The organism is Pseudomonas sp. XP2, from assembly GCF_053557975.1.
Genome location: NZ_JBNRIK010000009.1, coordinates 93692 through 150283, shown reverse-complemented (window position 1 = coordinate 150283; position 56592 = coordinate 93692). Strand labels below are relative to the sequence as shown.

The 56592-nt window shown below is 58.6% G+C and carries 52 protein-coding genes, 1 tRNA gene and 3 pseudogenes (1 of these 56 running past the window's edge); 28 read left to right on the top strand and 28 right to left on the bottom strand.

The features are described from left to right. From ACK1VC_RS12675 to ACK1VC_RS12650, 6 genes are all read right to left on the bottom strand, one after another. Window positions 1-1963, bottom strand: the 5' portion of a protein-coding gene (locus ACK1VC_RS12675; RefSeq protein ID WP_191087857.1) for a fimbria/pilus outer membrane usher protein. The gene continues 335 nt to the left of window position 1, outside the view; only the first 1963 of its 2298 coding nucleotides appear in the window; its start codon is at window positions 1961-1963; the stop codon falls past the left edge of the window. Between the two features lie 108 nt (window positions 1964-2071). After that, on the bottom strand, window positions 2072-2848 hold the full coding sequence (locus ACK1VC_RS12670; protein WP_016485935.1) for a fimbrial biogenesis chaperone: 777 nt from the start codon (window positions 2846-2848) through the stop codon (window positions 2072-2074). Between the two features lie 40 nt (window positions 2849-2888). Continuing rightward, window positions 2889-3392 (bottom strand): Csu type fimbrial protein, encoded by a 504-nt coding sequence (locus ACK1VC_RS12665; protein WP_016485934.1) that lies wholly within the window; start codon window positions 3390-3392, stop codon window positions 2889-2891. A gap of 3 nt (window positions 3393-3395) precedes the next feature. Then, window positions 3396-3929: a Csu type fimbrial protein gene (locus tag ACK1VC_RS12660; RefSeq protein WP_191087473.1), complete on the bottom strand. Its 534-nt coding sequence runs from the start codon at window positions 3927-3929 to the stop codon at window positions 3396-3398. A gap of 18 nt (window positions 3930-3947) precedes the next feature. After that, window positions 3948-4484 (bottom strand): Csu type fimbrial protein, encoded by a 537-nt coding sequence (locus tag ACK1VC_RS12655; protein WP_095114812.1) that lies wholly within the window; start codon window positions 4482-4484, stop codon window positions 3948-3950. Between the two features lie 30 nt (window positions 4485-4514). Continuing rightward, window positions 4515-5042 (bottom strand): Csu type fimbrial protein, encoded by a 528-nt coding sequence (locus tag ACK1VC_RS12650; RefSeq protein WP_191087472.1) that lies wholly within the window; start codon window positions 5040-5042, stop codon window positions 4515-4517. 269 nt (window positions 5043-5311) lie between these two features. Between ACK1VC_RS12650 and ACK1VC_RS12645 the strand changes: the two genes are divergently transcribed. The 3 genes from ACK1VC_RS12645 to ACK1VC_RS12635 are packed head-to-tail and all read left to right on the top strand — an operon-like array spanning window position 5312 to window position 10436. Further along, window positions 5312-7558: an ATP-binding protein gene (locus ACK1VC_RS12645; protein ID WP_197884456.1), complete on the top strand. Its 2247-nt coding sequence runs from the start codon at window positions 5312-5314 to the stop codon at window positions 7556-7558. Window positions 7559-7573: 15 nt separating this feature from the next. Further along, window positions 7574-8035: a response regulator gene (locus ACK1VC_RS12640; RefSeq protein ID WP_016485929.1), complete on the top strand. Its 462-nt coding sequence runs from the start codon at window positions 7574-7576 to the stop codon at window positions 8033-8035. A 13-nt stretch (window positions 8036-8048) separates the two neighbouring features. After that, window positions 8049-10436 (top strand): response regulator, encoded by a 2388-nt coding sequence (locus tag ACK1VC_RS12635; protein WP_449117966.1) that lies wholly within the window; start codon window positions 8049-8051, stop codon window positions 10434-10436. A gap of 217 nt (window positions 10437-10653) precedes the next feature. Here the strand turns inward: ACK1VC_RS12635 and ACK1VC_RS12630 are convergent. Beyond that, window positions 10654-10728: transfer RNA gene (locus ACK1VC_RS12630), tRNA-Gln, on the bottom strand. Window positions 10729-10987: 259 nt separating this feature from the next. Between ACK1VC_RS12630 and ACK1VC_RS12625 the strand changes: the two genes are divergently transcribed. Beyond that, a complete protein-coding gene (locus ACK1VC_RS12625) occupies window positions 10988-11230 on the top strand; it encodes a hypothetical protein (protein ID WP_016485928.1) in 243 nt (80 codons plus the stop codon). A 127-nt stretch (window positions 11231-11357) separates the two neighbouring features. Next, on the top strand, window positions 11358-12428 hold the full coding sequence (zapE, locus tag ACK1VC_RS12620; protein ID WP_095114808.1) for a cell division protein ZapE: 1071 nt from the start codon (window positions 11358-11360) through the stop codon (window positions 12426-12428). A gap of 125 nt (window positions 12429-12553) precedes the next feature. Here zapE and ACK1VC_RS12615 read toward each other — a convergent pair. Further along, window positions 12554-13747, bottom strand: a pseudogene (locus tag ACK1VC_RS12615) (AMP-binding protein); the annotation flags it as partial. Between the two features lie 104 nt (window positions 13748-13851). Here ACK1VC_RS12615 and ACK1VC_RS12610 point away from each other — a divergent pair. The 7 genes from ACK1VC_RS12610 to ACK1VC_RS12580 all read left to right on the top strand — a co-directional run bounded on the left by ACK1VC_RS12610 (window position 13852) and on the right by ACK1VC_RS12580 (window position 22283). Beyond that, complete coding sequence (locus ACK1VC_RS12610; protein ID WP_028700088.1) at window positions 13852-15000, top strand: tyrosine-type recombinase/integrase; 1149 nt, start codon at window positions 13852-13854, stop codon at window positions 14998-15000. Next, window positions 14993-16651: a hypothetical protein gene (locus ACK1VC_RS12605; RefSeq protein WP_049275255.1), complete on the top strand. Its 1659-nt coding sequence runs from the start codon at window positions 14993-14995 to the stop codon at window positions 16649-16651. Before ACK1VC_RS12610 ends, ACK1VC_RS12605 begins: the two co-directional genes overlap by 8 nt. Next, a complete protein-coding gene (locus ACK1VC_RS12600) occupies window positions 16651-18540 on the top strand; it encodes an integrase (protein WP_232878286.1) in 1890 nt (629 codons plus the stop codon). Before ACK1VC_RS12605 ends, ACK1VC_RS12600 begins: the two co-directional genes overlap by 1 nt. Next, window positions 18524-18925 carry a TetR family transcriptional regulator gene (locus ACK1VC_RS12595; RefSeq protein WP_226342988.1) on the top strand — a complete coding sequence of 134 codons (402 nt, stop codon included), beginning with the start codon at window positions 18524-18526 and terminating at the stop codon, window positions 18923-18925. The genes ACK1VC_RS12600 and ACK1VC_RS12595 overlap by 17 nt, the downstream gene beginning before the upstream one ends. 475 nt (window positions 18926-19400) lie before the next feature. After that, window positions 19401-19655, top strand: a complete 255-nt coding sequence (locus tag ACK1VC_RS12590; RefSeq protein ID WP_197884454.1) for an AAA family ATPase — start codon at window positions 19401-19403, stop codon at window positions 19653-19655. After that, window positions 19630-20805 carry an AAA family ATPase gene (locus ACK1VC_RS12585; protein WP_197884453.1) on the top strand — a complete coding sequence of 392 codons (1176 nt, stop codon included), beginning with the start codon at window positions 19630-19632 and terminating at the stop codon, window positions 20803-20805. Before ACK1VC_RS12590 ends, ACK1VC_RS12585 begins: the two co-directional genes overlap by 26 nt. Before the next feature lie 455 nt (window positions 20806-21260). Further along, a complete protein-coding gene (locus ACK1VC_RS12580; protein WP_449117965.1) occupies window positions 21261-22283 on the top strand; it encodes a hypothetical protein in 1023 nt (340 codons plus the stop codon). On the opposite strand, the gene ACK1VC_RS12575 is transcribed toward ACK1VC_RS12580, so the two are convergent. Further along, window positions 22255-23235: an IS5-like element ISPa41 family transposase gene (locus ACK1VC_RS12575; RefSeq protein ID WP_014003920.1), complete on the bottom strand. Its 981-nt coding sequence runs from the start codon at window positions 23233-23235 to the stop codon at window positions 22255-22257. The two genes, ACK1VC_RS12580 and ACK1VC_RS12575, sit on opposite strands and share 29 nt — an antisense overlap. Window positions 23236-23379: 144 nt before the next feature. Here ACK1VC_RS12575 and ACK1VC_RS12570 point away from each other — a divergent pair, with 144 nt between their 5' ends. The 3 genes from ACK1VC_RS12570 (at window position 23380) to ACK1VC_RS12560 (ending at window position 24840) form a co-directional block, all read left to right on the top strand. After that, complete coding sequence (locus ACK1VC_RS12570; protein ID WP_327192117.1) at window positions 23380-24351, top strand: sensor histidine kinase; 972 nt, start codon at window positions 23380-23382, stop codon at window positions 24349-24351. After that, window positions 24309-24527 carry an ATP-binding protein gene (locus ACK1VC_RS12565; protein ID WP_306372119.1) on the top strand — a complete coding sequence of 73 codons (219 nt, stop codon included), beginning with the start codon at window positions 24309-24311 and terminating at the stop codon, window positions 24525-24527. Before ACK1VC_RS12570 ends, ACK1VC_RS12565 begins: the two co-directional genes overlap by 43 nt. Before the next feature lie 181 nt (window positions 24528-24708). Continuing rightward, complete coding sequence (locus ACK1VC_RS12560; protein WP_197884570.1) at window positions 24709-24840, top strand: YHYH domain-containing protein; 132 nt, start codon at window positions 24709-24711, stop codon at window positions 24838-24840. 72 nt (window positions 24841-24912) lie between these two features. On the opposite strand, the gene ACK1VC_RS12555 is transcribed toward ACK1VC_RS12560, so the two are convergent. The 3 genes and pseudogenes from ACK1VC_RS12555 to ACK1VC_RS12545 form a co-directional block, all read right to left on the bottom strand. Beyond that, window positions 24913-25647, bottom strand: coding sequence for a TraX family protein (locus ACK1VC_RS12555; RefSeq protein WP_028700066.1), 735 nt, complete (start codon window positions 25645-25647; stop codon window positions 24913-24915). Continuing rightward, window positions 25644-26083, bottom strand: a pseudogene (locus ACK1VC_RS12550) (YqaA family protein). Before ACK1VC_RS12550 ends, ACK1VC_RS12555 begins: the two are co-directional and overlap by 4 nt. A 4-nt stretch (window positions 26084-26087) precedes the next feature. Continuing rightward, entirely contained in the window at window positions 26088-26405 is a 318-nt protein-coding gene (locus ACK1VC_RS12545; protein ID WP_028700065.1) for a metal-sensing transcriptional repressor, read from the bottom strand. Between the two features lie 513 nt (window positions 26406-26918). On the opposite strand from ACK1VC_RS12545, the gene ACK1VC_RS12540 reads away from it, so the two are divergent. The 5 genes from ACK1VC_RS12540 (at window position 26919) to ACK1VC_RS12520 (ending at window position 30188) form a co-directional block, all read left to right on the top strand. Further along, window positions 26919-27656 (top strand): HupE/UreJ family protein, encoded by a 738-nt coding sequence (locus ACK1VC_RS12540; RefSeq protein ID WP_049277357.1) that lies wholly within the window; start codon window positions 26919-26921, stop codon window positions 27654-27656. A gap of 12 nt (window positions 27657-27668) precedes the next feature. After that, window positions 27669-28337: a hypothetical protein gene (locus ACK1VC_RS12535; RefSeq protein ID WP_049277358.1), complete on the top strand. Its 669-nt coding sequence runs from the start codon at window positions 27669-27671 to the stop codon at window positions 28335-28337. A 368-nt stretch (window positions 28338-28705) separates the two neighbouring features. After that, window positions 28706-28981: a metal/formaldehyde-sensitive transcriptional repressor gene (locus ACK1VC_RS12530; protein WP_028700062.1), complete on the top strand. Its 276-nt coding sequence runs from the start codon at window positions 28706-28708 to the stop codon at window positions 28979-28981. Next, entirely contained in the window at window positions 28978-29946 is a 969-nt protein-coding gene (gene dmeF, locus ACK1VC_RS12525) for a CDF family Co(II)/Ni(II) efflux transporter DmeF (RefSeq protein WP_197884571.1), read from the top strand. Before ACK1VC_RS12530 ends, dmeF begins: the two co-directional genes overlap by 4 nt. A gap of 68 nt (window positions 29947-30014) precedes the next feature. Next, window positions 30015-30188 (top strand): DUF1289 domain-containing protein, encoded by a 174-nt coding sequence (locus ACK1VC_RS12520; RefSeq protein ID WP_028700060.1) that lies wholly within the window; start codon window positions 30015-30017, stop codon window positions 30186-30188. 40 nt (window positions 30189-30228) lie between these two features. Here the strand turns inward: ACK1VC_RS12520 and ACK1VC_RS12515 are convergent, their stop codons facing one another. Further along, complete coding sequence (locus tag ACK1VC_RS12515; protein WP_049277359.1) at window positions 30229-31533, bottom strand: MFS transporter; 1305 nt, start codon at window positions 31531-31533, stop codon at window positions 30229-30231. Window positions 31534-31723: 190 nt separating this feature from the next. Between ACK1VC_RS12515 and ACK1VC_RS12510 the strand changes: the two genes are divergently transcribed. Both ACK1VC_RS12510 and chrA read left to right on the top strand, forming a co-directional pair. Next, entirely contained in the window at window positions 31724-32665 is a 942-nt protein-coding gene (locus tag ACK1VC_RS12510; protein ID WP_139813918.1) for a chromate resistance protein ChrB domain-containing protein, read from the top strand. Then, the gene (gene chrA, locus ACK1VC_RS12505) at window positions 32658-34028 is read left to right on the top strand and encodes a chromate efflux transporter (protein WP_028700057.1); all 1371 of its coding nucleotides are present in this window, start codon (window positions 32658-32660) and stop codon (window positions 34026-34028) included. The genes ACK1VC_RS12510 and chrA overlap by 8 nt, the downstream gene beginning before the upstream one ends. 594 nt (window positions 34029-34622) lie before the next feature. Here chrA and ACK1VC_RS12500 read toward each other — a convergent pair. Beyond that, entirely contained in the window at window positions 34623-35021 is a 399-nt protein-coding gene (locus ACK1VC_RS12500; protein ID WP_028699630.1) for a hypothetical protein, read from the bottom strand. A 297-nt stretch (window positions 35022-35318) separates the two neighbouring features. Between ACK1VC_RS12500 and ACK1VC_RS12495 the strand changes: the two genes are divergently transcribed. Further along, on the top strand, window positions 35319-36110 hold the full coding sequence (locus tag ACK1VC_RS12495; RefSeq protein WP_028699631.1) for a DUF5677 domain-containing protein: 792 nt from the start codon (window positions 35319-35321) through the stop codon (window positions 36108-36110). Between the two features lie 404 nt (window positions 36111-36514). On the opposite strand, the gene ACK1VC_RS12490 is transcribed toward ACK1VC_RS12495, so the two are convergent. From ACK1VC_RS12490 to ACK1VC_RS12475, 4 genes are all read right to left on the bottom strand, one after another. Then, on the bottom strand, window positions 36515-36841 hold the full coding sequence (locus tag ACK1VC_RS12490; protein WP_028699632.1) for a hypothetical protein: 327 nt from the start codon (window positions 36839-36841) through the stop codon (window positions 36515-36517). Window positions 36842-37152: 311 nt separating this feature from the next. Beyond that, window positions 37153-37671 (bottom strand): hypothetical protein, encoded by a 519-nt coding sequence (locus ACK1VC_RS12485; protein WP_053092298.1) that lies wholly within the window; start codon window positions 37669-37671, stop codon window positions 37153-37155. Next, on the bottom strand, window positions 37665-38129 hold the full coding sequence (locus ACK1VC_RS12480; protein ID WP_028699633.1) for a hypothetical protein: 465 nt from the start codon (window positions 38127-38129) through the stop codon (window positions 37665-37667). The genes ACK1VC_RS12485 and ACK1VC_RS12480 overlap by 7 nt, the downstream gene beginning before the upstream one ends. A gap of 19 nt (window positions 38130-38148) precedes the next feature. Next, a complete protein-coding gene (locus ACK1VC_RS12475; RefSeq protein WP_125855459.1) occupies window positions 38149-38544 on the bottom strand; it encodes a hypothetical protein in 396 nt (131 codons plus the stop codon). Window positions 38545-38707: 163 nt separating this feature from the next. On the opposite strand from ACK1VC_RS12475, the gene ACK1VC_RS12470 reads away from it, so the two are divergent. Next, window positions 38708-39016: a helix-turn-helix domain-containing protein gene (locus ACK1VC_RS12470; protein WP_033740654.1), complete on the top strand. Its 309-nt coding sequence runs from the start codon at window positions 38708-38710 to the stop codon at window positions 39014-39016. A gap of 1031 nt (window positions 39017-40047) precedes the next feature. On the opposite strand, the pseudogene ACK1VC_RS12465 reads toward ACK1VC_RS12470, so the two are convergent. Beyond that, window positions 40048-40761: pseudogene (locus tag ACK1VC_RS12465) on the bottom strand (AMP-binding protein); the annotation flags it as partial. Window positions 40762-40939: 178 nt separating this feature from the next. Here ACK1VC_RS12465 and ACK1VC_RS12460 point away from each other — a divergent pair. Then, entirely contained in the window at window positions 40940-41806 is an 867-nt protein-coding gene (locus ACK1VC_RS12460) for a LysR family transcriptional regulator (RefSeq protein WP_191087471.1), read from the top strand. Here ACK1VC_RS12460 and ACK1VC_RS12455 read toward each other — a convergent pair. From ACK1VC_RS12455 to ACK1VC_RS12435, 5 genes are all read right to left on the bottom strand, one after another. Continuing rightward, entirely contained in the window at window positions 41780-42934 is a 1155-nt protein-coding gene (locus ACK1VC_RS12455) for an HPP family protein (protein ID WP_023049246.1), read from the bottom strand. The genes ACK1VC_RS12460 and ACK1VC_RS12455 overlap by 27 nt on opposite strands. A 270-nt stretch (window positions 42935-43204) precedes the next feature. After that, window positions 43205-44524, bottom strand: coding sequence for an ATP-binding protein (locus ACK1VC_RS12450; protein ID WP_016485923.1), 1320 nt, complete (start codon window positions 44522-44524; stop codon window positions 43205-43207). Beyond that, entirely contained in the window at window positions 44521-45189 is a 669-nt protein-coding gene (locus ACK1VC_RS12445; protein WP_016485922.1) for a response regulator transcription factor, read from the bottom strand. The genes ACK1VC_RS12450 and ACK1VC_RS12445 overlap by 4 nt, the downstream gene beginning before the upstream one ends. Next, a complete protein-coding gene (locus ACK1VC_RS12440; RefSeq protein WP_016485921.1) occupies window positions 45190-45504 on the bottom strand; it encodes a PepSY domain-containing protein in 315 nt (104 codons plus the stop codon). Then, complete coding sequence (locus ACK1VC_RS12435; protein ID WP_016485920.1) at window positions 45504-45812, bottom strand: PepSY domain-containing protein; 309 nt, start codon at window positions 45810-45812, stop codon at window positions 45504-45506. Before ACK1VC_RS12435 ends, ACK1VC_RS12440 begins: the two co-directional genes overlap by 1 nt. 193 nt (window positions 45813-46005) lie before the next feature. On the opposite strand from ACK1VC_RS12435, the gene ACK1VC_RS12430 reads away from it, so the two are divergent. Together ACK1VC_RS12430 and queD are read left to right on the top strand one after the other, a co-directional pair. After that, window positions 46006-47085: a patatin-like phospholipase family protein gene (locus ACK1VC_RS12430; protein ID WP_016485919.1), complete on the top strand. Its 1080-nt coding sequence runs from the start codon at window positions 46006-46008 to the stop codon at window positions 47083-47085. A gap of 53 nt (window positions 47086-47138) precedes the next feature. Next, window positions 47139-47495, top strand: a complete 357-nt coding sequence (gene queD / locus ACK1VC_RS12425; protein WP_012271598.1) for a 6-carboxytetrahydropterin synthase QueD — start codon at window positions 47139-47141, stop codon at window positions 47493-47495. Between the two features lie 10 nt (window positions 47496-47505). On the opposite strand, the gene ACK1VC_RS12420 is transcribed toward queD, so the two are convergent. Then, window positions 47506-47988 carry a DUF1289 domain-containing protein gene (locus ACK1VC_RS12420; RefSeq protein WP_161775554.1) on the bottom strand — a complete coding sequence of 161 codons (483 nt, stop codon included), beginning with the start codon at window positions 47986-47988 and terminating at the stop codon, window positions 47506-47508. A 406-nt stretch (window positions 47989-48394) separates the two neighbouring features. Between ACK1VC_RS12420 and acnB the strand changes: the two genes are divergently transcribed. Beyond that, complete coding sequence (acnB, locus tag ACK1VC_RS12415) at window positions 48395-51004, top strand: bifunctional aconitate hydratase 2/2-methylisocitrate dehydratase (protein WP_016485917.1); 2610 nt, start codon at window positions 48395-48397, stop codon at window positions 51002-51004. Between the two features lie 74 nt (window positions 51005-51078). On the opposite strand, the gene prpD is transcribed toward acnB, so the two are convergent. The 3 genes from prpD to acnD all read right to left on the bottom strand — a co-directional run bounded on the left by prpD (window position 51079) and on the right by acnD (window position 56565). After that, window positions 51079-52563 carry a 2-methylcitrate dehydratase gene (gene prpD / locus ACK1VC_RS12410; protein WP_145914457.1) on the bottom strand — a complete coding sequence of 495 codons (1485 nt, stop codon included), beginning with the start codon at window positions 52561-52563 and terminating at the stop codon, window positions 51079-51081. Between the two features lie 72 nt (window positions 52564-52635). After that, entirely contained in the window at window positions 52636-53826 is a 1191-nt protein-coding gene (gene prpF / locus ACK1VC_RS12405; protein WP_070086792.1) for a 2-methylaconitate cis-trans isomerase PrpF, read from the bottom strand. A gap of 150 nt (window positions 53827-53976) precedes the next feature. Beyond that, window positions 53977-56565: a Fe/S-dependent 2-methylisocitrate dehydratase AcnD gene (gene acnD, locus ACK1VC_RS12400; RefSeq protein WP_016485914.1), complete on the bottom strand. Its 2589-nt coding sequence runs from the start codon at window positions 56563-56565 to the stop codon at window positions 53977-53979. Window positions 56566-56592 lie beyond the last annotated feature (27 nt).

Genomic DNA, 56592 nt, shown 5'->3' with positions numbered 1-56592 from the left:
GCAGGTCCATGGGGTCGATTTCATATTTGCCACGGTAGTAACCGCTGCTGTACGGCACCAGCAAGTGCCCATTGCCATCGGTACGGCCGACCTCCTGGTTTTCATAGCGCACCGGCACATCGGCGTAGCCTGCGGTACTGACCACCACGAAGGCATCGTCGATGCGGTTGGCGGCGAACACCCCGGCATCCATCCACACCAGGGAGCCACTGGCATCGGCCCAGCGTGTCATCTCGCCGCTGCTGCCATACACACCGGCTTGCAACTGCACCGACTGCAAGCGCCAGGTGACGTCTGCCTGCCGGTAGGCATCACGGTCGCTGCCTGCCGCATAGCCCAGGTTGTAGCCGACGCCGACACCCGCCGGCACCGCATGGCTGTAGTTCACCCGTTGCAGGGTCTCGCCTTCTTTGCTGCGCTCCATGCCCAGCGCCAGGGTGCCGTGCAGGTCGAACGGGATCACCAGTTGCGCCTGCACGGCCCACTGGCTGTCACCCACTTCACGGTTGGCAGACAGGTACACACTGCTGCTGCCCCATAGCGGCCTGCTGTAGCTCAGATTGATCAGCCGGGTACGCGTGCCATCCCCGGCGCGCACGTCGAAGTAACCGGCGCCAATGCTGCCGTACTCGTTCAGGTTGAGGCTGAGGGTGACCTGTTCGCTGCTTTTGCTCAGTTGCATGTCCTGGGAGTCGACCCGGCTCAGGTCGGCATAGTCGCCGCGGCGTTGCAGGCGCTGGTAGCTGAAGCCGATGCGCTGGCTGTTGTACTGGTAACCGAGGGCAACCTGGTGGCCTGTGTCACCGTCGAAGCGGCTTTGCGCCAAGGCGGCGTTGAGCACGCCGAAGGTGCCCAGGCGCATGTTGCCGCCCAAGCCGCCAAGCATTAGCGACTCGGCTGTTTCGGCGTGGGTTTCCAGGGTGAAGGTGTCGCTGAGCCCGTAGCGCAGGCTGCCCGAGGCAACACCCGGCCCGTAGCTGAAATCGCGCACGGCGTAATCACGCCGCAGGCTACCGGCGGCCACCGAGTAGTCAGAAAGGCCCTTCTGCAGCAAGCTGCTGGTGACATAGAACGGCAAGGTGGTCGACACCTGCCGGCCCAGGGCGTCCGTGGTGACCACCACCGCCTCCCCGGCACCATTGATGAACGGCACGTTGGTCAGGGTGTACGGGCCCGGCTGCAGCTCGGTGGTGCTGGACTTGAACCCGTTTATGAACAGGTCGAGCGATGTCGGCACCGCTGCTTCGCCTGCGAACGCCGGCAACGGGTAAGTGACCAGATCGGGGCGCGCAGCGAAGTCGCGCGACAGCTGCACGCCGCCTACCCGCACAGAACTGCTCCATGGCAAGGCCCCGGTCACGAAATCACCGGCTTCGTAAGTGAGCAGGCGCTGTTCGTCGGTGAAGCGCCAGGTGGTGTCGTAACGCATGAAGCCTTGGCGGGTATCGTCCGCCTGCGCGCCATTGAATGACTGGCGCCATTGCCCGGTACTGGAAAAGGTCCCCCAACTGTCGAACAGGCGCAGCTCGTTCCAGGCTGCCAGGTAGGTGCCGCCTTCATCGGTGTCGTTCAGGTAGAGGTCGTAATTGAACAGGGCGCCGAAACTGCTGCGCGCGTCGCTGGCCGGGTACAGGTTGCGATCACCCACCTGCTGGTCTGGCAACCAGGCCGGCGGTACCTGCAACAGCAAACGCTGGTTCTGGCTGTCATAGTCGGTGTGTAGCCCCGCGATGCTTTCCAGGGCTACCTCGCCTTGGGGGTTGCCCGGCAACGAGATACCGGCTGCCCGCAATACCTCGCTGCCCAGGTACAACTGCCCGGCCCGCTGCTGCACCGGCACCAGTTCAGCCCTTGGCATCTGGTTCACCACCAGGTCGAGGTACAGGGTAGCGTCGGCGATGGCGGACATCTCCGTGGGTGGCGGGGGCAGGTCGTCGGCCAGCGCCAGCACCGGGCTGGCCATGGCCAGCAACAGGCACCTGCGGCGCGTCGTCGCCAAGAGCCATTTCACACACGGTTTCCAACCATTGCCGGGTCCTCCCTGGCCCCTGCACTGCATTCAATCGTTGACTCATTGGCCTTGGCGGATGGCGTCCGCTGCGCTCTGGCCATTGACCCTGCCCTTCAGCACGCTGCCGCTGGAGGCCGCCATGGGAGCAGGCCAGCGCATGCTGGCGCCCGGTAGCACATAGCCCAACAGGCCTTCAGCCAGTGGCTTGCTCTGGCTGCCTTGCTGCACCACTACATCGGTCAGCCGCGCATGCACGGGGCCGGTGTTACGCAGTTCAACGTAAGGTTTGCCCTGCACCGTCACCGGCCGCCAGCTGACCTGCGGCTTGCCCACGCCCTCGGCATTGCGTTTGCCTTCAGGGTCGGCCTTACCCCACAGCCCTTCGCCATAAACGAACAGCGGCACCGAATAACGCATCTGCAAACGAATCGCCGCCGTGGCACCGGGCTCGGCCTTGTCGACCGGGATGGCGGGCGGGATCTCGTCGATGATGATGCGGTAGGCCTGCTCCTGGCCGGCAGGTGAAGGGCCAGTTCGGGTCAGGCGGATCAGCTGCTTTTGCCCGGGGGCAATGTTCGCGACAGGCGGGCTGCCGATGATCTCGCGCTGCGCCTGGAACTGCTCCTGATAATCACCCTGGCGCCAGGCGAATACCCGCACCTGCAGGTTGGCCGGCGCAGTGCCCCGGTTTTCCAGCCACAGTGCACCGGCCTTCTGGTCGGCCTCCAGCACCGGGTCGATCGGCCAGATCAGCACCGAGGTGGCTGCCCCGGCCGGCAGGCTCGCCAGCCAGAACAAGCCTATCAATCCACGCGCCCACTTCGCGCCTGCCCGCATGCAGCTCTCCTTAGACACTTGTCGTTGGTGGCGCTGGCGATTACCAGGTCACCGTCACTTGCACCACATCGGTGTAGGTCCCAGCCGGCAGCACGCCGGTCAGCTGGACCCGCCCGTAGACCGGCAGCTTGATCGCCGTCGGGTCGGAATAGCTCACGGCCACGCTTTGGCCGATGCCCAGGCTCTGGCTGTAGGCCGCGTCCCGGTACAACTGGTAAGCCAGCACTTGCGTGCCGGAGGTGCGCTTCAAATTGCGTGTGCCACTGGCACTGTTCTGCCCACCGTCCAGGCTCATGCTCATGGCCACGCCCGGCGTGCACTGGAAGGTCACTGTAGTGCCACCCAGCGACGTGCTGAGCAACCCCTTGGAAAGCGCCGACTGCGAGCCATAATCGAGCGTGCCGTAACTGGTGACACCGCCCACCACCAGGCACCCGGCAACCACCTGCGCTGTGACTGTGAAGGTACTGGTGGTCACCGCCCCCAACGGGGCGGCCAACAGCATGCCGACTCCGGTCATGCCACCTGCCAGCCAGCCGCGCATGGCTCAGAACGACAGTTCGACCGAGATGGTGTCGCTGTAGACTCCTGCAGGCAGGCCCGCCTTGCCCACGGCCTTGCCGTAGAGGTTGACGGTCTGGGCCACGCCCGTGCTGGTCGGCAGGGTGATGGTGCCGTCAATGGCCAGTAAGGTCGTGCGCCCGGTGTCGGTGTACAGGTCATACGGCACAAAGTTGCCGGCCCCATCGGCGAGCGCACGCGTGCCACCGCTCGACTGGCCGTCATGCAGGCCTGCGCGCACCTTGATCGCAGGCACCGTACCCGCCGAGCACAGGATGCTCATGGCACCGCCGCCGCCGCCGAGCACCTGGGCATTGGCGGTGACGAACAAGGCATCCTGGGTACCGAAGTTCAAGGCACCGAAGTTGAGCCCCGACGTCCCCGAACTACCATTTACCTGGCACGCCGAAATAAGCGTCAGGGTCGAGTTGATGCTGCCGGTCACCGTGGCGGCCTGGGTCTGTGAAGCCAAGGCCAGGCCCAGGCCTGCGAGCATGCAGCATGTAAGGTTCGTTCGCATCGGAGTCTCCTTGCGTGGTTACCAGTCCAGGGTCACTCTGAGGGTGTCGCGGTACAGCCCGGCCGGCAGTGCACGCGCTGGTGCCACTACCACGCCATAAATCGGGATTGGCACCTGCTGGGTGCTGTTGATGGTAAAAGCACGCGCTTGGCCGATGGCGTAGCGGCTATTACCGCCTGGGTCGACCGCCAGTTGATAAGGGATGAGTTCTCGGCCATTACTCAACCGGCGCACCCCGTCGTCGCCATTCAGTCCACCATTGATCCGTACATTAAAGGCCCGCACTTCGGGCGTGCAGCTGATCTGCAGGGTGCCCGCGCCGCCCGCCTCATCAACCCGGCTGCGCAGGGGCTGGTCCCAGTTCGGGCCGCGCTCGCCAAAATCCAGCACCCCTGGGTTGCCCAGCACAGCCGGTTGCGTGTCGTTGCTGCTGATCTGGCAGGCTGCACTGATCACCAACCGCGCCTGGATGAAACCGGTGGTGCTGCCGTGCGCCTCACCGCCGGGAACCAGCAGCGGGCCAAGGGTTAGCAACAAGATCGAGATGCGGTTCATGGCGTGGCGTCCTTGAGCATGGCGGCGTCCCTACCAGGTGACCGTGACTTTAAGCAGGTCGGCGTAAACCCCTGCATTCGGCACCCACGCCAGTTTGTCGATGCGTGCGTACAACGGCAGCTCCACCGAGCCACTGCCCGGCACCCTTGCCGACTGGGCGACCCCTACCGCAAGCGGCTCACGCCAGGCAGCGTCGCGGTACAAGCGATAGGGGATGGGCCGAGCCGTGCGGTCGTCGCTGGCCAGGTAGCGCAGCTCGCCGGCGCCACCATGCTGGCCACCATCGACACGCACCTGATACGGCGTGTCCGGATTGCATTCAAGGCGCGGGGGACGCTGGCTGAGCAAAACACCGCTCATCGGCGCGCCGGGGCCGTCCAGGCGTGCCGACGAGCCCAGGTCAATGCGCCTGAGGGCCTGGGCACCCGCGTCGCGGGGCTGGTTGACCAGCATGCAACCGCGCTGCACCAGCACACGCACTTCCACGAGAAAATCCGCTGCTACGGTACTGCCGCTGAACAACAGGCCCAATACCGCTGCCATTAAGCGCTCCGTCACCTTGTTATCCTTGTCGAAACGTCCTGAACAGAGCGTAGCAGTGAGGCAGGGCAACGACGGTGGCACCCAACCGTTTTTTGGTATTAGCGATAAAGCGATAGCGCCCCGTTAAAAAAAACCCGAAACGGCGCAGAACCACAGGCGAACTCCATGTCTCCAATGGCCGAGGGCCGGTAAATGTGCCTGGTTTCTGGTAGGCTGAAGAGCGTTCATCCAGCGCCAGGCGCCTATGCCATACATGGACGGACATGACAGGAGCGTTTTCATTGATGACTGCAGACACCACGCTGGCAGAAGCCATGGAGCGCTGTGCCCGGGAACCTATCCACGTGCCGAGCAGCGTCCAGCCCCACGGTTTTCTGCTGGTGCTGGACCCCATCGACCTGTGCGTGCTGCAGGCCAGTGAAAACGTCGAGCACTGGCTGGGCTTGCCGGCCCGTGAACTGATCGGTTGCCCTTTCGCCAACCTGGTCAACGATGGCTTTGACCTGCACACGCAACTGGCACGGCTGCCTGAAGATGAAATCTTCCCCTTTCACATCGGGGATGTGCGCTTGTCCCAAGGTGCGCCTTACGGCACCCCGCTGCATTTGCTGGTGCACGGCCACGACGACGTACTGATTGCCGAATTCGAACCTCCGTGTTTATCGCCGGAACTGGCGGGGCAAGGCGACTATTACCCGCTGGTGCGCAACTTTGTCGGCAGCCTGCAATTGGCCAGCAGCCTCGAAGACCTGCTGCAGCAAACGGTGTTGCAGCTCAAGCGCATTACCGGCTTTGGCCGGGTCAAGGCGTACCGTTTCGATGCCGAGGGCAACGGCCAGGTACTGGCCGAGGCGGTTGACCCAGGTTACCCCGCTTACCTGGGGTTGTGCTTCCCGGCTGCAGACATCCCGCGCCAGGCGCGCGAACTGTACCGGGTCAACCGCATCCGCGTGATCGAGGATGCCAACTATCAACCCTCGCCCCTGCTCCCGGCGCTCAACCCACGCACCGGCAAGGCACTGGACATGAGTTTTGCCGCGCTGCGCAGTGTCTCGCCGGTGCACCTGCAATACATGCGCAATATGGGTACGCTGGCTTCGATGTCGCTGTCGATCGTGGTCGACGGCGAGCTGTGGGGGCTGGTGTCCTGCCACCATCAACAGCCGCGCGCGGTGGACCTGCGTACCCGCACAGCCTGCGAGTTGCTGGCCAGTGTGCTGTCGCTGCAGATCGAATCGCGCGAGTCCCATGCCAACACGCGCAAGCTGCTGGCATTGCGCCAACACATCGTGCGCATGATTTCGTCCATGGCCGACCACGACAGCGTCAGTGATGGCCTGCGTGACCTGCCCCAGGTGTTGCTGGCTTTTGCCGATGCCCAGGGCGCCGCCGTCATCTCGGCCGAACGCTGTGACCTGATCGGCCAGACGCCGCCTGAAGCCCAGGTGACCGCGCTGGTGCACTGGCTTGGCCAGCGCGGCGAAGACACTGTATTCCACAGTGACAACGTGCGCCGCGACATCACTGACCTGCCCGAGCTCGCTGCCCATGCCGGCGGCGTACTGGCGGTGGCCATCTCGCAGATCCACTCGCACTACCTGCTGTGGTTCCGGCCAGAGCAAGTGCGCACGGTGAACTGGGCGGGCCAGCCGATCAAGCAGGTCGGGCCGCAGGGCAACCTCGACCCGCGGCACAGTTTCGAACGCTGGCAGGAAGAACTGCGCGGCTACAGCGAGCCTTGGGACCCGCTGGTGATCGAGGGCGTACTGGAACTGCGCACCGCCGTGCTTGGCATCGTCCTGCGTAAAGCAGAAGAACTGGCCCAGCTGGCGGGTGACCTGCGCCGTTCGAACAAGGAACTCGAAGCGTTTTCCTACAGTGTTTCCCACGACCTGCGCGCCCCCCTGCGGCACATCGCGGGCTACACCGAACTGCTGGGCGAACTGGAAGGCCAGGGCCTGAGCGAGCGCGGCAAGCGCTTCCTGAATCATATCGGCGAAGCGGCGAACTTCGCCGGTAGCCTGGTCGACAACTTGCTCAACTTCTCGCAGATGGGCCGCTCGGCCCTGCGCCTGTCCGACGTGGACCTCAATACGCTGGTCGATGCCATTCGCAGCGAGCTGGCCCCCGATTACGAAGGCCGCGCAATCGTTTGGGACATCGCTCCGCTACCCAAGGTAATTGGCGATCCGGCCTTCATCAACCTGGCGCTGCGCAACCTGATCGCCAATGCAATCAAGTACACGCGCGGCCGTTCACCTGCACACATCGCGATCAGCGCGGTGCTGCATCCGGGCGAAACCGAGATCTGCATTCGCGACAATGGCGTGGGCTTCGACATGGCCTATGCAAGCAAGCTGTTCGGTGTATTCCAGCGCCTGCACCGCATGGAAGACTTCGAGGGCACAGGGATTGGCCTTGCCAGTGTGCGCCGCATCATCGAGCGCCATGATGGCCGGGTCTGGGCAGAAGGCCAGACCGACCAGGGCGCAAGCTTCCACTTTACCCTCCCCCGAAACACTGCTACCTGAGGCACCGCTACTATCATGCTCAAACCCATCCTGCTGGTCGAAGACAACCCCCGGGACCTGGAACTGACCCTGCTGGCCCTGGAACGCAGCCAGTTGGCCAACGAGGTCATCGTGCTGCGCGATGGCGCCGACGCACTCGACTACCTGCTGCGCCGCAACAGCTATGCCACACGCGATGACGGCAACCCTGCCGTGCTGTTGCTGGACCTGAAACTGCCCAAGGTCGATGGCCTGGAAGTGCTGAAGGAAGTACGCGCCACTGCCGAACTGCGCAGCATCCCCACGGTAATGCTGACCTCCTCGCGGGAGGAGCCCGACCTGTTGCGTGCCTATGAACTTGGGGTCAACGCCTACGTGGTCAAACCGGTAGATTTCAAGGAATTCGTCGCCGCCATTTCCGACCTCGGGATATTCTGGGCAGTGCTTAACGAACCGCCACCCGGCTCACTGCGGCTGAATCGTCGCGGTAGCAATTGAGGCCGCCGCAACGATGCAGCAAACACCATTGAAACTGCTGATGGTCGAAGACAGCTCGATGGACGCCGAGCTTACCCTGATGCGTCTGGAGCGCAGCGGGCTGCATGTGCAGTCACAGCTTGTGTTCGACCATGTGGGGGTTGAACATGCCCTGCGTGAGGCACGCTACGATCTGATCCTGTGCGACTGCGTCCTGCCGGGGTCGTCTGGCACCGAGGTGCTGGCCATCTCGCAGCGTTTGGCACCGGACACTCCGTTCATCTTCTTGTCTGGCATCTACGGCGAAGAGCACGCGGTGGAAATGATCCGCCTGGGCGCCACTGACTATGTGCTGAAGAAGAACCTGCCACTGCTGCCCAAGGCGGTACGCCGGGCCCTGACCGAAGTGCAGGAACGCCAGCGCCGGCGCCGCGCCGAAGAGGCCCTGGTCGACGTCGAAGCACGTGCGCGGATTGCCATCGATGCCGCCGGCATGGGCACCTGGGACCTGCGCCCACAAGAGCACCTGTTGCTGTGGGACGACCGCTGCAAGATCCTGTTCGGCCTGCCTGTCAGCACCGAAATGAGCCTTGAAGTGTTCTACGACGGCATCTACCCGGACGACCTGCCAATGGTACGTGAGGCCGTGGAACACGCCATGCGCCCGGAGAGCGGCGGCCGCTATCGGGTCGAATTTCGCATCGCGCAACCCAACGGCCTGGAACCACGCTGGTTGCTCAGCAGCGGCCAGAGCCAGTTCGTCGATGGCCAGTGCGTGCGTTTTTCCGGCGTGCTGCAGGACGTCAACACGCAACGCCTGGCCACCCAGGCGCTGCGTCAGCTCAACGAGATGCTGGGAGAAAGGGTCGAGCGCCGCACCCGCGAACGCGACCGTGCCTGGGAGCTGTCGCAGGACCTGCTGGCAGTGTTGAACAAAGACCTGACCCCAGTCGCACTGAACCCTGCATGGGAAGCCAGCCTGGGCTTCTCCCGCGAGCGCCTGAGCCAAACGTCATTGCTGCACCTGCTGCCCGAGCCCGACCAGGAACTGCTGCTGACCGAATTGGCCGCCCTCGCCCATGGCCGTACCAGCGTACGTTTCGTCGGCCGCATCCTGCACGCCGGCGGCCAGCAACGCTGGCTGTCGTGGGTGGTGGTGCCTGAAGACACCCTGCTGTACGTGGTGGCACGCGACATCACCAGCGAGCGCGAAGCCGCCTTGGGCCTTGCAGAGGCCAACGCCCGCCTGCGTGAACAGATCAACGAACGCGAGCGCATCGAGGCGGCGCTGCAGCAGATGCAGCGGCTCGAAGCAGTCGGCCAGCTGACCGCTGGCGTGGCCCACGACTTCAACAACCTGCTGACGGTGATCCTCACCGGCGCCAGCTTCCTTGAGCGCGACCTGGCCAAGGCCGACCTGGACAAGGCCCGCACGCGCCTCACCCACATCCGCGAAGCGGGCGAGCGTGGCGCCAAATTGACGTCGCAGTTGCTGGCTTTCTCGCGCCGCCAGCGCCTGGAGCCGGTAGCACTTAACCTCAACCAGACCCTGACCGGCCTGGAAGAACTGTTGCGCCGCACATTGGGGGGCAACGTCTCAGTGCGCCTGGACCTGGACCAGGCCCTGTGGCAGGCACTGACCGACCCCACCCAGACAGAGATGATCATCCTGAACCTGGCGATCAATGCCCGCGATGCCATGCCTGACGGCGGCCAACTGACCCTGACTACCCGCAACACCCGCATCGACACCCGCCCGCAACGCCCGGAAGATCCGGATCCCGGCGAGTATGTAATGCTGAGCATCCGCGATACCGGCTGCGGCATGAACGAAGAGGTGCTGACCAAGGTATTCGAGCCGTTTTTCACCACCAAGGACATCGGCAAGGGTTCGGGCCTGGGTCTGGCCCAAGTGTTCGGCTTCGCCAAACAGTCCGGGGGAGGCGTGCACATCGACACCGCGCCTGGCCAGGGCACCCAGGTGGCGGTGTACCTGCCAGCAGTAAAGGACCAGGCCGTCAGTGAGCCCGTGGTACCGATGCTCAACCAGCCAGTCAGCGAAAGTGGCCGCAACCGCACGGTGTTGCTGGTGGACGATGACCATCTGGTGCGTGACATGCTTGGCGATGTGCTGCGCCAGTATGGCTACCAGGTGCGTCAGGCGCACAGCGGCGAGCAGGCATTGGCGTTGCTGGACGATGAAATCGATCTGCTGCTTACCGATTTCGCAATGCCCGAATTCAACGGCGCACAATTGGCGTTGGCTGCGCGCGAAGGGTACCCCCAGTTGCCGGTGGTGTTCCTGACTGGCTATGCAGAGCTGCAAGGGCTGGAGCTACCGGGCAGCGTGGTGATCCAGAAGACTGTGCAGAGTGATCAGCTGGCCAGGGTGCTGAACGAGATGCTGGGCATTACCGGGTAACCCGCGGCTGTAAGAGCGGCCTTGCCGGGGCGCCGGACCGGTCGGATGGGCTGCATGGCAGCCCCAAGGATTGCAGATCCCCGGGGCTGCTGCGCAGCCCATCGCAACACAAGGCCGCTTCTGCAGGGACTGCGGATCGATGAGAAAACTGCGGAAACGACAAAACCCAGCGCCTATTTTTCTAAGCACCGGGTGACATACGTTTTAATCTGAAAAATGGCAGGGGCGGCTGGATTCGAACCAACGCATGGCAGGATCAAAACCTGCTGCCTTACCGCTTGGCGACGCCCCTGTATCGGATGCAGCATTCGCTGCTCTGACAATTCCAACTGAGTGACAACTGGGTTGTTGTCTTGGAATGCGCGGCACTTTAACAACAAACTTTCGGTCTGTGAACCCCCTGATGAAAAAAAATTACCAAAAAACAGCGGGTTAGTCATTTCAGTGGTGCGAGAACGACCATCCGTCGCTTTCCTTCCGCTTCGCTTCAACACAATCGCATTCCTCCCTTCCAATCAGATAAGCCCATTGCATTGACCAAGGAGGACCTCATGCCTGTCTCCCACGACCTCTACCAGGACCTGCACTACCCGCGTGAAATCGTCCAGCAACGCCGCCAGCAGGACAAGGCGCTTGACCGGCTGCTGGACGAGTATGTGGACATCGACAACCAGGTACTGGCCGCCGAATCGATCTCGGCGGGCAACTTCGTCGACGAAGACCTGCGCCACCTCAAGGAGCGCCGCCTGGCAGTGAAGTACATGATCGAGCGTCAGCTGGAGCGCAAGGGCTAGGCAAAGCGGGTGTGCGGCCCGACCTATCGCATGAAGTGATCATTGCCGGTCACTTTCTGTATTAGTCAAAACGGCCGCCCTCGGGCAAGCTGCACGCTGCCCCGCCATCGCCCAAGGAGCGTTGCCTGTGTCTGCCTGGATCCCTGCCCCACTGCGCCAGCTTGGCCAGCGCCTGCGCGGCGCCCCCGTCAACCAGAGCGAACTGCTTGACGGGTTCGAGGACAAAGCCCGAAGCCGGGGTTACCAGCTCAGTGACGGCCAGCGACAGGTGATCCACTGCATGGCCGAACAACTGGTACTGCTTGAACACGGCCAGCCGCGCAGCCTGTACCTCTATGGGGCGGTGGGGCGCGGCAAGAGCTGGCTACTGGACGGCTTCTTCCAGGCGGTGCCGGTCGAGGCCAAGCGCCGCCTGCATTTTCATGACTTCTTTGCCCGCCTTCATCAGGGCATGCACCGCCATCGAGCCCTGGACGATGCGTTGGGCGCGACCCTCGACGAACTGGTGGGCGGCTGCCAGGTGTTGTGCTTCGACGAATTTCACGTGCATGACATCGGCGATGCCATGCTGCTTACTCGCTTGTTCAACGCGCTGTTCGCCCGTGGCGTGTTCCTGCTGGTGACCTCCAACTATGCACCCGAAGGGCTATTGCCCAACCCGCTGTACCACGAGCGCTTCCTGCCGGTAATCCGTCTGATCAACGGGCGCATGCAAGTGCTGGAAGTGGGTGGCGACACCGACTTCCGTAGCTTGCCAGCCAATCGCGAGCACCAGCGGTTTACCCAGGGCCACTATGTATGGCCAGGGACGGCAGCACAGCGCCAGGCGCTGAGCGTGCCGCACGAGCAGCCGGTCATGCTTGAAGTGAACAAACGCCCGCTGCGTGCGCTGGCTATCGATGGCCGGCGGGTGGTACTTGGCTTTGACGATTTGTGTGAAAAGGCCACCGCGGTGATCGACTACCTGGCGCTGGCGCAGCAGTACGATGAATGGATCATCGATGGGCTGGATGACCTGGCGCAGTGCTCGCTGGCGGCCCAGCAGCGCTTCGTCAACCTGGTGGATGTGTTGTATGACCAGGACCGACAGGTGACGGTGATTGGCAAACGGCCGCTGGAAGAGAGCCTGGGCGGCCCACTCGCCGACCTGATGCGTACCCGCAGCCGGCTGGGGCAACTGCACCAGGTAGCCCCCTAGACCTGAATTGCCCGCACCGGCCTCATCGCCGGCAAGCCGGCTCCCACAGGTACCGCGCAGGCTTCAGGGTCTGTGACCAACCTGTGGGGGCTGGCTTGCCGGCGATGAGGCCCTGAGGTCAAGCATCAACCCGCCCTGGGCAAATCCGCCAGCACCGCCTCGATCTCCCCAAGCACCGCCGGGTCGTCCAGGGTAGAAGGCGGTACGTAATCCTGCCCATCGGCAATCTTGCGCAGCACCGCGCGCAAGATTTTCCCCGAGCGGGTCTTGGGCAGCCGCTTCACCAGCCGAACCCGGTTGAAACAGGCCAGCGGGCCAATCGACTCGCGCACGCTACCCACCAGGTCCACCAGCAACTGCGCCTCGGCAATGCCCTCGCCGTCCTTGAGGACAACCAGCGCCAACGGCACTTGCCCCTTGATTTCATCATGAACGCCAATCACCGCACACTCGGCCACTGCCGGGTGGCAGGCCACCAGGTCCTCCATTTCGCCGGTAGACAGCCGGTGCCCGGACACGTTGATCACGTCATCCGTGCGCCCCATGATGTAGACAAAACCGTCATCATCCAGAAAGCCGCCGTCGCCCGTGTGGTAATACCCCGGGTAGGTGCGCAGGTAAGCCTGCAAGTAACGCTCGTGGTCGCCCCACAGGGTCTGGCTGCACCCAGGCGGCAGTGGCAAGGCAATAACGATCGAGCCCTGGTGGTTGGGGCCCAGCAAGTGGCCCTCGTCATCCAGCACACGCACGTGATAACCCGGCACCGCCCGGTTGCTTGAGCCCGGCTTCGCCGCACTGCCTTCCAGCCCCACACAGGGCGCGGTGACCGGCCAGCCGGTCTCGGTCTGCCACCAGTGGTCGTGCACCGGTTTGCCAGTGACCCGCTCCAGCCATTCATGGGTGCTGGAATCGAGCTTCTCACCCGCCAGGAACAGCTGACGCAGCGAGCTGAGGTCGTGCCTGCGGATCAACTCGCCCTCCGGATCTTCCTTGCGGATGGCACGCATGGCGGTAGGCGCACAGAACAGCGCGTTGACCTTGTACTGCTCCACCACCCGCCAGTAGGCCGAAGCATCCGGGGTGCGGATCGGCTTGCCTTCGTAAAACACGGTGGTGCAGCCGCTCATCAGCGGCCCATAGACGATCAGCGAATGGCCGACCACCCACCCTACATCGGAAATGCCCCACCACACGTCGCCGGCCTGCATGCCATAGATATGGCGCATGGCATAGCACAGCGCCACGGCATTGCCGCCATTTTCCCGGACGATGCCCTTGGGTTTGCCGGTGGTACCCGAGGTGTACATGATGTTATGGGGCGTACCATCTGTTAGGTGAAGTGCTAGCATCTCCTCATTCCCACCCATTCAGCTGGCTAGCCCCAGCCGCCCCCCGCGAAATCTGCTCTCGAAAGGACCTACTCATGCACCTGATCTGGGCAACCGAGGATTATCAGCTCTCAGGCCGTCCCGTAGCCGGGATGCCAATTCTCCTATGGGACACGATGGAGAGCTGCACCCCTGTAAATGACTTTTACAGAAGTCATCTTTCACGAGCAGAAATTACCTCAGGTGATTCATTGAATGCAGCTGGCCAGGCTCTTTACGACTTCTTCTCATTTTTACAGGCCCACAATCTAGACTGGTGGGACGTCGATAGAGAGGAATCCAAGACACTACTAAGCGCGTATCGCGATTATTGCTTCACTGAGCACAATCACGGGAGAAACACGGTCAGACACCGAATGCACTACATATGTAAATTCTATGAATATGCGTTTAACAGGAAATGGATTTCAAACCTACCCCATGACTTCGAAGTTAAATCCGCAAAGACCGGAAGCGGGTTCTTCGCTCACGTTGACGCGCGCGGCAACAAGGTAAATGCTAACGATGCGATGCCCCGCAAGATTAAAACCCTTCCAAAATATTTAACTATAGACCAGATCAAAGCACTCATTAGCTCCATTCAAAACGTACACCACCGAATGCTCGTAAGCTTTGCGCTGCGCACGGGTCTCCGCCGGATGGAGCTTGCCACCATCCCTATTGATTACATCAAAAAAGCATTGCGCGACCTGGGAAAAACTCGAAATATTTTCCTCCGCCTTGATCCATCTGACGGGCTTGGGATGAAAACTAAAAGAGGTACAGTTAGAAATGTATACGTGAGTCGAAAATTCCTAGTTCAAGTTGACCAATACATTACTCAGCATCGCGGCGAAAGATGCTCACTTAGTGCCGGCGACAGCGGAAGACTGTTTCTGAACCAAAATGGCCAGCCTTACGCCAATGAAGGAAAAGGGTTAGAAAAAATTGTGCGTGACATCGGAAAAAAAATAGGGTTGGATGTACACCCACACATGCTGCGACACACTTACGCCACCCACACGTTGATTTCTTTGCAGCGGTCCCGACAGGATCTAGACCCACTAATCTATCTGAGCAGTCAACTTGGCCACAGCTCTATAGAAACAACCAGAATCTATTTGCACCTTGCGAATGACTACGTCGACAATGCTGTACTCCAGTATGACGATGAACTGAATGAAATAGGATCAGCCGATGGGTAGAAAAAAGAAATTCAGCACTACCGACATATCCATTCCTGAGATAGACGGTAGCGTCAAATTCAAGAACCCAAGCATTCAGGAACTCATTGCTAATCCGATTGTGGAAATACCGCCAAACACCTTCCAACGGGCAAGCCTCAGCTTTGCGGAATGGTACGGCGGAAAAATTGATGCAATCACCTATATCTGCCACGTCCAAATTCTTCGTTTTTTTGCCAAACAAGACAAGGAACTGGAAGTATATACAGTATGCTCAGTCTACACCTCAATTACGAGGATGCTTGATTTTGCGGCGCTACGAGCAACAGCCCTAAACAGCATCCTCACACCACAAGATATCAATCGCCAGTTTCTCGATGAGTTCATTCGCCACCTCTCAAGCCACGGAGGGGCCATCACCTCTCACCGTAATCACTACGCTCATGTCAAGTGCTTATTGGTACCACTGGGACGCCGTGGCATCATAGAGCTTGTTACTCATGGAAAAGACAAGACCTTTCCAACAAACCCCTTCCCGAACAGCAACAAACTTCAGCAGGGCGAGACACCACTCACCAACAAAGAAAAAAAAGCAGCCATTAAAGCACTGCGAGCAGCAATTCTTCCGATTTGGGATCTTCACCAACCACTCACAAGCGATCTGATTAGCTATTGTTTGTTGGTAGTTGCGTTTCACACAGGGCGAAACACGACACCGCTACGTGAGATGACCTCCGACTGCCTCAAGCCGCACCCTAAAGATAATACATATTTTCTATCTCTCTGGAAGAACCGCGGACACAATACGAGCAAAGTGATTCTACAAAGCAACAAGGATGGCGAAGGAGGAACGGAGTCAACGACTTCAATTAGGTTCAGTGTCGAGCGTTTAATACGGCAAGTCATTTTCAGAACTGCCTTACTTCGCAATCAGCATCCAGAATTCGATGACTGCATTTGGTTGTATCATAGCCAAGAATATCAAACCGTGGGCACTGCCAAGCGGCTTTCCCCCCAATCAATAAGCTCGGCGACCACAAAGCTAGTGTCAACGCATGGACTAACCGACGCAAATGGCGACCCCCTCAGACTAAATATCAGCCGTTTCAGGAAGACATTTGCGAACCGGGTTTATGAAATTCTAGACGGTGATATTTATGGGGTCGCAAGCGCATTAGGAAATACCGCCAGGGTAACAGATACTAACTATTTGGCAGCATCACTGGAAAGCAAAAAGAAATGGCGGTTTATGGGGGAAATCCTGGTGAACGAATTGCTGACAAAAACAATTGGAGCCACCTATCACCAAACTCCCGTTGCGAAGTGCTCCAATGATAGCAACACCCCGACTCCGAACGAGAAACAAGTGATCTGCACTTCATTTCTTAACTGTTTAAGATGTAGGCACTTTGTAATTACCGCCAATGATCTCTACAAACTTTTCAGCTTTTACTTTCGAATATACAGTGAGCGTAATAAAATCTCAAAGCACCGCTGGGAAAAGGAACTCTCCCACATACCCAGGCTCATTGATAATTATGTAATCGCGGAAGGCCTCCGCCGAGGTATTTTCAAGCAGCGCCAGATTGATGAAGCTAAAGCTCTAGCTCAAAAAAACCCTCATCCATTTTGGAGCGCTGATACAATCCCCACCCTAGAGGTAATTGCATAATGAAATCTATTACCCCCCCTGCCGAGACATTTTCCCCCAAACCAGTAGACTTCAGCAAAACCTCGATTGACTACCAGAACCGCCTAATAGTATCCACCGTAGTGATTGACGGCGAGTTAGTTATTTTAAGTCGCTTCGGCGACGACACCTGGCACTTTAACAACACCCCAACCAACATAGGAAAATACTCATCCTCGATTCAATTTGGAATCTATCCTGAAGCTTATCGAGGGACAATAAAAGAAGTTGCATTCTGCTACTTAACACGCGGCCGGGACAGCCGACGCAAAGCTCAAGAAAGCTCAGCCCACCGATTTGTTGTATCCCTGAACCCTTTCTTTAAATATCTGGAACGACTAGGAACACCTGACATCCAAAAACTTCAACACCCCATATTCAGAAACTTCGTGCATGAAAGCAGAAGCTTGATCAGCGATATTACGAAAAAACCACTCGGCAAATCGGCCCTTGTACAACGTTTCGTTGCAGTTGAGGCACTTTATGAATTGAGCCAGTATACTAAAACGCCCTTGAGCGAACATCCTTGGCCAGACTCTTCGGCCGTATTTCTTGCTAATGGAACTGGAGCAAACGCCCCTCACAAACAACAAAGCTTAACACCACTGATTCCGGACGATATTTTCTGTGCGATTTTCGAAAAAGCACATGACCAGGTAGAGAAATCTGATTACTTGCTCAACCTGAGAGACGAAATGGAGAAGATAAATAACTTGCCAATTAGCGAGGGAAAACAACGAACACTAAAAAACAAAACGCTTTTGAAGCTGGGATACCCCCACAAACCTTTTGATTTAAGAAAAGAAATAACCGACCTTCGAACTTCTTGCTATATCATTATCGCTGGGACATCAGGATGTCGTAATCATGAGTTAGCTAATCTTCAGAACGGATCTCATCATAAAACCGAAGGCGATGATGGCGAAATCTATCATTGGATGAGAACTGTTTCGGAAAAAACCTATACCGGACCTTCCGACTGGATGGTACCACCTATTGCTGTTCGAGCGATCCGAATAATGGAGCGGTGGGCGGAACCCTATCAAAAAAAGATCGCAATAGAGATTGCAGCACGACGCAAAGCCAATCCTCGCGATCCGGAAATAGCACTTGCCGCTAAGCATGCTAAAGCGTTGTTTCTTGCAACCAACAAATCTGGGGGTGTAGAAGGATGCCGCTCCCTCGGCAATTCAGGGTGGAACACTCGCCTTCAAGAGTTTGTTGAGAGTGCGGGATTGAACTGGGAAATAACAACGCACCAGTTCCGTCGAAAATTCGCAAACTATGCGGCGCACAGCAAATTCGGTGACTTACGCTATTTGAAAGAACATTTCAAGCACTGGTCGATGGACATGACCCTGTTATACGCGATGGATGATACTTGGGGTCAACACTTTGATCTTGACCTGCTTTTCGAGGTGGAGAGTGAGGAACAATTGATTAAAGAGGGAGTGGTTTCGCAATGGTTCGATGAAAAAAATCTCGGAGGCGGGTACGGTCGAAGCCTGAAAGGCTGGCAGCGTGACCCCCTCAATCTGGCGATTTTTAAAGACCACTCCACGATGATCAAATCGATTGCTGAGAGCACTGCGATCCGAAGCAATGGCCATTCATGGTGTACAGCCGATGACACCGGGTGCGTTGGCAACACGGTCGAACGAAGCCGCTGCGGAGGTTGTAACAACGCAGTAATAGGCAAAGAACACGCCCCCATGTACCAAGCTCTGTACGGTAACCTACAGACTCTCCTAGACTGCAAAGACATCGGCGAGGCAGGTATCATACGGGTTAATAGAGACCTGAAGCGTTATGCTGATGTGCTCGGTGATCTGGGTATCGATGTGGAGACAAACCTTGGACAAGCCACGTAAGCCGCACCAAGACCGAGAGAAAGAGATTTTGCTTGCAGCGGCTGCGATCGAGAAAGGTCGGTCCAAGACAGGGGAAACAAAGGTCAGCATCTCAGCCGTGGCACGCGAGCTAGGGATTTCGCCAGCACTCATTCACAACCATTATCCTAAAGCTGCCGAAGACATCCGCCTTCGCCAGGGTAGATCTAGTCGCATGCAGCGAGATGTGAAGCACGATCAGCTCAAGGAAGAGCGAAGGAAAAGTGCGGACTACCGAGAAGAGATCAAAGAGCTTCGTCTTCAGGTAGCGAAACTGGCATCGCTAAATGAAATGCTTGGCCTCGAAAACCGAAAGCTGAAGGCCCAGCTGGGTAACTCGAACATCGTCGACATTAGAAAGAGTTGAGTTCCCAAGCTACCCGCTCAGACGATAACCACAGAAAATCAGCATCCCGCTAGCCTAGCCGGCACGATGTGAGACCCTAGGTGATCCCTACCCTAGTGGCACGGGCCCGTCACGGACGCAGCTCTAAGGCTCATTGGAGCGGCATATGGCGCTGGGACTCGGTCCTCTGTAGCTTGCACTCACAAGCCCCTCCCAGGCGGCGTAGAGGCTGCAAATTCCAAGACCGACGAGTTACCCCCCTGCCCTCTACGACTCAAGCCAAAAGGAACGATTACGGCTTCATCACCCTACCATACGCTCCTTGGTTTAGTCATTCTCACCCCTCCAGCATCAAAATTGGCCAAAACTCTAACTTTATCAGAGAGTTAAACAACCGATAAAATTTGACATTGCAGACTCCAACGCTGATTCATATGCTGGCTCGGTGCCACTCACCCTCACCGACCCGGCAGCCATAGGCGAAAGGAACGCAACCATGATTACGAGAATAAAAAAATTAAAGAATTTTGGTATCTTCAGGGACTACAACGGTGACAGCATCCAGACGTTTGGAAAATTCAATTTAATCTATGGCTGGAATGGTAGTGGCAAATCTACACTCTCCAAATTATTTGAATCACTAGAGAAACGCCGAAATCTACAAGCTACCGCCGATTCAACTCGACGTAGGAGAGGTAAGTCAAGGAGACCAACTGTACGAGGAGATGCAGGAAGAGTTTGCCTCTGCTAGGGCCCTGCTTGCGACTCAAGTAACCAGCATCAACGGCGGGATCGAGCACTGGCAGGATCTGCTACAGCAGAAAATAACCGATCAATTCAGGACGGACTTCATCGTACCGGCTATAGATCCAACGGCATGTGCTGGCTTCGATGCTGCTGTAGCACAGATGAACGAGCTAATAACCCGCCACAACAAGAAGACAGAGGACTTCACCAAAGAGACTGGAGCCATCAAGCGGAAAATTGAGCTTCATTATGCCGCGATGGAGGTTAAGGCATTCGGCTATTTCGCCAAAGTACAAAAGCGCGACGCTTTTTCTAAGCAGGCATCCGAAGTCCAGTCAAAAGCGAATGCCAGGCAGCGAGAAATCGTGGCGCTTGAGGCTTCTCTCTCTAATGAAGTGCTAGGCGCAGAGGAATTCAACAAGCACCTCCACAATTTCTTGGGACGGTCTGACCTATGCCTTCGCTTTAACCCTCAAATGCTTGGCTATGAAATTAACCGAGGTACCGAGCATCGCCATGCCAAGGACCTGAGTGAGGGAGAAAAAACTGCGATAGCCTTCGTGTATTTCATCACCAAGCTTTCAGAAGGCGATAACGACATTGCGAAGCTGGTCATTGCAGTAGATGACCCAATTTCCAGCTTTGACTCAAATCACCTATTCCACGCCTACTCTTACTTACGCCATCACTGCACCCCAGCACTTCAGCTGTTTGTCTTTACGCACAATTTCAACTTCTTCAAACTGGTCAGAGACTGGTTAGAAGGAAACAATACAAACCGAAAAAACAGGAGACCACCTCGTCCAGCCAACAGCTTTTTCTACACGGTCGAAGCCAGCACCAGTAACCCGAGGAAATCCACTCTTAAAGACGCGCCCAAAAGCCTTCACGCTTACAGCTCTGAGTATCACTATATCTTTGGTCGCCTTTACAACTACAAGGAGCAAGCACAGATTGATCGTGATGAGGCGTTCCTCACGGCCAACCTAGCTCGCAAAATCCTTGAAGCATTCTTCAGCTTCAAGTATCCGCTGCACAAAGGAGACATGGCGAACCTGTTCCAGCAGGGCCTAAATGGATGCACCTTAACCACGCCCCAAACCGAAGAAAAAAAATCTATCGTTTTATCAACAAGTACTCGCACAACGCGTTGATTGAAATCGGAGAGGACTCACCCGAAAATCTTGTTGGTGAAAGCCATAATGTCATCGCGGACATCTTCACATGGATGAGAGAGGTTGACAGCACGCACTACGAGCAGATGGTTTCCGCTTTAGGCTTCGAAGCAACAGTCCTAGCGGAGCCGATTGCGCCTCCGGCAGACGCTATGCCGGATGTCCTGGACAGCGCAGTGACTGCCACTGTGGCAGCTGCACCACCGCAAGCCTAAACACTGCCTTCAGTTGACGCTTGAAATAGCCAGGCAGCGAGGGCGCGCTACAAGGTGCGCCCGACCAACAAGCGCATCGCCTGCCAATGCGCGACCAGCTGGCCAGGCACACCTTCTGAGTCTGCAGGCCACCGGCGAATTGCTCTCCCCAAAAAGCTCCCGTTATCATTCATGGCTACGTGCCACGCAATGTAGTGGTACCCAGCATGAGGGATGGCTATGGCGGGTCTGTGGGAAGCATCAGGTGGGGTCTTCTGGAGTTCAGCACCATTGCTACCGAACTTGGATTTCGTGCGTGATTTCGGCTGGTTCTCGTTCTGTATGACCGTGCTTGCTACCTTGGCCGGTGCCTTTGCTGGGGCCTGGGCTGCACAACGAAACACCGAGAAAAGCAAAAGAATCGATCACCTTAAGAAAGAAATCCAAGTATCAAACCGGGGAATCATGCTGGCCCTGTCAGTAATCAATGTGGCATTAGCGATCAAAAAGCAATACGTAAAGGAGCTTAAGGAGCAGTATGACAGTGAGCTGAAGCGACTTGACTTGCACATGAGCCGACGCCCTCCTCCTTCGGAACCATTTCACGCGATCCTAATGCTTCACCAGCTTCAAGCCATGAACATACCCATTGAAGCATTGCAGAACATCGTAATGGAGCAAAGCTCTGATAAAGCACTACGAGCCGTAACGTCTCTAAGCGAGTCGACTGAGCCGCTTAACAACGCTATCGCCCGAAGAAATGATTTGATTGAAGATTTCAAAAATCGCAGAGTCCCCGAAGGGTACAGTGTAGAAGCTATGTACTTCGGCCTACCTGTCAAGGGAAACACAAACAAAGAATATAGCTCAACCATAAGCGCCATTCACTTATACAACAACGACGCTATTTTCTTTGCACTTAAGCTATGCGAATACTTGCGCGAGCACGCCCTAAAAACCGCGTCGAAATATAAAGAAATTTCAGGTTCGAAAATTGGCGTAAGCGAATTTGACATTAGCGCGGCCAAAAATCAAGGACTGCTCCCAGACGATCCTTCTCACACAGAGTGGGAGAGTAGCTTCACAGACGATTCAAGCAAGATAGCTACGGATGCTCCGATCAACTTGTCGTGCAGCCGCGGCAAGTTGCAATTTTCCAGGCACCTACAGCGTCATTGGACGAAAAGTGACCGAAAAATCATGTACGGAGAGCTTTTTCGACCGGTTCTCCGTGTTAAACGCGAACCTCACCCATACCCATGAGCTGTTTTCGAACCCTCCACAGGTTTGCCAGGGCGAACAGCGTGGTCAACTGAGCCGTGTTTTTCATCAGCCCACGAAAACGTACTTTCACGTAACCAAACTGCCGCTTGATCACGCGAAACGGATGCTCGACCTTGGCCCGTGTCTGAGCCTTGCAGAACTCGATCTTGCGCTTGGCTTTGTACAGTACGCTGCGCTGGTTCAGCTTGGAATAGGTGCTGCGACGCGCTGCAATCTGCCAGATCACCCCCCGATTTTCATGCTCTTCGCGCCTTTCGACACCGGTGTAACCGGCATCTGCATACACGGCGTTTTCTTCGCCATGCAGCAGTTCAGCCACCTGCGTGACATCGGCCACATTGGCAGCGGTGCCATGGACGTGATGCACCAGGCCGGACTCGACATCGGCACCGATGTGCGCCTTCATCCCGAAGAAATACTGACCGCCTTTCTTGGTCTGGTGCATCTCGGGATCACGCTTGCCTTCTTTATTTTTGGTCGAGCTGGGGGCATGAATAATGGTGGCATCGACGATGGTGCCTTGGCGCAGCGACAGGCCTTTTTCCTGCAGATAACCATTGATGACCGCAAGGATTGCCGGTGCGAGCTGATGCTTCTCCAGCAAGTGCCGGAAGTTCATGATCGTGGTGTCTTCGGGGATTGGCGCGCTCAGCGTCAGGCGTGCGAACTGGCGCATGGGCGTGATTTCGTAGAGCGCTTCTTCCATGGCCGGGTCGCTCAGGGAGAACCAGTTCTGCAACAGATGGATGCGCAGCATGGTTTCCAGAGGATAGGGTTTTCTACCGCCGCCGGCCTTGGGGTAGAACGGTTCGATCAGCTCCAGCAGGCCTGCCCAGGGCACCACCTGATCCATTTCGGCGAGGAAGCGCTCTCGGCGGGTTTGCTTGCGCTTGCCGGCGTACTCAAAGTCGGAAAAGCTCATCTGGCTCATGGGCGGCTCGGATCAGGTGTTGCGGGGATTCTCGCATAACTGAAGGCTTGTTCGGAGATTCCCTAAAGCTTCTTACCGTTTTTTTTCGACTGCACTAAGCTAGAGATTCATTCCGGGATAGGGGAGGCGCGGCTGGAGATGAGGTTGGCCGATTTCATTCTGCTCAATATGGAGTCCATTCTGGAGGCATGGGAGGACTTTGCGCGCACGCTCAATACGCCCCTGCCTGACCTTGATGATGCCGGCCTTCGTAACCATGCAGAGAGCATTTTGCGTACCATTGCTCAGGACATGCAGGCGCCCCAGTCCGCCATCCAGCAGTATGAAAAATCCAGAGGGTTGCAAAGCCCTAGCCCGGTTGAAACTGCCGCTCAGACACATGCTGTCAACCGTCTCGACGCAGGATTTACGCTCGACCAGGTGGTGGCAGAGTATCGAGCATTGCGTGCAAGCGTTTTGCGGCTTTGGCTGCCACTTCAGATGCCTGGTGAATCGCACGACTTAGACGACTTGGTTCGTTTCAATGAGGCCGTAGATCAGGCTTTGGGCGAGTCAATCACATCATATGGCATCGCGGTTGAAACGACTCGGAAACTCGTGCTTGGAGTGCTCGGTCATGACCTCCGGACGCCATTGACCGCAGCCCTGCTGGGTGCCGAGGTTTTGAGTGGCAAACGCCATTTTTCAGCGCAAGAACGGAGGATTGCGACTCAGGTTGCCACCAGTGTGGTTCGAGCCAAGCAGATCGTGGCCGACCTGCTCGATCTGGCTAAAGCTAACCTCGGGACAGGTATTCCTATCCAGAGGGAGGAGATCGATCTCTCACTGGTGTGTCATACACTCGTGGAGGAGCTTCGCGTTTCTCGTCCTGAGATCACTGTGGATTTGCAGGGAGCTACCCAAGCGCTTGGGCATTTCGACGGCACACGTTTGGGTCAGGCGTTTTCTAATCTTATCGCGAATGCTGTCCATCACGGCGATCTTTCCAAGCCCATTACCGTGACGTTGACCCAAGGCCCAGCGGCTGTCGAGTTCAGCGTGCACAACTGGGCAAGTCCATTCCACCCGCCGTATTGCCCTATCTGTTCGACCCACAAGGTCGATATTCCCGTTTGACCTCTGAACATCATGAAGCATCAGGTGGTCTAGGCCTTGGTTTGTTCATCGTGAGCGAAATCGTGTCTCGACATGGCGGTACCATCGATGTCGAATCCAGCATGGCCAGCGGGACTACCTTCCATATCTCGTTGCCTACTCATAAGCACTCCGAGCGTTTTCTGAATCGCACCTGATTTTGTAGGCACTGACTGGCCGCATTGGGTCGATTGCGTTCAGTCGCGACCGGCTGCTTTCGACCCATACCGGTCATTCCTTTCATCGGCTTCATGGCAATTACGATTGTTATGAGGATGCACTTAGCCATAAGCTCATCGAGGCAATTTGCCACCACAACACCGAGCATGGAGTAGCCTGATGAAAATCGTTCCCCTCTTGATTACTGCCGTCCTTTCGTTCTCCTCGATAGTCGCCTTCGCACACAGCGGTGGTACCGACTCCAAGGGTTGCCACACCAATCACAAAACGGGCGAGCGCCACTGCCACTAAGGCAGTGCGTAGGTTCTTTAAAAGCTGGCGTTCTTGACCCAGAGAATGCCAGCCTTAAAGCAAACCCCGCGTCTAAAGCAGGTTGCGAATACCCAGCATCGCTAACAGGTGGCCGGGGTAGAACCAATAGCTCCACTGTGTGACTGGCAAGATCTTGAACGGCAACCGGGCCCAGAATAGAGCCAAACCGAGTAAAGGCGCCAAAGCCGCGATCAGCAGCGCGAGGACAGCGAACGGCTCAAGCTGCGCCGCCTGTTCGAACAGGCCAGTTCGAGAGTTGACGGTTACACAAAGCGCGACGGGCAGTAGCGCGAACAGTTCGGGGCGCTTAATGGCAAGCACCAGAGCCGCCGGCACGAACACCCCGTAGAAGCCGTACATCAGCGGCTCGCTCAGCAGATAACCCGCCAGAATTGCACCGCCAGCCATTACCAGGCTTTCGAGCGTCCGGTGCTGTACTCCCCAAGCGACCAGAAGCCCTAGCGCCAACGTGACCAAGACATTGAAGGTGCCCGAGGTGCTGACCAGCCGGTAAGGGACTTCAGAAAGCGCGGCGAACACCACCAAAGAGGCGAGATACCGGCCATTGCTCCGAGTGAATATCTCACCTGGCTGATTGCGTGAGACGTTGATCGCGACTGCCAGACAGAACAGGGGAAAAGATAACCGACCGAGCACAAACAGATCGCTGCTCGCAGGCCAGGCCAATCGCATGTGATCGAGCACCATCGTGAGCAAGGCAATCCACTTGATCAGATCCTGCCCGGTATGCCGCTCTGCCGCAGAGCGAGCAATATCGAAAGTCATGGCATGCCCCCAAGCACCAGGAGTGACAACAGCAGGTATCGCCCACCCTTGGCCAGGGTGACCAGTAACAGGAACCGCCAAAGCGGCTCGCGCATGACCCCAGCCACCAACGTAATCGGATCGCCGATGATGGGTACCCAACTCACTAGCAGTGACCAGTATCCATATGCTGGTAGAGTGCCTGCGCCTTCACCAGCTTCGCCTCACTGACCGGGAACCAGCGCTTGTGCTTGAAGTGCTCGACGCCTCGACCCAAAAACCAGTTCACCACTGAACCCAGGACATTGCCGGCGGTAGCCATCGCGACGAGCGCCATGGGCAGGTAGTGCTCAGACACAAGCATCGCGACCAGTGCTGCTTCGGATTGCATCGGCAACAACGTGGCCGCAGCGAACGCCGCCAGAAAAAGCCCAAGGTAGCTGGTGAGTTCGAACACAGTTCTACAGGTACTTGGTAATTTGCTTGAATTCGTCCAGGGCCGATCTATCGCCCTTGCTCAAGGCTGTAACCGAATCCTCAAGACAGTGGTCGATATGGTCTTGGATGAGCGTGCGCTTGGCCTGGCAGACGGCCTTTTCAACCGCATGCAGTTGCTGGGCAATGTCTACACATTCCCGCCCGTCCTCGATCATGGCAATGATGCTGCGCAGATGACCGTCTGCACGCTTCAGGCGCTTGATGATCGCCTCATGGCTCTGGTGAGGATGGGCATGGCCCTGTCCATCATTGTGCTGGTGATCATGAGAGTGATCGGACATATCTTGAGTCTCTGTCGTCGATACATTACGCTGGCGATGCTATCCCCCCCAGGGGGTTAGGTCAAACGTGCAGCGTTGCTGTTGAATCAGCGTCATAGGCATCTGAATGTCCCGTCGTTTCCTGTCATCAGCCATGATCGTGGCTTTGGCTATGGCCGTTATGCTGGCCTGGACGGGGCACGCCTATTCGTTGGCAGTACCGACTCAAGTCGCTGCCCAAGAGGCAGTGAACATGAAGTACGGGCATGACCATGGCGAGGCTTCGTGGAGCTGCACGCACTGCACTGACCACTATCACGCCCCGCTCACGCCCGACCACCAGCACGAGACCCCTCAGCTCTCTTCTGCTACGCAACTGACACCTATCTTCGGCCCGTCCATGCCATTGACCTGGTCAGGCGAATCGGTACCACACCCACCAATCTTCCGAATCGAACGCCCACCTCGTCCTGCTTTTGCTTCCTGACCCTGGCCGCTTTGCGGCTCTCGATCATTGCAAAAAAGGATTGATCCATGCGTTTACACTCGATACCGGGTGGGGGCTTGCTTGCCGTGCGAGCACGCCATCCCATCTTCCTTTTGTTCCTGTTCGCCGTGTCATTGCTCATCGGCATGCCGGAGGCATTGGCACACGCCGTAGCGGAAGGCGACAAGGGATTCATCCAGGAAAGCTCGGGGGTCATGCTGATCCCGTTCATCTACATGGGCGCCAAGCACATGATGACGGGCTACGACCACCTGCTGTTTCTGTTCGGCGTAATCTTCTTCCTCTACCGCCTCAAGGACGTGGGCCTCTACGTCACGCTGTTCGCCGTTGGACATTCGGTCACGCTGCTGTTCGGCGTGCTTACTGAGATCAGCATCAGCTCCTACATCATCGACGCGATCATCGGTTTCTCGGTGGTCTACAAGGCGATGGACAACCTGGGGGCCTTCAAGCGCTGGTTCGGTTACCAGCCGAACACCAAAGCCGCGACGCTCGCCTTCGGCCTGCTGCATGGCTTTGGCCTGGCAACAAAGATCCAGGAGTACGAAATCTCGGCCGAAGGCCTGATCCCGAACCTCATTGCCTTCAATATCGGGGTGGAGATTGGTCAGTTGCTCGCGCTGAGCGCCATCCTGATCGTGATGGGCTACTGGAGAAAAACCGGTGGTTTCTGGCGTCACGCCTACACCGCCAACGTTGCCATGATGAGTGCCGGTTTCCTGCTGATGGGTTACCAGCTGACCGGCCTGTTCGTTACCGCCTGAGGATCCTGAAAAATGTTCAACTCTCCACTTCCTTCGGCAAGCGAACTGCCGAGCAGCCGTCAGCTCATCCGATCCACCGCCATCGCTTTCGCGGTCGCGATGGGGCTTCTGGTCACCGTGGTCATGCCTTCGGAGTACGCCGTCGATCCAACTGGCCTGGGCCGTGCCATGGGGCTCACGCAAATGGGGGAGATCAAGATATCTCTCGCACAGGAGGCCTTGGCCGATGAAGCTGCAGCCAAAGTGCCTTCGCCTGCACCGGCTTCAACAGTGGCGGCATCAGCACCAATACCTTCGGTAGCTCCCGCTCCGGTGCCACAGGTTGCCGCCGTTGAGCCTGCCAGCCAGGCCGAACAACCGTTAGCGAAAAAGGATGAGGTCAGCCTGACCCTGAAACCTGGCGAAGGGCGTGAGATCAAGCTCGAAATGCGCAAGGGCGCGATCGTGGCCTACAAATGGAGCGCTTCGGGGCCGGTCAACTATGACACCCATGGTGAAACCTACAACGCCGCTCAAGGCGACTTCCACAGCTATAGCAAAGGTCGCCAGGTCAAGGGTGACACGGGTGAGCTGACTGCGCTCTTCGAAGGAACCCATGGCTGGTTCTGGCGTAACCGTACCTCGGGCAACGTAACCATCGTGCTGAACACGGCGGGTGACTACCTCAACCTCAAAAAATGACCTTCTGGCTGAGACTCATATGCAGTGAGTCTCAGCCCATGACCCCTTTGATTGCACCACTGTGGAACTCAAGACATGACTATCAAACTGCTACGTTCGCTCGCCGTAATCGGTCTTCTCGGTCTGCTTGTCGCATGCGGCGATGCCGAGCCTGAGGCCACTGGCGACAGCGCGGGCCATGGTCACGCTCACGACTGACGTCCAACTAGAGCCAAGGATGGCTCAATTTTTACCTACCTCAGGACAACGGTTGACAGGTCTGTCAGTCGCTCCGTTCGCCTCCAAATAACGTCTGCTGACTGCTGCCCCTTGCATAGGGGGCCGGGGTATGACAATCTTCGCGACAATATACATAGGGGGGGTATGGTATGGGCCATCTCGCATCGAACAAGGACGCGCTGCTCAAACGCGTCAAACGCATTGCTGGACAGGTGCAAGCAATCGAAAAAGCGCTTCAGGAAGATGAGGACTGCGCTAAAACCCTCCTTCTGGTGGCGTCGACGCGTGGCGCGATGAATGGGCTACTGGACGAGATCATCAGAGATCACGCCAGGGCGCACGTGGCTGCCCCTTCTCTCACTGACGAAGAGCGCAGCAAGGGAGTGGAAGAACTCCTGGAAGCCATTCAGCGTTACTCAAAATGACCTCGGACACCCAAGCAATGAGCACGACAGCTACCATCCACGACCATGTTTTTCTTGGCGCCTCCCACGAAGAGAATGCAAAGCGCACGCTTTGGGTGGTCTTACTGACCGTTGTGATGATGATGGGTGAAATTGCCGCCGGCTACATCACCGGATCGATGGCTCTACTGGCCGACGGTTTCCATATGGCTACGCACGCCGGTGCGCTCGGTATCGCGGCAGCCGCGTATGCATACGCAAAGCGGCACGCCACCAACTCACGTTTCAGTTTTGGTACTGGGAAGGTTGGTGACCTGGGTGGGTTTGCCTCGGCGCTGATCCTGGGGCTTGTTGCCCTGGCAGTCGGTGCTGAGTCGGTCGTCCGCTTGTTCCAACCGAATGAAGTGCAGTTCGGCACGGCCATTGCTATCGCCGTCGTAGGCTTGCTGGTGAACATTGTCAGTGCGCTGCTGCTGGGTCACGGGCACGGGCACGGGCACGGGCACGACCATGATCACGTTCATGACCACCATCACCACGATCATGGACACAGCCACGGACATAGCAGCGGCGATAACAATCTACGATCGGCCTATGTACATGTCCTTGCCGATGCATTGACCTCGGTTCTGGCAATTGTCGCCCTGCTGGCAGGCAAATTCCTGGGCTGGGTCTGGCTCGACCCGGTGATGGGTATCGTAGGCGCTGTTGTAATTGGTCGTTGGTCATGGAACCTGATGAAAGTGACCGCCGGTGTTCTTTTGGACAAAACCGATGATCACGTGGCGCAGGAAATCCGCGAGTTCATTGAGCAGCCGGGTGACGTCCGCATCTGCGATCTGCATGTCTGGCGTGTCGGGCCCGACGCTCACGCAGCGATCGTCAGTGTTGTTGGCCACGCTCAAACAAGCGTCTCAAGCATTCGTGAACGACTGCTACCAGTTCATGAAGTACGGCATCTGACCGTCGAAGTCCATCAGGCCTGATGTGGATGCGGGTCGCAGTTGCTGCCCGCACGCTCGCATCAGAGTCCAGTGCCACAGGTAACCCAACAATGGCTTCAGCGATCGAGAATCCTTGTATTTCACTCTGTCAGCTGAAAGGTGATCTCTGTGTCAGTTGCGGGCGATCGAAAGACGAAATCCGCAAGTGGAAACGCATGAAACGCCCGGAGAAGATGGCAGCCGTACAGAAAGCCAGTGCGCGGCTGAAGGCACTGAAGAAATAACACCGACCAGGCGCCCCTCCACCGCCCAGGATGGAGGGCGCTATCGCCGTGGCCATTTCCGGTGGTGCTCATCGATGACAAAGGAGTGCGCATGAGATTTGCCATCCGCGACATGAGGATCGTCTTCCGAAAGATCGTCATGCTGATGCGACACCACCTCGTCCTCATGGTCGGGATGCCAGATCCATTTGCTCAGTATCCACGCTGCCCCAGCGAGCAGGCCTAGACCAACGAACGCAGACGTCAGGTTCACGCTGGCTCCCAGCCATCCGGCCAATGGGTAGGTAATAAGCCAACAGGCATGCGACAAGGCGAACTGTGCCGCGAATAGCGCTGGTCGATCCTGAGCCGAAGACGACCTACGCAAGATACGCCCCGACGGCGTTAGTGCCAGGGAATATCCAGCACCCAGTACCACCCACAGAACTATCAGAGCCGAATAGCTGGAAACGAAGGCCCCTATCAGCAGGCCGACCACCAGCACTGCTCCACCGGCAAGCATGGCCTTACGATCATCCAGGCGTTCAAGCAGTCGGGGAAGCAATAGCGCCACCACCATCGAGCCGCCACCGAAAGCCATTAACGCCATGGCCATAGCGCTCTGATCCAGCCCAAGCTTCGCCTGAACCAACACGACCGTATTCACTATCACCATTGCGCTGGCAGCAGCAATTGCGAGGTTCAGGGCTAGTAGGCCGCGCAGGCGCGGAGTACGCAGGAAGATCCGTAGGCCTTTGGTCGTGCGCTCGTAGATGCTCCGTTTAGGCCCGCGAACGGCTACAGGCAATACCGCTGAAACCACCATTGCAGCTGATACGAGAAATCCCACGACGGTGCCACCGAATAGGCTGTGGAAGCTGACCACGGTCAACAGGGCTGCCGCGAGCATTGGGCTGATGACGCTCTCAAGGTCGTAAGCCAGTCGCGAAAGCGACAGCGCTCGGGTGTACTCACGCTCGTCAGGGAGGATGTCGGGGATGGTGGCCTGAAATGTCGGGGTGAACGCGGCAGATGCAGACTGCAGCACGAAAATCAGCACGTAGACCTGCCAGATCTCTGTGACAAACGGGAGCAATAGCGCCACGGCAGCCCTGACCAGGTCGAGAGAGACCAGCATGGCTTTTCTGGGCAAGTGTTCGGCAAACGCACCGGCAATCGGGGCCACGCCAATGTAGGCCACCATCTTGATCGCAAGCGCGGTACCCAGGACGGCGCCGGCCTGCGCGCCGGCCAGATCACAGGCCAGAAGCCCAAGCGCTACGGTCGCCAGGCCGGTGCCTATCAAGGCAATCACCTGAGCAAGGAACAGGTGCCTGTAATTGCGGTTTTTCAGGACAAATAGCATGGCACCTCCGTGCACGGCTGGAGGCGATCTCTATCGCCTGAACTTCATCAGATCGACAACAGCGTATCCCCCCCAGGGGGATATGGTCAACGCGATTCCGTGCTGCTCAGCACGGTCAATGAATACCCATTGCTTTTAGCCAAATCTGGTTTAATGTAGAGAGAGATACATTTTATGCTGAGCCTTCTACATGATTGATTGGTCGTTACTGATCCTTGGGCTGCCGACGGCCAACGCCACCGAGCGTATGCGCGCATGGAGAACCCTGAAGGCCTCCGGTGCAGCTGTGCTGCGCGATGGTGTGTACCTGCTGCCAGAAAAAAGCGCGGGCCGCGAAACGTTCGAAGCGGTGGAGCGAGATGTGCTGGCCATCAACGGCACGGCATTTCTGCTGTCGCTGCCTGAACGCGAGGAGCGCTTCAGCGGGCTATTCGACAGAAGCGATGAATACGCCAAGCTGATGGAAGAAATTGCAGGCTGCCGAGCTGACCTATCCCCGGAGAATGCGCTGCTGACAGCCCGGCAGGTGCGCAAGCTCAGGAAGGCCTTCGGCCAGTTGACAGCGATCGATTTCTTCCCAGGTGTGTTCAAGACACAAGCCGACTCGGCCCTGCAGGAACTTGAGACCGCGATTAGCCGAGCACTGTCTTCCGATGAGCCGAGTGCGCACGATGAGGCCATCAAGCAGCTGGAGCGCAGCGAATACCAAGGTCGCCGATGGGCAACGCGAAAACGCCCATGGGTAGACCGGTTGGCCTGTGCCTGGCTGATCCGTCGCTTCATTGATGCCGATGCCCAATTCATTTGGTTGGACAGTCCCAGTGACTGCCCAAGCGATGCGCTCGGCTTTGATTTTGATGGGGCCCGGTTCAGCCACGTTGGCCAGCGGATTTCCTTCGAAACCCTCATCGAGAGCTTTGCCGTTCAGCAGCCAGGCCTGGCACGCCTGGCAGGCGTCATCCACTACCTGGATGTGGGAGGCGTACAACCTTCCGAAGCACCCGGTATCGAGCGTGTCCTCGCTGGCTTGAGAGAGAGCATTGGCGATGACGATCAACTGACAATGGTCGCAGGAGGCATCTTCGATGGCCTGCTGACGGCTTTCGCAAGTGAGGAAGCCCAAAATGGTTGATACCACCTCCGCAGTAAGTGAACAGCCGCCATCGCAAGCAACTCAGCAGCCGATCGGTCTCTATGAAGCCTTCCTGTTCTGGCTCAAGTTGGGCTTCATCAGCTTTGGCGGGCCTGCCGGGCAGATCTCGATCATGCACCAGGAGCTGGTAGAGCGCAGGCGGTGGATCAGCGAGAAGCGTTTCCTGCACGCGCTGAACTATTGCATGTTGTTGCCCGGCCCCGAGGCTCAGCAGCTGGCCACGTATATCGGTTGGCTCATGCACCGCAGCTGGGGCGGGGTGATTGCCGGCGCATTGTTCGTGCTGCCTTCGCTGTTCATCCTGATCGGTTTGTCCTGGGTCTACGTCGCCTTTGGCGAGGTACCGGTAGTCGCGGGGATCTTCTATGGCATCAAGCCGGCGGTCACGGCTATTGTCGTTCATGCAGCCCACCGGATTGGCTCGCGGGCACTGAAGAATGGCTGGCTGTGGGCTATGGCCGGCGCCTCGTTCGTGGCGATCTTCGCCCTCAACGTGCCGTTCCCGCTGATCGTGCTGGTGGCTGCCATCATCGGCTATGTGGGTGGTCGCTTCGCCCCGAGCAAATTCGTAATCGGTGGTGGTCATGGAGCCGCGAAGAACAGCTATGGCCCGGCCCTTATCGATGACGACACCCCCACGCCTGAGCATACCCGTTTCAGCTGGGGGCATCTGGTACGCCTGCTGATGGTCGGTGCAGGGCTCTGGGCCCTGCCCATGGGGCTGCTGACGCTATCGTTTGGCTGGGACGGCACCCTGACGCAGATGGGCTGGTTCTTCACCAAGGCCGCACTGATGACTTTTGGCGGTGCGTATGCTGTGCTGCCCTATGTCTATCAGGGCGCTGTCGGGCACTACGGATGGCTGACGCCAACCCAGATGATCGATGGCCTCGCCTTGGGGGAAACCACTCCGGGCCCACTGATCATGGTGGTTGCCTTCGTCGGCTTCGTCGGTGGATACGTGCATCCGATGTTCGGTGCGGAGCACCCATTCCTGGCCGGTGCAGTCGCGGCGAGCCTCGTCACCTGGTTCACCTTCTTGCCGTCGTTCCTGTTCATCCTCGCCGGTGGCCCGTTGGTGGAATCGACTCACAACGAGATGAAGTTCACCGCACCGCTGACGGGGATCACGGCTGCAGTAGTGGGCGTGATCCTCAACCTCGCAATGTTCTTCGGCTATCACGTGCTTTGGCCAAAAGGCTTCAATGGGGCGCTTGATTGGCCTTCCGCTGTGATCGCGGTAGCGGCAGCGATTGCCTTGTTCCGCTTCAAACGAGGGGTGATCCAGGTGCTGATTGCCTGCGCTCTGGTCGGCCTGGCAGTCCACATGTTGCGTGTTTGAAACCAAATACCCGTCGACATCATCGGCCGGCATTTCATGACCCATCTCCCGCTGGTGGGAGATTTAAGTAGGTATCGCGTGAGCATTCAAAGATTGATCGGATCGTCTGCCCCTGGCTCACCCACCTGGAATTGGTGGCTTAGTGGGGCTTCCTTAACGTCACTACAATCGCACCCTGCCTGTTCACATTCGGCCTGCTGTCAGCGCTCTTGAAAGCACTGCTAGCCGTGCGTGCTACTGACTGGAACGCTGGTAGGCGAATGTCAGCTTTGGGTCGTTAGCGGTCATTCATACCTGACTGCGTTCCCCCCAGACGTATGCATCAATCATCTTCTGACCATAAATAGGTATGAAGCCACTGCAAATTAATGCGACATGCCTGAGGGCTCTTGCGCGGCGTTACGTTGGGATCGAATTTGCTGCCATGCAATAGCTCCAATTGGAGGCTCACATTCTCTGGAAGGTTCGGCAGGCACACCGGCAGCGCCCGGCCCACCTGTCTTCAAATTCGCTGTGGTTGATAGTTTGCCAGGTACCTTCATGCGGGATCAGCAAGATCTGAGTATATTACTGACCAGGCTCAGCGAATCCACATTAAGCACGAGATTCATAAGCAACACCGTTCTCATGAGCATGGATACGACGCCCATACTCGTTAATGGTACGCCTACTCAGCTCGTCTAGGATCAAACCAGGCATAGCTGGTTCAAAGCTCGAAGTCAGGAAAAACTCCTCCTTTTGACTCCAAATAACCTGGCCATCCCAGTCTCCAGCTGTCACAACTACTGTTTTTTCCACCCTGAATCCAGCCCCTCCTTCTCGCGCAAATATTTCACACTTGAAAAACGCCATCTCCCCTTCGCGCTCGTAATTCTCAGTAACGCAAGACGTCCCACAAGCGAGAAGCCCTTCTGCATCACCTTCTGCTACTCCATCAAGCTCACCTACACTCACTTGAATAAGCGAATGATCAAATTGGTCAGAATCCCACATATACGCCTCAGCTAATAATTAAAAATTCACCCAATTAATCCATACAAATAAGCACCGGTCAAGAACATTCAAATAAAGCAGCCCTGCTCAATCGCTACTGTCAATTACATTTACATCAAATAATATATTGTTCAACCAATTACTCAGCCTATAACCATGACACGTCGACCTCACAGATAGGTCAGCCATTAATGGTGACTCCAGCCACCCAAATCCTATAATTTATTTGGCAGAGATGTAGCGAACTGTGGGTTTCAAGGTAGGATTAGCTATAGCCATCAATCGCCAGGTGAACTCATGGAATGGTCTCTCCCAAAAGCTGGCTTTCTCAGCACTGACGTTGAAGACGCTGTACCTGCCATTTTGCAAGCAAACGATGAGCTTTTCGGTTTCGCCAGAGACGTAAACCACCTCATAATGGCGATTGCTCAAGAGGCGGTGAATACCGTGCACACTAGCTCAATGAGTGAGGAAGCTGTTCTGGTACGGCTACTTATGCGAGCAGCAGGCTTTTATCAGGGGGCACTGCTGATGGCTGAGCGCGGCATGTTTGTCGAGTGCCGTGCTATGGCTCGATCAGTGATTGAAGTCAGCCTCGCTGTTTCAGCAATGGACGGCAACAAAGGCAAGTTCATACAGATGCTCAGGGATGACCATTTGAAGAGCCGGCGCAATCGATACCAAACCCTTCATACTCAAAGCACGGACCCAGAGGCACGTAAGGCCCTTCAGACGGCGATAGGCCAGCTCGAAAAGTCGCTCAGTCTCATCAGTCCGAAGGAGTTAGCGGCGCTTGGTCCTCTGGAGGCCTCTTACTTCGTTTATCAGGTTCTGTCTGACAACGCCGGTCACGTTTCCGCCTCATCCCTGGATCACTACATAGAACCCCAAGAGGGCCGACAATATTGGGATTATAAGGTTGGCGCAGGAACCCCAGACGAAGTTGCCACCTCACTCTACTACTGCCTATACGGTGTAATTCCCGTAGTCGTAGGTGTGGCCGATCTCCTCGGCCTTGAGCAATTCGCCGCCCAGATACACGAGGTGGTCGACCGTTTCGACAAAACCCCCGCCCCATTACTGGCATAACGCTAAAACCTTGGCTTGCCTTGAGGATGGCCTGCGGGCGGACGGATCGTCCCACCCGAAATTCGGATGCTGCCCAGGGAAGGCCGGAGTTTCCGGCAGCCCTGAGCAGGAAATGCTGGAATCTATAATCACTCTATAATCGTCTATAAAAGCGTATAAATCCCAGATCTCGCGCCCCACAGACGATTAGAGTACAAATGTACTCCGCCGTACTCATGGTCATTCGGAAGCCTCCAGCCGAGTCATCTTCCAAACTCCATCATTGAAGGGCGATGGTGTCTGCGTATTTTCAAGCGGGCTCGATCATCCTCATCGTCAGGATTACCGTGCGACAACGAAGCTCTGGGCCTGTCCCGTGACAACCTCCAAGAAATGATCCAAGTATCGCCTCCTGGCGTCCGCCGTCACGGAACAGGCCCACTATCGACCCCGACGTCACCGAAACAAACATCATCTGCGACCAGACCGAGATTATCGGTGAGATCCTGGCCATCCTCGCTGAAAAGATGCTGAGTTCGCCGCTCCTGCTTGAGATAAGCCAATGTTTTGAAGAAGCAATGCTCACATAGATGTAGTTCATCGCGCTCCCCATCATGGGCAGTGTCACAGGCCCAATGTGCTTGTAAGGTCCCAAACTGATGCGCGCCAATATTCGTGCGCGTGGAGCAACGGCATATATCACACACGACGTCTGTAACGGCCTCGACTTCGACTCTTCCAATTATTTTCATTGCTGACTCCTACAAACGCATCTGACCTTCGCTACCAGCACAAGCCTCCATCACAGATGCTGGCGCGCCGGCCTTCGTCATCCAGCGGTACAAGAATGAGGCTGAAGAGATTTTCCAAGCCATTTCTGACTACTACCAACGCTCGATGGGTCGCCCCTCCGGCACGCTTCACTGACCTGAGAACTGAGCCCCCATCTGGGCCCTTCCGCGGCAAGCGGTATGCGCATTTTTGGGGAATTCTTAGGCGCCAGGACATGGATCGATTTTGTAGTCCATCAGTAGGTCCTCCACTGCACCGCAGAAATGATCAATCAGGAGTCATAAGTTCTTCGCTCCCAATAAAATTCAACTCTATATTCTGAGAGCAAATTACTCAGTGCTCCGCACAACCGTGGTTCCTCCAGCAGCTCTGAGTCGGTGTAGCTCACCGCAACGGCAAGCCTCATCTGCTCGGGAGATAAACCACGAGGATCATAGGGCCAAACTTGAACTTTACTTACACTTGCATCCCTGAAATGGAATGAGTCGACCTCCACATATAGCTCACGCACCACTTCCCAATCGCTCAGCGTGATTGCATATGTTTTCTGAAGTGAGTCAGCGAGATTTGTATGAAGATCGAGGAATGAGTCTCCCGCCAAAATTGCCTCGCTACCTACAAAGTCTTTCAGGTAGACATCGAAAAGCCTTGGAGAGGAAATAAGAGACTTCAGCTCGTGAATTGGAACGCTTTTTCCAGCCTCGTAAAATGAAAAAAGCTGTTGTGCGAGCGCAACAGAGTTTGATGAGCTAGCCATGACCATCTTAGTAGAGACAAGCAAATTCAGCATGTTGCCACCTCGCACCGCGCACTTCGCTTATAAATCAATTTTTGGGGGCCTCGCTCCCAATCCCCATCCGGTTGCGCCGAATAATAGACCCTCTCACTGTTATCAACTGTGTAAATATAATGCCGCTTTTCAGCCAATGAGCCAGAGGTCACTTCATTCATTTCGATTAAGGGAGCCATCGACCAGTCATCAGTCCCATTCATAACCGGAGGAATGACCAATACAATTTTGTAGGTGTATGAGCCGGTAAATTTTTTAGACAAAAACCGCTTCAACTTACCCACATCATCAATCAGAACTTCACCTTTTGACACATCACTACTCCCGGATCTCATGTAGTGCTGTGTAATATAAAACCAAGCTGCCTGAAGTCGTTGGGAGACGTAATCAATTTCGAGCAATTTCTCATCCGGTAGTTCAGAAGAAACCGAGAGGGCTCCTGTATGCGTTTCAAACATTGCTCCACCTATAGATCCATTAAGAAATCCGCTTTAGAGCCTGAGCTTCGCAAGGCTCACATAAGGTCTTAACCCAGTCGGACTGCAACCTTTTTCTAGAACCTGGCTGACCACACCACTCGCATGTCTTAATTGATACTTGCAAAGCCCTGCTTACTAACGAAGAGACATATTCATCCGCACAAATACAGGAAACCCTCAACTCTCCGAATTTTTCTTTCACGTAAGAAAACCGAACCTGCTCGATATTTTGTTCATCAATATATGATTGAATCTCAGAGCACAGCGCGCTCAAAATCTCTGCCCATCCGTCATCGCATCCGATGCCCCACACCGCTGCATCACGACGACGCCCCTCGCTACCGAACAGAAGCGGGTATTTAATAATCAAATCGCGTTCTGCGGCGTCATTCATATTTACGCTCCAAATTTACGGGTACGAGGTGGCTGAGCGGCAGCAAACAAAGGCCCTACCTCACGTAGCTATCTTAAGATATATCTTAGCATCGCCTATCGTTGATTCCAATCTAACGCCATGCTTCGTCTAATGCCAGCTGTTTTCTACAGCAGGCATCAGCATGGGGTTCGAAGCGGCGCTGGGCGCGGTCTTGAGGGAAATGCGGCTTCAGCGAGGCTGGACACAGGCGCATTTTGACGGAGTGGTTTCACCCCAATATCTCAGTGACATCGAGTTCGGAAAGAGGAGCCCATCGCTGGCGGTACTGCGAGGGATATGCGATCACCTGGGTGTCGAGCTGAGCAGCGTGCTTGTCCTTACCGCGCTGTCGCTGGAAGAGTTGAGCGATTCCAAAAGCATCCTTCAGCGCGTTGAGAAGGAGGTGCAGAGTTTTACAACCTGGCGCATTTCTGGTCGGGTCACACCCTAATCCAGCTCGCGCCTACATCTAGTGCCGAACGGTTATTAGGCTAGAGGGGTGGACAACGGCAGTTGACCCAGCAGGCGTGGACACCTCCTAGCCCTTCGGAGCTTCGCCAAATAAATCATCTCTAGCATTGAGCCCAATATTGACTCCGATTACTGCGGCTGCGAGCCCGTCGCAAGTAAGCAGACTCTGCGTACGTGGCTCCCCCTTGAGATTGGCAACCGTCTGAAAATTGTACAAGCGTTCTGCCCACCCCTTATTGATAATATATCTATCCCGAGTGACTACTTTGGCGCTCCTCAAGAAATCCCCTATAGCATAGCTCTGCCCTTTTAATCGCCAGCGCTCTACCACGCCACTTAAATAGCCCGCAACCTCCAGCTGTAGCCCGCAAGAAGGACAGGGAAAGCTGTATATACCTCATCTATCCAGCCACCAAAGACTCCACAATTACGTGCCCATCCTCAACTCTACGAGCTAGACGTCGTAGTTCCGCCAACCCTACTTCGACGCAGAGGCGCACGTCGACATCCGGAAATATAGGATCCTGCTTAGTACTGCACTCCTCAATTCTAAAGCTCCCTCCTACCAGCCCTAAGTAACTGCACACATCACTTATACACTCCGCCCTAAATGAATACAAAGCCATAACACCATCTCTATTTATTAATTTGAAATTGACCACCCCAACATTATACGCACACTAATTCATCTTAGTTTTGTGCGAGATTAAGTTCCTAGGCACGAACAGTAAAATAAAAAGCTGGCCCATAACACTAAAAGCTGCGGAGCGCTCAATGGGCTTTTTCTTCCAGAGTTAGCTTTTGCACTGAAGGTGCATGACTGGGCTCGATGTCTGGATGTCGCGCTGGCAGTCAGACCGTGACCTTAGGATGGGGGGAGCCTGGTGGGGGACTTGGAGCTAACGGGTGCATCCGTTCATCAGGATCGTTACCTACCTTGAAAAACTGTTAGGAAGCCTACGACCCAGGATTTACGGGGCCTCTATCACTTCTAACTGTTAGCAGGTATCCATAAATGATGTACAGCGGGTCGCCGGCATCCAGCTCGACCGGAGCCACCGGCTGGGCGCCGGCCAACGCTGCCTGCCAGTCCAGGTCGCGGCCTGGGTGCAGTGCAGCCTGCGCCTGCGGTCGTTGCAGCACCAGCACATTGCGCGGCTGGTGCCGGGCCAGCTGCAGGGCGCGGTCGACCAGCGGCTTATAGGCAATCACCTTGTCGAATTCCAGCCCGCAAGATGCCGTCAACAGCAGCGTGGGCCGGGCGTCATCGATGCGCAAAGCCAGCTCGTTGGCGGCAAAGCCGCCGAACACCACCGAATGCACTGCACCGATCCGCGCGCAGGCCAGCATGGCCATGGCCGCTTGCGGCACCATGGGCATATAGATGATCACCCCGTCGCCCTTTGTCACCCCTAGCTGGCGCAGCAAACCGGCCAGTTGCGCCACTTCATCGCGCAGCTGGTTGTAGGTGTAGGCCTGCTGCACGCCGGTGACTGGCGAATCGTAGACCAGCGCCAACTGCTCGCCACGGCCCTGCTCGATCTGGTGATCGAGGGCCAGGTAGCAACTGTTCAGGCGGCCGTCGGCGAACCAGCGGTGGGTACCGTCAGGGTTGTCTTGCAGGATGACGGCAGGCTTGCGGTGCCAGGCCAGGTGCGCGGCCTGTTCCGCCCAGAAAGCGGCAGGGTCGGAAATGGAATGGGCGTAGCTGTGCTGATAGCTCATATCGAAGGGAACCCGGTACTTGTTGTTATTGAAGGGCGAACCCTGAGTATGGACCGCTACACCCGCGCCGCCAGGGGACTAAAGTCACAACCGACCTGCAAATTTGCAGACAACGCAAAAACGCCCCATAACGGTGCAAAGCCTCTAGAATAGGCCACCCTCAGCCACCGAGCAGCCCATGGACATCGATCAGGCCCGAACCTTCCTGGAAATCGTGCGTTGCGGCAGCCTGGTCGCCGCCGCCGAACGCCTGTTCGTGTCACAAACGGCCATAACCGCCAGGGTTCAGCGCCTGGAGCAGCAACTGGGCTGCCAGCTGTTCGTGCGCAGCCGCAACGGCGCCAGCCTGACCAGCGATGGCGAGGCATTCGTCAGTTATGCCAACCAGCTGGTACAAACCTGGGAAGCGGCGCGACGTGACCTGCCGCTACCTGAGGGCTGCCAGCAAGTGCTGCATGTGGGGGGAGAAGTGAGCCTGGGCAACCCGATGCTGCTCGACTGGGTCAGCGCCCTGCACCGTGAGCTGCCCAGCCATGCCATCCGCAGCGAGGTGAGCGACGGCGAGTCGCTGCTGCGCAAGGTCGAGATGGGTTTGCTGGACGCTGCGCTGGTGTACCAGCCGACCTACGGGCCGGGCCTGCAGGTGGAACAGTTGATGGAAGAGAAGCTGATCCGCGTGCGCCGGGTCGACCGGCCAGAGCCCTATGTCTACATCGACTGGGGCGAGGCCTTCCGCCGCCAGCACGATGCCGCCCTGCCCGACTGCGCCCGCCCGGCGCTCAGCTTCAACCTGGGCCCACTGGCCTTGCAGTTCATCCTCGATCAGGGCGGCAGCGGTTATTTTCGTACGCGGGTGGTGCAGGCTTACCTGGACAGTGGCGTGTTCGAGCGGGCACCGCAGGCACCGGAATTCACCTACCCGACCTTTCTGGTATACCCACGCAAGCGCGACAGCGAGGCCCTGCAACAGGCCTTCGCCATCCTGCGCCGGCTGGTCGCCGCCGGCGCCAGCGACTGGTCACAACGCTGGGACCCGGTTATCTGAGGCCACGGCTTTGCTGAGCAGTTGCCGCTTGAGGCCGGCGATGAGGTCGGTCTGGGTGATTACCCCCACCAACTGGTCGCCATCGAGCACCGGCAGGCAGTGCAGACCTTGCTCGCACAGCAACGGCAGCAGGCACTCAAGCGGGTGCTGACTGCTGACACTGACCACCCGCCGGCTCATCACCTGCTCCATGCGTACCGCCTTGCGGCCGAACAGCCCCCGCCAGCTGAAGCGGCCATGCTGCATCGCCGGGCCCACCAGGTCGCTAAGGCTGACGATGCCCACCAGCCTGCCCTGTTGCAACACCGGCAGGGTTTTCAGGTGGTGGCTGGCCAGCATTTTCCAGGCCTGCTCGAGGGTAGTCTGGGGCGTGGCAAACTGAACATCGCGCGACATTACCGAGGCCGCGGTAATACCGCCAAGGCTGCGCTGCAGGGCGTGCTGCTCGGTGGCCAGGATGATGCGCTCCAGCTCGTCACGGGTAACGTCGACGAACTCACCCAACTCTTCGAGGGCCTGGTCCAGGTCCTCGCCACGGATGCCGACCCGTTCACTGGGCTGTCGGTCGTGGGTGTGGTGCGAGTCTTTGCGTACCGCGACGCCTTTCGGGTAGCGCACCCCGGTGAGGCGGTTGTAGAGCACCGCCACGCTCACCAGGATCAGTGCATTGAGCAGGATCGGCTCAAGCAGGTGATCACCCATGGCGGTCAGCCCTGTGTCGGCCAGCACTGCACTCACCGCCACCCCGCCACCCGGCGGGTGCAGGCAGCGCAGCAGGCACATGACCAGGATCGAGATACCCAGGGCCGCAGCGGCCACCCACAGTTCCGGGCCAAAGCCTTGGCGCAGGGCCAGGCCGACCGCGCCAGCCAGCGCGTAGCTACCCAGCACCGGCCAAGGTTGGGCCAATGGGCCGGAATGCACGGCGAATACCAGCACTGCCGAGGCAGCCAGCGGGCCCAGCAGGTGCAAGGCGATGTCGGGACCGTAGGCCATGCTGGTCAGCCAGCCCGCAAGGAACAAACCGAACACCGCACCGATACCGGCACGCAACCATTCTTTTGGAGGGGTATTCAGAGGCGCCGGCAACAGGCGCTGCAGACGGTTTTCGGAACGCGAGGCAGACATTTAGGTAATCGGGATCTTTGCTATTTCTGATTAAAAAGAAAGCCCAGCCGAGCTGGCCTGGGCCTCGTATTGCGCGTGCAATACCACAAGGGGCTCCGTCCGTGGAGAGATGGAAACCGCAGGGTTTCGTGAGGGGGATTTTGCCGGGTGGAGGGAAATTGGGCTAATTCAAAAAACTGCGGCTGTACTGCAATTTTTTTGCAGTACTGATAGGACCAAAGGGGCGCTGCGCGGCCTTGTGTCGCGATGGGCCGCACAGCGGCCCCTGCATTACCGGGCCTTGCGCGGCAGGTCAATGCTCACGCGCAATCCGCCCAGCGGGCTCTCTTCCAAGGCCAGTTGCCCGCCCCAGGCGTCGACGATATCGCGCACGATGCCCAAGCCCAGGCCATGCCCGTCCACCTGCTCGTCCAACCGCGAACCACGCTCCAGCACTTGCTGGCGCTGGCCCTCAGGGATGCCGGGACCGTCGTCATCGACCCACAGCTGATAACCCTCGGCACTAGGCGCAATACCCAGTCGCACCTCGCTGTCAGCCCACTTGCAGGCGTTATCCAGCAGGTTGCCCAGCAGCTCCAGGAAGTCTTCACGGTCCCATGGCAATAACAGCCCGGGCGGCACATCACTTGCCAACAGCAGGCCTTCTCCGTGAATCATGCCCAACGTGCCCAGCAACCCCGGTAGCTCGGCGTCACAATCGAACTGCGCGCCTGGCAACGCGTCACCCGCCAGCCGCGCACGGTTCAGCTCGCGCGCCAGCCGCTGCTGAATCTGCTCCAGCTGCTCGCGCATCTGCGCGCGGACTTCGGGCAAATCCTTCAGACGCTCGCTGGAGGCCAGGCTCAGCAGCACTGCCAACGGCGTCTTCAGCGCATGCCCCAGGTTGCCCAAGGCATTGCGCGAACGGCGCAGGCTATCTTCGGTATGGCTGAGCAGGTGGTTGACCTGCCCCACCAGTGGCGCCAATTCGCTGGGCACCTCCTCATCCAGCTGCGAGCGCTGGCCCTGCTGCAGTTGGGCGATTTGCTGGCGTGCCCGCTCCAGCGGCCGCAGCGAGCGGGTAACCGTGATGCGCTGCAGCACCAGGACCAGGATCAGGGCCACCAACCCCATGCCCAGGCCGATCTGCTGCAAGCGCCGGAAGCCTTCGCGCACCGGCGAATAGTCCTGCGCCACGCTGATCGAGATGTCCTGGCCCAGGCGCCGGTAGTCGGCGCGCAGGGCCAACAGTTGCTGGCCTTCCGGGCCGAGTTCATGACTGTCGGAGAGCCCGGGCGCCGAAGGTTTCGGCATGTCCAGATCCCACAGCGAACGGGACCTCCAGGTACCTTTGTCGAAATCGATGCGGAAGTAGTAACCGGAAAAGGGCCGCTGGTAGGCAGCCGAAATACGGCGCTCATCCAGCTGCAGGCCGGACGGGCCACGCACCAATGCCACCAGCAGGTTCTCGCTTTCCTTGCGCAGGCCGTTTTCCAGGTAGCGCTGCAGGCCGGCTTCGAACAGCCACAGAGTCAGTTGCGCCAGCACCACGCCCACCACCACCAGCACCGCCACCAGGCCAAGGCTCAGGCGGGCCTGGATCGACTTCACTCAGCGCTCCCGGCATAGATATAGCCCTGCCCGCGACGGGTCTCGATCACGCTACGGCCCAGCTTGCGCCGCAAGTGATTGACGTGCACTTCCAACACGTTGGAGTCACGCTCGGTTTCACCATCGTAAAGGTGCTCGGCCAAGTGGCTCTTGGACAGGATCTGCTGCGGGTGCAGCATGAAGTAACGCAGCAGCCGGAACTCCGCAGCAGTCAGCTGCACATCCACGCCATCACGGCTCACGCACTGACGGCTTTCATCCAGGTGCAGCCCGGCCGCCTCCAGTTTCGGCTGGTTGGCCAGGCCCCGGGCACGCCGCAGCAACGCCTGGATACGCAATTGCAGCTCCTCCGGGTGAAACGGTTTGCTCAGGTAGTCATCGGCCCCGGCCTTCAACCCTTCGATGCGCTCGGCCCAGGAGCCACGGGCGGTGAGGATCAGCACCGGGGTGGCCAGGCCGGCAGCGCGCCACTGGGCCAGTACGTCCAGGCCCGGCAAGCCAGGCAGGCCAAGGTCGAGAATGATCAGGTCGTAGGGTTCGCTCTGGCCTTGGTAGACCGCGTCTCGGCCGTCGGCCAGCCAGTCCACGGCATAGCCCTGGCGCTGCAGGCCAGCAGTCAGTTCGTCAGCCAGCGGGACATTGTCCTCGACAAGCAACAGGCGCATTCAGTCGTCTTCCTCGTCTTTGAGCAGGGCACCGGTGCTGGCATCGAGCTTGATCTCGCGCACCACACCTTCAGCCGTCAGCAGCTCGACTTCATATTCGTAGCGATCGTCGTCTTCTTCCAGCTCGGCTTCCAGCAGGCGCGCCCCGGGGTAACGCCCCAAGGCGGTTTCCAGCAATTGCTCAAGCGGCAGGATGACGCCCTTCTGGCGAAGCTTCAGGGCTTCGTCCTGGTCAAGGTCGCGGGCAGCGGCCAGAGAGCATACGGCCAACAGCGCCAGCGCGAGGTAGCGCGCTGGCCGCGGTAAGTGAATCATCAGCTGTCCCGCTCGTCCTTCAGCACTTCACCGGTCTTGGCGTCCAGGTCGACGTCCCATTCGACGTTCTGGGTGTCACGCATCTCTACCTTGTAGATGTAGCGACCGTATTCGTTTTCCAGCTCCGAGTCGGTGACGGTGGCGCCGGGGTGCTTGGCCACGGCGGCGGCTTTAAGCTCATCCAGCGACTTGATGGTCTTGGCGTTGACCAGCTTGACCACTTCGTCAGGCTGTACATCCTTGGCGAAAGCAGCATTGGCACCCAGGGCGAGGGCGGTGGCGGCGAACAGGGCAGTCAAGGTTTTCATCGTTCTTCTCTCCTGAGAACTGTGTAAGTTGTCTACGCAATCAAGACTAACCACCGGTCCTTAATTGAACCTGAAAACAGCTGGCGGCATGATAGCGCAGTTACACCTTCAGACAGACTCGGTCTGCAGCTGGTGCAGCCAGTTGTGTAGGCTATGACGGCCCTTTCGCACCGACATGCCCGAGAGATCCGTCATGAGCGCCATCCACATCAAGTACCCTGCCCTCACCTTCAAGGCCGGCCAGCGTGCCCTGCAACACATCCGCGAGCGCGGCCTGCAGGCCGCCGATGTCGGGGTGCTGCCGGGTGCAGCCGGTGGGCCCAAGCCGCTGGGTATCCAGGGGCTGGACCTGGCACTGTTCGGCGAGTGGCTGCCTTCGGCACCCCGCCAGCGCGCCCTGATAGGCGCTTCGATCGGTGCCTGGCGCTTCGCCAGCGCCTGCCTCGAGGACCCCATCGCCGGTATCCGTCGGCTGGGCGAGCTGTACACCGAACTGGATTTTGCCAAGGGCGCCACCCCGGCCGAAATCAGCCACAGTTGCCAACGCATGCTCGACGACCTGCTGCAGGGCCGTGACGCCCAACTGCTGGCCAACCCGCACTATCACCTGAATATCCTGGTAGTGAAAAGCCACGGCCAGCTTGCCCACGACCATCGCGGCCGGCTGGGCCTGGGCCTGGGCTCGGTAGTTGCCAGCAACCTGCTTGGCCGTTCGCGGCTGGCGCGCCACTTCGAGCGCATCATCCTGCATGACGGGCGCGCCGCGCCGCCGCTCGACGCACTGACCGACTTCCCCTCACGCTACCTGCCGCTGGACCTGACCAACCTGCGCCACGCCCTGCTGGCCTCGGGTTCGATCCCCATGGTCATGCACGGCGTGAAAGACATCCCCGGTGCTGGCGCCGGCACCTACCGCGACGGCGGCCTGCTCGACTACCACCTCGACCTGCCCTACCGTGGCGACGATCTGGTGCTGTACCCGCACTTCACCGACAAGGTGGTACCGGGCTGGTTCGACAAAGCCTTGCCTTGGCGCAAGGGCGATGCCACCCGCCTGCAGAACGTGCTGCTGATGACCCCTTCGCCGCAATACCTGGCCGCCTTGCCCTACGGCAAGCTGCCCGACCGCAACGACTTCAAGCGCTTCCTGGGCGATGCACCAGGCCGCAAGCGCTATTGGTACAAGGCCATCGCTGAAAGCCAGCGCCTGGGCGACGAGCTGCTGGAGCTGGTCGCCACCGGGCGGCTGCATGAACGCCTGCAAGCCTTGTAACGGCCATGCTGGTAGACTGCGCGCATTATTGATTCACACAGAGTTATGACAGCGTGGAAATTTTCAAGGAATTCACATTCGAATCGGCCCATCGCCTGCCCCACGTCCCTGAAGGGCACAAATGCGGCCGCCTGCATGGCCACTCGTTCAAGGTCGGCCTGCACCTGACCGGCCCGCTCGACCCGCACACGGGCTGGATCCGCGACTTCGCCGAGGTCAAGGCGATCTTCAAGCCCATTTACGAGCAACTGGACCACAATTACCTGAACGACATCCCTGGCCTGGAAAACCCGACCAGCGAAGTGATCGCCAAGTGGATCTGGGACCAGGTCAAGCCGCTGATGCCAGAGCTGTCGAAGGTGCGCATCCACGAAACCTGCACCAGTGGTTGCGAATATACCGGCGACTGATTCGCCCTGCTCACTGGCCCTGCGCGCTGCCCATGGCATCGCGCAGGAAGCTGGGGGCGATGTAGCGCTGGTAATGCGCTTCTGAAAGCAGGAAGAACTCGCGATCGATGGCGTCGCGCAGTTGCGGCAGTTCCCAGCCACGGAACTCCGGCAGCAACACCATGCCGTAGGCCTCCAGGTCACGGATCATCCGCGCCCCGCGGGCTATCAGCTGGTAAGCCCAGCAATATTCCGACTGCTGATCGACAAAGCGGATGGAGCGCTGCTCCAGTTGCTGGCGCAACAGGCTTTTGTCGAACACTTCCAGCTTGGCCATCATCACCTGTACCAGCAACTGCTCAAGGCGCAGCCACACCGCACGCTTCTGCGCGTCGTCGTAGCCGTTCCAGTTGATCACTTCGTGGTGAAAACGCTTGCAGCCACGGCACACCGTGTCTCCGTACACCGTGGAGCACAGGCCGACGCAAGGGGTTTTGATGGACTTGTTGGACATGAAAAACAACAGCTTGGCGGTGGAACACCGGCCCATGTTAGCCCTTTGTCTAACCAGGGTCACTCGTTAAAGTCATGTTCACCGCCTTACCTTCGGGCTTTTTTTGCCGTAGAATCATCCGGCCTTTTCGAAGGCAACAATGTCCGTTGGAAGCTGTTTTCAAAGCGTCACGAGCACAGTTAATCCGGTAGAACGGCGTTGGCCCGGGCCATGCACCCCTCGCATGCCCGTGCCAGCCCTCATCAGCTCCCCGTTCTGCAGGCGTAAAACTTTGAAAGCAGCTTCTGTAAGGATTCTTTGCGACTCTGGCTGGGCGGCCCACAAAGCCGGCGCAGCGCATGGGTGCATTGAATGCTGGATAAGCGTCCCGGACCCCCTTTAGGGACCACTGATGAGGGAAATAACTGTGCTTGAAGCCTACCGCAAACACATCGAAGAGCGTGCCGCCCTGGGTATCGTGCCCCAGCCGCTGAACGCCGAACAAACTGCAGGCCTGGTCGAGCTGCTGAAAAACCCGCCGGCCGGCGAAGAAGCCTTCCTCGTAGACCTGATCACCAACCGCGTACCGCCAGGGGTCGACGAAGCTGCCTACGTCAAGGCCGCTTTCCTCTCTGCTGTTGCCAAGGGCGAAGCCAAGTCGCCACTGATCGACCGCAAGCACGCCACCGAACTGCTGGGCACCATGCAGGGCGGCTACAACATCGAAACGCTGGTCGCACTGCTGGATGACGCCGAACTGGGCGCCGTCGCGGCCGAACAGCTCAAGCACACCCTGCTGATGTTCGATGCCTTCCACGACGTGGCCGAAAAAGCCAAGGCCGGCAACGCTCACGCCAAGGCCGTGCTGGACTCCTGGGCTGCCGGCGAGTGGTTCACCGCCCGCCCGGCCATCGCCGAGAAGTACACCCTGACCGTGTTCAAGGTGCCTGGCGAAACCAACACCGACGACCTGTCGCCTGCTCCGGACGCCTGGTCGCGCCCTGACATCCCGCTGCACGCCCTGGCCATGCTGAAAATGGCCCGCGACGGCATCGAGCCGCAGCAGCCTGGTTCGGTCGGCCCGCTGGCACAGATCGAAGCCGTCAAGGCCAAGGGCTTCCCGGTTGCCTATGTAGGTGACGTGGTCGGTACCGGCTCCTCGCGTAAATCCGCTACCAACTCGGTACTGTGGTTCTTCGGCGACGACATTCCGTACGTGCCGAACAAGCGCGCCGGTGGCTTCTGCTTCGGCACCAAGATCGCCCCGATCTTCTACAACACCATGGAAGACGCCGGCGCCCTGCCGATCGAATTCGACTGCACCAACCTGGGCATGGGCGACGTCATCGACGTTTACCCTTACAAAGGTGAAGTACGCCGTCACGGCAGCGACGAACTGGTCACCAACTTCGAGCTGAAAACCGAAGTGCTGCTGGACGAAGTCCGCGCTGGCGGCCGTATCCCGCTGATCGTTGGCCGTGGCCTGACCGAAAAAGCCCGCGCCGAGCTGGGCCTGGGTGCTTCCGACCTGTTCAAGAAACCCGAGCAGCCTGCCGATTCCGGCAAGGGCTTCACTCTGGCGCAAAAAATGGTTGGCCGTGCCTGTGGCCTGCCAGAAGGCCAGGGCGTGCGCCCAGGTGCTTACTGCGAGCCGAAGATGACCACCGTCGGTTCCCAGGACACCACTGGCCCGATGACCCGCGACGAGCTGAAAGACCTGGCGTGCCTGGGCTTCTCCGCTGACCTGGTCATGCAGTCGTTCTGCCACACCGCGGCCTATCCGAAGCCGATCGACGTCACCACCCACCACACCCTGCCAGACTTCATCCGCACCCGTGGCGGCGTGTCGTTGCGCCCAGGCGACGGTATCATCCACAGCTGGCTGAACCGCATGCTGATGCCTGACACCGTCGGTACCGGCGGCGACTCGCACACCCGCTTCCCGATCGGCATCTCGTTCCCGGCCGGTTCCGGCCTGGTGGCCTTCGCCGCCGCCACCGGCGTCATGCCGCTGGACATGCCAGAGTCGATCCTGGTGCGCTTCAAGGGCAAACTGCAACCCGGCATCACCCTGCGTGACCTGGTGCATGCCATCCCTTACTACGCCATCCAGAAAGGCCTGCTGACCGTCGAGAAGAAAGGCAAGAAAAACGCCTTCTCCGGCCGCATCCTGGAAATCGAAGGCCTGGACGAACTCACCGTCGAGCAAGCCTTCGAGCTGTCCGACGCCTCGGCCGAGCGTTCCGCTGCCGGTTGCACCATCAAGCTGCCAGAGAAGGCGATTGCCGAGTACCTGACGTCCAACATCACCCTGCTGCGCTGGATGATCGGCGAAGGCTACGGCGATGCCCGCACCCTGGAGCGCCGCGCCCAGGCCATGGAAGCCTGGCTGGCCAACCCTGAGCTGCTGTCGGCCGACGCCGATGCCGAGTACGCCGAAATCATCGAAATCGACCTGGCCGACGTCAAAGAGCCCGTGCTCTGCGCGCCGAACGACCCGGACGACGCCCGCCTGCTGTCTTCGGTACAGGGCGAGAAGATCGACGAAGTGTTCATCGGTTCGTGCATGACCAACATCGGCCACTTCCGCGCTGCCGGCAAGCTGCTGGAGAAGGTCAAGGGCGGTATCCCGACCCGCCTGTGGCTGGCTCCGCCAACCAAGATGGATGCTCACCAGTTGACCGAAGAAGGCTACTACGGCATCTACGGCAAGGCCGGTGCGCGCATGGAAATGCCAGGCTGCTCGCTGTGCATGGGTAACCAGGCGCGTGTGCAGACCGGTTCGACCGTGGTCTCCACTTCGACCCGTAACTTCCCGAACCGTCTGGGCGATGCTACCAACGTGTACCTGGCATCGGCCGAGCTGGCTGCTGTCGCTTCGATCATCGGCAAGCTGCCGACCGTCGAAGAGTACATGCAGTACGCGAAAGACATCGACAGCATGGCTGCCGATGTATACCGCTACCTGAGCTTCGACCAGATCGCCGAGTTCCGCGAAGCGGCAGCCAACGCCAAGATCCCGGTGGTTCAGGCCTAAGCTGAGTTACAGGTTGTAAAGAAAGCCCCGGCAGCGATGCCGGGGCTTTTTTGTTTCAGGCTGTACTGGCAACCTCAGATCACAAACAAATCCACAAACCTGTGCACCGCCATCCCCTCCAGCCGCTGCTGGTCCTTGCACACATTCACAATCTGCGCACACCGCTGACGGGCAAATCGGGTCCCCAGGTTTGCCCTGAACTTGGCCTCCAGCAGCGGTATGCCCTCCCCGCGCCGCCGCCGGTGCCCGATCGGGTACTCCACCACGACCTGCGCGGTACTGCTGCCATCCTTGAAAAACACCTGCAGCGCGTTGGCAATCGAGCGCTTGTCCGGCTCCAGATACTCGCGACTGAAGCGCGGGTCTTCGACCACCTCCATCTTCTCGCGCAGGCGGTCGATGCTCGGGTGGTTGGCATGGAAGGCATCCTCATAATGCTCGGCCATCAAATGACCAAAGATCAGCGGTATCGCCACCATGTACTGCAGGCAGTGGTCACGATCGGCAGCATTGGCCAGCGGCCCACTCTTGGAAATGATGCGGATCGCCGACTCCTGAGTGGTGATGACAATACGGTCGATTTCATGCAGGCGGTTGCGTACCAGTGGATGCAGGGTTACCGCCGCCTCGCAGGCGGTCTGGGCGTGGAATTCGGCAGGGAAACTGACCTTGAACAGCACGTTTTCCATCACGTAGCTGCCCAAGGCCTGCGACACACGCAGCGCCTGCTGCCCGGCAGGTTTGAGTGCCAGGTCTTTGTTGGTATGGCTGAACAACACGTCGTAGAAGCCCCACTGCGGGGCCGTGAGCACGCTCGGCACGCCCATTTCCCCGCGCAGGGCGATATCGGCCAGGCGCACGCCCCGGCTGGAAGCATCACCAGCGGCCCAGGACTTGCGCGAACCTGCATTGGGCGCGTGGCGGTAGGTACGCAGGGCCTGACCGTCGACAAAGGCGTGGGACAAGGCCGAGAGCATCTGCTCGCGATTGGCCCCCATCAGCCTGGCACACACGGCGGTTGAAGCCACCTTCACCAGAATCACATGATCGAGGCCGACGCGGTTGAATGAATTTTCCAGTGCCAGCACACCCTGGATCTCATGCGCCATGACCATGGCCTCAAGCACATCACGCATCAGCAGCGGTGCCTCACCTGCGGCTATATGTTTCTGGGACAGGTGATCAGCAACAGCCAGGATACCGCCAAGGTTATCCGAGGGATGAGCCCATTCAGCGGCCAGCCAGGTGTCGTTGTAGTCCAGCCAGCGCACCGTGCAGCCGATGTCCCAGGCAGCCTTGACCGGGTCCAGACGGTAGGCGGTGCCGGGGACGCGGGCACCATTGGGGACCAGCGTGCCTTCCACCTGAGGGCCGAGGAGCTTGGTGCATTCAGGGAAGCGCAGGGCCAGCAGGCCGCAGCCAAGGGTGTCCATCAGGCAATTGCGCGCGGTGTCCAGGGCCTCGAGGGACTCGACCCGGTAACCGAGGGCGTAGTCGGCCAGGGTTTGCAGCACCCGGTCGTAGTCCGGGCGGTCGTTGAGGTCTACGTTGGCGCTCATATCCAGCTCCCTTCAGAATTGCCGGGGCTGCGGTGCAGCCCCAACGAACTAAAGCCGAGCGCCAGTGGTGCTTTAGAAGCTGTCGCCAGGCACGCGAACCCAGCCCTCCATCAGCACGCGAGCACTGCGGCTCATGATTGCCTTGGTTACTGTCCACTCCCCCCCCACCTGCCGCGCCTCGGCCCCGACCCGCAGGGTGCCCGAAGGGTGGCCAAAACGCACAGCGCTACGCTCGCCCCCACCAGCGGCGAGGTTGACCAGCGTGCCCGGAATGGCCGCCGCAGTGCCGATCGCCACCGCCGCCGTACCCATCATGGCATGGTGCAGCTTGCCCATCGACAAGGCCCGCACCAACAGGTCGATATCACTTGCCTGCACCGACTTGCCACTGGACGCAGTGTAGGTGCTCGGTGGCGCAACGAACGCCACTTTTGGTGTGTGCTGACGCCCGGCAGCCTGTTCAACGTTGTCGATCAGCCCCATGCGCACGGCGCCATGGGCGCGAATGGTCTCGAACCGCAGCAGCGCCTGAGGGTCGCCGTTGATGGCGTCCTGCAGTTCGGTACCGGTGTAGCCGAGATCGGCAGCGTTGATAAAAATGGTCGGGATACCAGCATTGATCAAGGTCGCCTTGAAGGTGCCGACACCCGGCACTTCCAGGTCATCAATCAGCTGGCCGGTAGGGAACATGGCGCCGCCGTCGCCGTCTTCATCGGCTGCCGGGTCAAGAAACGCCAGTTGCACCTCGGCGGCCGGGAAGGTCACGCCGTCGAGCTCGAAATCGCCGGTCTCCTGGACTTCACCTTCGGTGATCGGGACGTGGGCGATGATGGTCTTGCCGATATTCGCCTGCCAGATACGCACCGTGGCGATGCCGTTGCGCGGAATGCGCGCCGGGTCGACCAGGCCGCTGCTGATGGCGAACGAACCCACTGCGGCGGACAGGTTGCCGCAGTTGCCGCTCCAGTCGACGAAGGCCTTGTCGATGCTGACCTGGCCGAACAGGTAGTCGACATCGTGCTCAGGCTTGATGCTTTGCGACAGGATCACGGTCTTGCTGGTGCTCGACGTCGCGCCGCCCATGCCGTCGATCTGCTTGCCGTAAGGGTCAGGGCTGCCAATGACCCGCAGCAGCAGTGCGTCGCGCGCGGGGCCGGGGATTTGCGCCTGTTCGGGCAGGTCTTGCAGGCGGAAGAACACGCCCTTGCTGGTGCCGCCACGGATATAGGTAGCGGGGATTTTGATCTGGGGTACATGTGCCATTGTCTTGGGCATCCTGATAGTCCGGTGAAATACCCTGGGGCTGCTATGCAGCCCTTTCGCGACACAAGGCCGCTCCCACAGGTACGGCGCCGCCCGTTGTAGGAGCGGCCTTGTGTCGCGATGGGCCGCAATGCGGCCCCCGATTCATGTTCAGGCGGTCGCTTCGAGGAAGTCCTGGGCAAAGCGCTGCAGCACGCCGCCCGCTTCGTAGATCGACACCTCCTCTGCAGTGTCCAGGCGGCAGGTCACCGGCACTTCCAGGCGCTCGCCAGTGGCGCGGGTAACCACCAACGTCAGGGTCGCCCGTGGCGTACGCGCGCCAATCACGTCATAGGTCTCGCTGCCGTCCAGGCCCAGAGTCTTGCGGTCGGTGCCTGGCTTGAACTCCAGCGGCAATACACCCATGCCCACCAGGTTGGTGCGGTGTATGCGCTCGAAGCCCTCGGCGACAATGGCCTCGACACCCGCCAGGCGCACGCCCTTGGCCGCCCAGTCACGGGACGAACCCTGGCCGTAGTCGGCGCCGGCAACAATGATCAGCGGCTGTTTACGCTGCATGTAGGTCTCGATTGCCTCCCACATGCGGGTGACCTTGCCTTCCGGCTCGATACGCGCCAGCGAGCCCTGCTTCACGCTACCGTCTTCCTTGCGCACCATTTCATTGAACAGCTTGGGGTTGGCGAAGGTGGCACGCTGAGCGGTCAGGTGGTCGCCACGGTGAGTGGCGTAGGAGTTGAAGTCCTCTTCCGGCAAGCCCATCTTCGCCAGGTACTCACCGGCGGCGCTGTCGAGCATGATGGCGTTGGACGGCGACAGGTGGTCGGTGGTGATGTTGTCCGGCAGTACCGCCAGCGGGCGCATGCCGCGCAGGGTACGCTCACCCGCCAATGCGCCTTCCCAATAAGGGGGGCGACGGATGTAGGTGCTCATCGGGCGCCAGTCATACAGCGGCGCTACCTTCGGCCCACGGTCTTCCTCGATGGCGAACATCGGGATATACACCTTGCGGAACTGTTCTGGCTTCACCGCAGCACGCACCACGGCATCAATCTCTTCATCACTCGGCCAGATGTCCTTGAGGCGGATTTCCTTGCCATCGACCACGCCCAGCACATCCTTTTCGATGTCGAAGCGGATGGTACCGGCAATGGCATAGGCCACCACCAGCGGCGGCGAGGCCAGGAAGGCCTGCTTGGCATACGGGTGGATACGCCCGTCGAAGTTGCGGTTGCCCGACAGCACGGCGGTGGCGTACAGGTCGCGGTCGATGATTTCTTGCTGGATCGCCGGGTCCAGGGCACCGGACATCCCGTTGCAGGTGGTGCAGGCGAAGGCGACGATGCCGAAACCGAGTTGCTCCAGCTCCTTCTCCAGCCCCGCTTCTTCCAGGTACAGCTGCACAGCCTTGGAACCTGGCGCCAGCGACGACTTGACCCACGGTTTGCGGGCCAGCCCCAGCCTGTTGGCATTGCGTGCAATCAGGCCAGCGGCGATCACGTTACGCGGGTTGCTGGTGTTGGTGCAGCTGGTGATCGCGGCAATGATTACCGCGCCGTCCGGCATCTGCCCAGGCACCTCTTCCCAGCTGCCGGCGATGCCTTTGGCTGCCAGATCGCTGGTAGCCACGCGAGCGTGCGGGTTGGACGGGCCGGCCATATTGCGCACCACGCTCGCCAGGTCGAAGCGCAGGGTGCGCTCGTAGACGGCGCCGCCCAGGCTGTCAGCCCACAGGCCGGTGGCCTTGGCATAGGTTTCCACCAGCTTGACCTGCTGCTCTTCACGGCCGGTCAGGCGCAGGTAGTCGATGGTCTGCTGGTCGATGGCGAACATCGCTGCGGTGGCGCCGTATTCCGGCGCCATGTTGGAAATGGTGGCGCGGTCGCCCAGGGTCAGGGCCCGGGCACCTTCACCGTGAAACTCCAGATAGGCGCCAACTACCTTCTGTTTGCGCAGGAATTCGGTCAATGCCAGCACCAGGTCGGTGGCGGTGATGTTCGGTGCCAGCTTGCCGGTCAGCTCGACGCCGACGATTTCCGGCAGGCGCATCCAGGAGGCGCGGCCGAGCATCACGTTCTCTGCTTCCAGGCCGCCCACGCCGATGGCGATCACGCCCAAGGCATCAACATGCGGGGTGTGGCTATCGGTGCCGACGCAGGTGTCCGGGTAGGCCACGCCGCGGTCGTTGTGGATGACAGGCGACATCTTCTCCAGGTTGATCTGGTGCATGATGCCGTTGCCCGGCTGGATCACGTCGACGTTCTTGAACGCCTTCTTGGTCCAGTTGATGAAGTGAAAGCGGTCTTCGTTGCGGCGGTCTTCAATGGCGCGGTTCTTCTCGAAGGCCTGCGGGTCGAAGCCACCGCACTCCACTGCCAGCGAGTGGTCGACGATCAGTTGCACCGGTACCACCGGGTTGACGGCAGCTGGGTCGCCACCCTTCTCGGCAATGGCATCGCGCAGGCCGGCGAGGTCGACCAGCGCGGTCTGGCCGAGGATGTCGTGGCACACCACGCGGGCCGGGAACCATGGGAAGTCGAGGTCGCGCTGGCGCTCGATCAGCTGGCCCAGCGAGGCGTCGAGGGTTGCCGGGTCGCAGCGGCGCACCAGGTTCTCGGCGAGCACGCGGGACGTGTAAGGCAGGCCGTCGTAGGCGCCGGGCTTGATCGCCTCGACCGCCGCACGGGCATCGAAGTAGTCCAGGTCGGTGCCTGGCAGGTGCTTGCGAAATGCTGTGTTCATATCGTTATCAGGCTCGGTCACGGTACG

Coding starts and splice junctions, on each gene's coding strand:
- ACK1VC_RS12670 (WP_016485935.1), bottom strand. CDS start 2,848: ATGCGGGCAGGCGCGAAGTGGGCGCGTGGATTGATAGGCTTGTTCTGG.
- ACK1VC_RS12665 (WP_016485934.1), bottom strand. CDS start 3,392: ATGCGCGGCTGGCTGGCAGGTGGCATGACCGGAGTCGGCATGCTGTTG.
- ACK1VC_RS12660 (WP_191087473.1), bottom strand. CDS start 3,929: ATGCGAACGAACCTTACATGCTGCATGCTCGCAGGCCTGGGCCTGGCC.
- ACK1VC_RS12655 (WP_095114812.1), bottom strand. CDS start 4,484: ATGAACCGCATCTCGATCTTGTTGCTAACCCTTGGCCCGCTGCTGGTT.
- ACK1VC_RS12645 (WP_197884456.1), top strand. CDS start 5,312: ATGACTGCAGACACCACGCTGGCAGAAGCCATGGAGCGCTGTGCCCGG.
- ACK1VC_RS12640 (WP_016485929.1), top strand. CDS start 7,574: ATGCTCAAACCCATCCTGCTGGTCGAAGACAACCCCCGGGACCTGGAA.
- ACK1VC_RS12635 (WP_449117966.1), top strand. CDS start 8,049: ATGCAGCAAACACCATTGAAACTGCTGATGGTCGAAGACAGCTCGATG.
- ACK1VC_RS12625 (WP_016485928.1), top strand. CDS start 10,988: ATGCCTGTCTCCCACGACCTCTACCAGGACCTGCACTACCCGCGTGAA.
- ACK1VC_RS12610 (WP_028700088.1), top strand. CDS start 13,852: ATGCACCTGATCTGGGCAACCGAGGATTATCAGCTCTCAGGCCGTCCC.
- ACK1VC_RS12605 (WP_049275255.1), top strand. CDS start 14,993: ATGGGTAGAAAAAAGAAATTCAGCACTACCGACATATCCATTCCTGAG.
- ACK1VC_RS12600 (WP_232878286.1), top strand. CDS start 16,651: ATGAAATCTATTACCCCCCCTGCCGAGACATTTTCCCCCAAACCAGTA.
- ACK1VC_RS12590 (WP_197884454.1), top strand. CDS start 19,401: ATGATTACGAGAATAAAAAAATTAAAGAATTTTGGTATCTTCAGGGAC.
- ACK1VC_RS12585 (WP_197884453.1), top strand. CDS start 19,630: ATGCAGGAAGAGTTTGCCTCTGCTAGGGCCCTGCTTGCGACTCAAGTA.
- ACK1VC_RS12580 (WP_449117965.1), top strand. CDS start 21,261: ATGGCGGGTCTGTGGGAAGCATCAGGTGGGGTCTTCTGGAGTTCAGCA.
- ACK1VC_RS12575 (WP_014003920.1), bottom strand. CDS start 23,235: ATGAGCCAGATGAGCTTTTCCGACTTTGAGTACGCCGGCAAGCGCAAG.
- ACK1VC_RS12560 (WP_197884570.1), top strand. CDS start 24,709: ATGAAAATCGTTCCCCTCTTGATTACTGCCGTCCTTTCGTTCTCCTCG.
- ACK1VC_RS12555 (WP_028700066.1), bottom strand. CDS start 25,647: ATGACTTTCGATATTGCTCGCTCTGCGGCAGAGCGGCATACCGGGCAG.
- ACK1VC_RS12545 (WP_028700065.1), bottom strand. CDS start 26,405: ATGTCCGATCACTCTCATGATCACCAGCACAATGATGGACAGGGCCAT.
- ACK1VC_RS12540 (WP_049277357.1), top strand. CDS start 26,919: ATGCGTTTACACTCGATACCGGGTGGGGGCTTGCTTGCCGTGCGAGCA.
- ACK1VC_RS12535 (WP_049277358.1), top strand. CDS start 27,669: ATGTTCAACTCTCCACTTCCTTCGGCAAGCGAACTGCCGAGCAGCCGT.
- ACK1VC_RS12530 (WP_028700062.1), top strand. CDS start 28,706: ATGGGCCATCTCGCATCGAACAAGGACGCGCTGCTCAAACGCGTCAAA.
- dmeF (WP_197884571.1), top strand. CDS start 28,978: ATGACCTCGGACACCCAAGCAATGAGCACGACAGCTACCATCCACGAC.
- ACK1VC_RS12520 (WP_028700060.1), top strand. CDS start 30,015: ATGGCTTCAGCGATCGAGAATCCTTGTATTTCACTCTGTCAGCTGAAA.
- ACK1VC_RS12515 (WP_049277359.1), bottom strand. CDS start 31,533: ATGCTATTTGTCCTGAAAAACCGCAATTACAGGCACCTGTTCCTTGCT.
- ACK1VC_RS12510 (WP_139813918.1), top strand. CDS start 31,724: ATGATTGATTGGTCGTTACTGATCCTTGGGCTGCCGACGGCCAACGCC.
- chrA (WP_028700057.1), top strand. CDS start 32,658: ATGGTTGATACCACCTCCGCAGTAAGTGAACAGCCGCCATCGCAAGCA.
- ACK1VC_RS12500 (WP_028699630.1), bottom strand. CDS start 35,021: ATGTGGGATTCTGACCAATTTGATCATTCGCTTATTCAAGTGAGTGTA.
- ACK1VC_RS12495 (WP_028699631.1), top strand. CDS start 35,319: ATGGAATGGTCTCTCCCAAAAGCTGGCTTTCTCAGCACTGACGTTGAA.
- ACK1VC_RS12490 (WP_028699632.1), bottom strand. CDS start 36,841: ATGAAAATAATTGGAAGAGTCGAAGTCGAGGCCGTTACAGACGTCGTG.
- ACK1VC_RS12485 (WP_053092298.1), bottom strand. CDS start 37,671: ATGCTGAATTTGCTTGTCTCTACTAAGATGGTCATGGCTAGCTCATCA.
- ACK1VC_RS12480 (WP_028699633.1), bottom strand. CDS start 38,129: ATGTTTGAAACGCATACAGGAGCCCTCTCGGTTTCTTCTGAACTACCG.
- ACK1VC_RS12475 (WP_125855459.1), bottom strand. CDS start 38,544: ATGAATGACGCCGCAGAACGCGATTTGATTATTAAATACCCGCTTCTG.
- ACK1VC_RS12470 (WP_033740654.1), top strand. CDS start 38,708: ATGGGGTTCGAAGCGGCGCTGGGCGCGGTCTTGAGGGAAATGCGGCTT.
- ACK1VC_RS12460 (WP_191087471.1), top strand. CDS start 40,940: ATGGACATCGATCAGGCCCGAACCTTCCTGGAAATCGTGCGTTGCGGC.
- ACK1VC_RS12455 (WP_023049246.1), bottom strand. CDS start 42,934: ATGTCTGCCTCGCGTTCCGAAAACCGTCTGCAGCGCCTGTTGCCGGCG.
- ACK1VC_RS12445 (WP_016485922.1), bottom strand. CDS start 45,189: ATGCGCCTGTTGCTTGTCGAGGACAATGTCCCGCTGGCTGACGAACTG.
- ACK1VC_RS12440 (WP_016485921.1), bottom strand. CDS start 45,504: ATGATTCACTTACCGCGGCCAGCGCGCTACCTCGCGCTGGCGCTGTTG.
- ACK1VC_RS12435 (WP_016485920.1), bottom strand. CDS start 45,812: ATGAAAACCTTGACTGCCCTGTTCGCCGCCACCGCCCTCGCCCTGGGT.
- ACK1VC_RS12430 (WP_016485919.1), top strand. CDS start 46,006: ATGAGCGCCATCCACATCAAGTACCCTGCCCTCACCTTCAAGGCCGGC.
- ACK1VC_RS12420 (WP_161775554.1), bottom strand. CDS start 47,988: ATGTCCAACAAGTCCATCAAAACCCCTTGCGTCGGCCTGTGCTCCACG.
- prpD (WP_145914457.1), bottom strand. CDS start 52,563: ATGAGCGCCAACGTAGACCTCAACGACCGCCCGGACTACGACCGGGTG.
- prpF (WP_070086792.1), bottom strand. CDS start 53,826: ATGGCACATGTACCCCAGATCAAAATCCCCGCTACCTATATCCGTGGC.
- acnD (WP_016485914.1), bottom strand. CDS start 56,565: ATGAACACAGCATTTCGCAAGCACCTGCCAGGCACCGACCTGGACTAC.